At 59.1% G+C, this 56,893-nt stretch carries 53 protein-coding genes, 2 tRNA genes, 1 other RNA gene and 1 riboswitch (2 of these 57 only partly in view); of the genes, 44 read left to right on the top strand and 12 right to left on the bottom strand.

What is annotated here, in order from left to right; all coding sequences use genetic code 11:
• The 16 genes from rpsK to purD form a co-directional block, all read left to right on the top strand.
• Nucleotides 1-272, top strand: the 3' portion of a protein-coding gene (gene rpsK / locus B2X55_RS01270; protein ID WP_005842142.1) for a 30S ribosomal protein S11. It extends 121 nt beyond the left edge of the window; the window shows 272 of its 393 coding nt (coding positions 122-393); its start codon lies beyond the left edge, outside the window; the stop codon is at nucleotides 270-272.
• 19 nt (nucleotides 273-291) lie between these two features.
• Complete coding sequence (gene rpsD / locus B2X55_RS01265) at nucleotides 292-885, top strand: 30S ribosomal protein S4 (protein WP_005842145.1); 594 nt, start codon at nucleotides 292-294, stop codon at nucleotides 883-885.
• A gap of 49 nt (nucleotides 886-934) precedes the next feature.
• The gene (locus B2X55_RS01260) at nucleotides 935-1,894 is read left to right on the top strand and encodes a DNA-directed RNA polymerase subunit alpha (protein WP_286820572.1); all 960 of its coding nucleotides are present in this window, start codon (nucleotides 935-937) and stop codon (nucleotides 1,892-1,894) included.
• A 19-nt stretch (nucleotides 1,895-1,913) separates the two neighbouring features.
• A complete protein-coding gene (rplQ, locus tag B2X55_RS01255; protein ID WP_036377775.1) occupies nucleotides 1,914-2,252 on the top strand; it encodes a 50S ribosomal protein L17 in 339 nt (112 codons plus the stop codon).
• A 184-nt stretch (nucleotides 2,253-2,436) separates the two neighbouring features.
• Nucleotides 2,437-3,327 carry an energy-coupling factor transporter ATPase gene (locus tag B2X55_RS01250; RefSeq protein ID WP_286820570.1) on the top strand — a complete coding sequence of 297 codons (891 nt, stop codon included), beginning with the start codon at nucleotides 2,437-2,439 and terminating at the stop codon, nucleotides 3,325-3,327.
• Nucleotide 3,328: 1 nt separating this feature from the next.
• Nucleotides 3,329-4,225 carry an energy-coupling factor transporter ATPase gene (locus B2X55_RS01245; protein ID WP_286820569.1) on the top strand — a complete coding sequence of 299 codons (897 nt, stop codon included), beginning with the start codon at nucleotides 3,329-3,331 and terminating at the stop codon, nucleotides 4,223-4,225.
• Entirely contained in the window at nucleotides 4,215-5,006 is a 792-nt protein-coding gene (locus B2X55_RS01240; RefSeq protein WP_278821966.1) for an energy-coupling factor transporter transmembrane component T family protein, read from the top strand. Before B2X55_RS01245 ends, B2X55_RS01240 begins: the two co-directional genes overlap by 11 nt.
• A 42-nt stretch (nucleotides 5,007-5,048) precedes the next feature.
• Complete coding sequence (gene truA / locus B2X55_RS01235; RefSeq protein WP_286820568.1) at nucleotides 5,049-5,843, top strand: tRNA pseudouridine(38-40) synthase TruA; 795 nt, start codon at nucleotides 5,049-5,051, stop codon at nucleotides 5,841-5,843.
• A 187-nt stretch (nucleotides 5,844-6,030) separates the two neighbouring features.
• On the top strand, nucleotides 6,031-10,299 hold the full coding sequence (locus B2X55_RS01230; RefSeq protein WP_286820567.1) for a 2-hydroxyacyl-CoA dehydratase: 4,269 nt from the start codon (nucleotides 6,031-6,033) through the stop codon (nucleotides 10,297-10,299).
• Between the two features lie 872 nt (nucleotides 10,300-11,171).
• The gene (locus tag B2X55_RS01225; RefSeq protein WP_286820566.1) at nucleotides 11,172-12,044 is read left to right on the top strand and encodes a phosphoribosylaminoimidazolesuccinocarboxamide synthase; all 873 of its coding nucleotides are present in this window, start codon (nucleotides 11,172-11,174) and stop codon (nucleotides 12,042-12,044) included.
• A 151-nt stretch (nucleotides 12,045-12,195) separates the two neighbouring features.
• Nucleotides 12,196-12,681, top strand: a complete 486-nt coding sequence (gene purE / locus B2X55_RS01220) for a 5-(carboxyamino)imidazole ribonucleotide mutase (protein ID WP_286820565.1) — start codon at nucleotides 12,196-12,198, stop codon at nucleotides 12,679-12,681.
• 86 nt (nucleotides 12,682-12,767) lie between these two features.
• The gene (gene purF / locus B2X55_RS01215) at nucleotides 12,768-14,207 is read left to right on the top strand and encodes an amidophosphoribosyltransferase (RefSeq protein ID WP_055160151.1); all 1,440 of its coding nucleotides are present in this window, start codon (nucleotides 12,768-12,770) and stop codon (nucleotides 14,205-14,207) included.
• A gap of 63 nt (nucleotides 14,208-14,270) precedes the next feature.
• A complete protein-coding gene (purM, locus tag B2X55_RS01210; protein WP_286820564.1) occupies nucleotides 14,271-15,323 on the top strand; it encodes a phosphoribosylformylglycinamidine cyclo-ligase in 1,053 nt (350 codons plus the stop codon).
• The gene (gene purN / locus B2X55_RS01205) at nucleotides 15,316-15,936 is read left to right on the top strand and encodes a phosphoribosylglycinamide formyltransferase (RefSeq protein WP_286820563.1); all 621 of its coding nucleotides are present in this window, start codon (nucleotides 15,316-15,318) and stop codon (nucleotides 15,934-15,936) included. The genes purM and purN overlap by 8 nt, the downstream gene beginning before the upstream one ends.
• A gap of 259 nt (nucleotides 15,937-16,195) precedes the next feature.
• Nucleotides 16,196-16,789 carry an IMP cyclohydrolase gene (locus tag B2X55_RS01200; protein WP_081828463.1) on the top strand — a complete coding sequence of 198 codons (594 nt, stop codon included), beginning with the start codon at nucleotides 16,196-16,198 and terminating at the stop codon, nucleotides 16,787-16,789.
• Nucleotides 16,790-16,872: 83 nt separating this feature from the next.
• Nucleotides 16,873-18,156, top strand: coding sequence for a phosphoribosylamine--glycine ligase (purD, locus tag B2X55_RS01195; RefSeq protein ID WP_286820562.1), 1,284 nt, complete (start codon nucleotides 16,873-16,875; stop codon nucleotides 18,154-18,156).
• Nucleotides 18,157-18,607: 451 nt separating this feature from the next.
• Here purD and B2X55_RS01190 read toward each other — a convergent pair.
• Nucleotides 18,608-18,684 (bottom strand) — tRNA-Pro (locus B2X55_RS01190).
• A 111-nt stretch (nucleotides 18,685-18,795) separates the two neighbouring features.
• Nucleotides 18,796-18,872 (bottom strand) — tRNA-Pro (locus tag B2X55_RS01185).
• Nucleotides 18,873-19,073: 201 nt separating this feature from the next.
• Between B2X55_RS01185 and B2X55_RS01180 the strand changes: the two genes are divergently transcribed.
• Nucleotides 19,074-19,454, top strand: a complete 381-nt coding sequence (locus tag B2X55_RS01180; protein ID WP_005842169.1) for a universal stress protein — start codon at nucleotides 19,074-19,076, stop codon at nucleotides 19,452-19,454.
• A 178-nt stretch (nucleotides 19,455-19,632) separates the two neighbouring features.
• Nucleotides 19,633-20,688, top strand: coding sequence for an AI-2E family transporter (locus tag B2X55_RS01175; protein ID WP_286820561.1), 1,056 nt, complete (start codon nucleotides 19,633-19,635; stop codon nucleotides 20,686-20,688).
• A 55-nt stretch (nucleotides 20,689-20,743) separates the two neighbouring features.
• On the opposite strand, the gene B2X55_RS01170 is transcribed toward B2X55_RS01175, so the two are convergent.
• Nucleotides 20,744-21,094: a YezD family protein gene (locus tag B2X55_RS01170; RefSeq protein ID WP_070099879.1), complete on the bottom strand. Its 351-nt coding sequence runs from the start codon at nucleotides 21,092-21,094 to the stop codon at nucleotides 20,744-20,746.
• Between the two features lie 233 nt (nucleotides 21,095-21,327).
• Between B2X55_RS01170 and B2X55_RS01165 the strand changes: the two genes are divergently transcribed.
• The 4 genes from B2X55_RS01165 (at nucleotide 21,328) to B2X55_RS01150 (ending at nucleotide 23,914) form a co-directional block, all read left to right on the top strand.
• A complete protein-coding gene (locus tag B2X55_RS01165) occupies nucleotides 21,328-22,254 on the top strand; it encodes an NAD(P)/FAD-dependent oxidoreductase (protein WP_036378895.1) in 927 nt (308 codons plus the stop codon).
• A 49-nt stretch (nucleotides 22,255-22,303) separates the two neighbouring features.
• Entirely contained in the window at nucleotides 22,304-22,534 is a 231-nt protein-coding gene (locus B2X55_RS01160) for a glutaredoxin family protein (protein ID WP_005842176.1), read from the top strand.
• Nucleotides 22,535-22,843: 309 nt separating this feature from the next.
• Nucleotides 22,844-23,296, top strand: a complete 453-nt coding sequence (locus B2X55_RS01155; RefSeq protein ID WP_255240483.1) for a hypothetical protein — start codon at nucleotides 22,844-22,846, stop codon at nucleotides 23,294-23,296.
• A 117-nt stretch (nucleotides 23,297-23,413) separates the two neighbouring features.
• Nucleotides 23,414-23,914 (top strand): hypothetical protein, encoded by a 501-nt coding sequence (locus B2X55_RS01150; RefSeq protein WP_036378512.1) that lies wholly within the window; start codon nucleotides 23,414-23,416, stop codon nucleotides 23,912-23,914.
• Between the two features lie 94 nt (nucleotides 23,915-24,008).
• Here B2X55_RS01150 and B2X55_RS01145 read toward each other — a convergent pair whose 3' ends face one another.
• Nucleotides 24,009-24,560, bottom strand: coding sequence for a phosphoribosyltransferase family protein (locus B2X55_RS01145; protein WP_055160167.1), 552 nt, complete (start codon nucleotides 24,558-24,560; stop codon nucleotides 24,009-24,011).
• Between the two features lie 132 nt (nucleotides 24,561-24,692).
• On the opposite strand from B2X55_RS01145, the gene B2X55_RS01140 reads away from it, so the two are divergent.
• The 6 genes from B2X55_RS01140 to B2X55_RS01115 all read left to right on the top strand — a co-directional run bounded on the left by B2X55_RS01140 (nucleotide 24,693) and on the right by B2X55_RS01115 (nucleotide 29,205).
• Nucleotides 24,693-24,962, top strand: coding sequence for a hypothetical protein (locus B2X55_RS01140; protein WP_255240482.1), 270 nt, complete (start codon nucleotides 24,693-24,695; stop codon nucleotides 24,960-24,962).
• Between the two features lie 114 nt (nucleotides 24,963-25,076).
• Nucleotides 25,077-25,413: a transfer-messenger RNA gene (gene ssrA / locus B2X55_RS01135) on the top strand.
• A gap of 187 nt (nucleotides 25,414-25,600) precedes the next feature.
• Entirely contained in the window at nucleotides 25,601-26,614 is a 1,014-nt protein-coding gene (cbiM, locus tag B2X55_RS01130; protein WP_255240481.1) for a cobalt transporter CbiM, read from the top strand.
• A 116-nt stretch (nucleotides 26,615-26,730) separates the two neighbouring features.
• Nucleotides 26,731-27,447: an energy-coupling factor transporter transmembrane component T family protein gene (locus tag B2X55_RS01125; RefSeq protein WP_286820559.1), complete on the top strand. Its 717-nt coding sequence runs from the start codon at nucleotides 26,731-26,733 to the stop codon at nucleotides 27,445-27,447.
• Nucleotides 27,444-28,106: an energy-coupling factor ABC transporter ATP-binding protein gene (locus B2X55_RS01120; protein ID WP_286820558.1), complete on the top strand. Its 663-nt coding sequence runs from the start codon at nucleotides 27,444-27,446 to the stop codon at nucleotides 28,104-28,106. Before B2X55_RS01125 ends, B2X55_RS01120 begins: the two co-directional genes overlap by 4 nt.
• 238 nt (nucleotides 28,107-28,344) lie before the next feature.
• A complete protein-coding gene (locus B2X55_RS01115; protein ID WP_286820557.1) occupies nucleotides 28,345-29,205 on the top strand; it encodes an EamA family transporter in 861 nt (286 codons plus the stop codon).
• Between the two features lie 12 nt (nucleotides 29,206-29,217).
• On the opposite strand, the gene B2X55_RS01110 is transcribed toward B2X55_RS01115, so the two are convergent.
• Nucleotides 29,218-30,576, bottom strand: coding sequence for an MATE family efflux transporter (locus B2X55_RS01110; protein WP_286820556.1), 1,359 nt, complete (start codon nucleotides 30,574-30,576; stop codon nucleotides 29,218-29,220).
• Nucleotides 30,577-31,291: 715 nt separating this feature from the next.
• Nucleotides 31,292-31,996, bottom strand: a complete 705-nt coding sequence (locus tag B2X55_RS01105) for a tetratricopeptide repeat protein (RefSeq protein ID WP_286820555.1) — start codon at nucleotides 31,994-31,996, stop codon at nucleotides 31,292-31,294.
• Nucleotides 31,997-32,059: 63 nt separating this feature from the next.
• Here B2X55_RS01105 and B2X55_RS01100 point away from each other — a divergent pair, with 63 nt between their 5' ends.
• On the top strand, nucleotides 32,060-33,769 hold the full coding sequence (locus B2X55_RS01100; protein WP_286820554.1) for a phosphoethanolamine transferase: 1,710 nt from the start codon (nucleotides 32,060-32,062) through the stop codon (nucleotides 33,767-33,769).
• 73 nt (nucleotides 33,770-33,842) lie between these two features.
• Here the strand turns inward: B2X55_RS01100 and cydC are convergent, their stop codons facing one another.
• From cydC to B2X55_RS01080, 4 genes are read right to left on the bottom strand one after another with little or no spacing between them, the layout of a single operon-like run.
• Entirely contained in the window at nucleotides 33,843-35,462 is a 1,620-nt protein-coding gene (gene cydC / locus B2X55_RS01095) for a thiol reductant ABC exporter subunit CydC (RefSeq protein WP_286820552.1), read from the bottom strand.
• Nucleotides 35,459-37,087: an ABC transporter ATP-binding protein/permease gene (locus tag B2X55_RS01090; protein ID WP_286820551.1), complete on the bottom strand. Its 1,629-nt coding sequence runs from the start codon at nucleotides 37,085-37,087 to the stop codon at nucleotides 35,459-35,461. The genes cydC and B2X55_RS01090 overlap by 4 nt, the downstream gene beginning before the upstream one ends.
• 25 nt (nucleotides 37,088-37,112) lie before the next feature.
• Nucleotides 37,113-38,126 (bottom strand): cytochrome d ubiquinol oxidase subunit II, encoded by a 1,014-nt coding sequence (cydB, locus tag B2X55_RS01085; protein ID WP_286820550.1) that lies wholly within the window; start codon nucleotides 38,124-38,126, stop codon nucleotides 37,113-37,115.
• Nucleotides 38,126-39,496 (bottom strand): cytochrome ubiquinol oxidase subunit I, encoded by a 1,371-nt coding sequence (locus B2X55_RS01080; protein ID WP_286820548.1) that lies wholly within the window; start codon nucleotides 39,494-39,496, stop codon nucleotides 38,126-38,128. The genes cydB and B2X55_RS01080 overlap by 1 nt, the downstream gene beginning before the upstream one ends.
• Nucleotides 39,497-39,707: 211 nt before the next feature.
• Between B2X55_RS01080 and B2X55_RS01075 the strand changes: the two genes are divergently transcribed.
• The 6 genes from B2X55_RS01075 (at nucleotide 39,708) to B2X55_RS01050 (ending at nucleotide 45,545) form a co-directional block, all read left to right on the top strand.
• A complete protein-coding gene (locus B2X55_RS01075; RefSeq protein ID WP_286820547.1) occupies nucleotides 39,708-40,559 on the top strand; it encodes a 4Fe-4S binding protein in 852 nt (283 codons plus the stop codon).
• A 22-nt stretch (nucleotides 40,560-40,581) separates the two neighbouring features.
• The gene (ispE, locus tag B2X55_RS01070; RefSeq protein WP_286820546.1) at nucleotides 40,582-41,466 is read left to right on the top strand and encodes a 4-(cytidine 5'-diphospho)-2-C-methyl-D-erythritol kinase; all 885 of its coding nucleotides are present in this window, start codon (nucleotides 40,582-40,584) and stop codon (nucleotides 41,464-41,466) included.
• A gap of 9 nt (nucleotides 41,467-41,475) precedes the next feature.
• Nucleotides 41,476-42,240 carry a GntR family transcriptional regulator gene (locus tag B2X55_RS01065; protein ID WP_036378523.1) on the top strand — a complete coding sequence of 255 codons (765 nt, stop codon included), beginning with the start codon at nucleotides 41,476-41,478 and terminating at the stop codon, nucleotides 42,238-42,240.
• A gap of 39 nt (nucleotides 42,241-42,279) precedes the next feature.
• Nucleotides 42,280-43,647 carry a bifunctional UDP-N-acetylglucosamine diphosphorylase/glucosamine-1-phosphate N-acetyltransferase GlmU gene (gene glmU / locus B2X55_RS01060; RefSeq protein ID WP_286820545.1) on the top strand — a complete coding sequence of 456 codons (1,368 nt, stop codon included), beginning with the start codon at nucleotides 42,280-42,282 and terminating at the stop codon, nucleotides 43,645-43,647.
• Between the two features lie 145 nt (nucleotides 43,648-43,792).
• A complete protein-coding gene (locus B2X55_RS01055) occupies nucleotides 43,793-44,740 on the top strand; it encodes a ribose-phosphate diphosphokinase (RefSeq protein ID WP_036378525.1) in 948 nt (315 codons plus the stop codon).
• A gap of 103 nt (nucleotides 44,741-44,843) precedes the next feature.
• Nucleotides 44,844-45,545 (top strand): Crp/Fnr family transcriptional regulator, encoded by a 702-nt coding sequence (locus B2X55_RS01050; protein WP_148485429.1) that lies wholly within the window; start codon nucleotides 44,844-44,846, stop codon nucleotides 45,543-45,545.
• 13 nt (nucleotides 45,546-45,558) lie between these two features.
• Here the strand turns inward: B2X55_RS01050 and trxA are convergent, their stop codons facing one another.
• Complete coding sequence (gene trxA / locus B2X55_RS01045; protein WP_036378526.1) at nucleotides 45,559-45,867, bottom strand: thioredoxin; 309 nt, start codon at nucleotides 45,865-45,867, stop codon at nucleotides 45,559-45,561.
• A 344-nt stretch (nucleotides 45,868-46,211) separates the two neighbouring features.
• Here trxA and B2X55_RS01040 point away from each other — a divergent pair, with 344 nt between their 5' ends.
• The 7 genes from B2X55_RS01040 to thiC all read left to right on the top strand — a co-directional run bounded on the left by B2X55_RS01040 (nucleotide 46,212) and on the right by thiC (nucleotide 53,833).
• The gene (locus tag B2X55_RS01040) at nucleotides 46,212-47,060 is read left to right on the top strand and encodes an undecaprenyl-diphosphate phosphatase (protein ID WP_036378527.1); all 849 of its coding nucleotides are present in this window, start codon (nucleotides 46,212-46,214) and stop codon (nucleotides 47,058-47,060) included.
• A 118-nt stretch (nucleotides 47,061-47,178) separates the two neighbouring features.
• Nucleotides 47,179-47,835, top strand: coding sequence for an aminoacyl-tRNA hydrolase (pth, locus tag B2X55_RS01035; RefSeq protein ID WP_286820542.1), 657 nt, complete (start codon nucleotides 47,179-47,181; stop codon nucleotides 47,833-47,835).
• Nucleotides 47,819-49,069, top strand: a complete 1,251-nt coding sequence (locus tag B2X55_RS01030) for a radical SAM protein (RefSeq protein ID WP_286820541.1) — start codon at nucleotides 47,819-47,821, stop codon at nucleotides 49,067-49,069. Before pth ends, B2X55_RS01030 begins: the two co-directional genes overlap by 17 nt.
• Before the next feature lie 136 nt (nucleotides 49,070-49,205).
• Nucleotides 49,206-50,663, top strand: a complete 1,458-nt coding sequence (locus B2X55_RS01025; protein WP_286820540.1) for a DUF438 domain-containing protein — start codon at nucleotides 49,206-49,208, stop codon at nucleotides 50,661-50,663.
• Between the two features lie 157 nt (nucleotides 50,664-50,820).
• Entirely contained in the window at nucleotides 50,821-51,267 is a 447-nt protein-coding gene (locus tag B2X55_RS01020; protein ID WP_036377842.1) for an Hsp20/alpha crystallin family protein, read from the top strand.
• Nucleotides 51,268-51,309: 42 nt separating this feature from the next.
• The gene (locus B2X55_RS01015) at nucleotides 51,310-52,293 is read left to right on the top strand and encodes a phenylacetate--CoA ligase family protein (RefSeq protein WP_286820539.1); all 984 of its coding nucleotides are present in this window, start codon (nucleotides 51,310-51,312) and stop codon (nucleotides 52,291-52,293) included.
• Nucleotides 52,294-52,380: 87 nt separating this feature from the next.
• Nucleotides 52,381-52,476, top strand: a riboswitch (TPP riboswitch).
• Nucleotides 52,477-52,525: 49 nt separating this feature from the next.
• The gene (gene thiC / locus B2X55_RS01010; protein WP_036377846.1) at nucleotides 52,526-53,833 is read left to right on the top strand and encodes a phosphomethylpyrimidine synthase ThiC; all 1,308 of its coding nucleotides are present in this window, start codon (nucleotides 52,526-52,528) and stop codon (nucleotides 53,831-53,833) included.
• A gap of 106 nt (nucleotides 53,834-53,939) precedes the next feature.
• On the opposite strand, the gene B2X55_RS01005 is transcribed toward thiC, so the two are convergent.
• Nucleotides 53,940-55,022 carry a M48 family metallopeptidase gene (locus B2X55_RS01005; RefSeq protein ID WP_286820538.1) on the bottom strand — a complete coding sequence of 361 codons (1,083 nt, stop codon included), beginning with the start codon at nucleotides 55,020-55,022 and terminating at the stop codon, nucleotides 53,940-53,942.
• A 251-nt stretch (nucleotides 55,023-55,273) separates the two neighbouring features.
• On the opposite strand from B2X55_RS01005, the gene B2X55_RS01000 reads away from it, so the two are divergent.
• Both B2X55_RS01000 and rny read left to right on the top strand, forming a co-directional pair.
• A complete protein-coding gene (locus B2X55_RS01000) occupies nucleotides 55,274-55,723 on the top strand; it encodes a CBS domain-containing protein (protein ID WP_055160206.1) in 450 nt (149 codons plus the stop codon).
• A 204-nt stretch (nucleotides 55,724-55,927) separates the two neighbouring features.
• Nucleotides 55,928-56,893, top strand: the 5' portion of a protein-coding gene (gene rny, locus B2X55_RS00995) for a ribonuclease Y (protein ID WP_051652249.1). Its footprint extends 609 nt past the window's final position; the window shows 966 of its 1,575 coding nt (coding positions 1-966); it begins with the start codon at nucleotides 55,928-55,930; its stop codon lies beyond the right edge, outside the window.

Below are 56,893 nucleotides of genomic sequence, written 5' to 3'. Positions count from 1 at the left end.
ATGCACTTTCCTGGGCCAGCGCTGGTGGCCTCGGTTTCCGCGGCTCCCGCAAGAGCACGCCGTTCGCTGCACAGATGGCAGCTGAGACGGCTGCAAAGGCAGCTATGGAACACGGCCTCAAGCAGGTCGAAGTTTACGTCAAGGGTCCTGGTGCCGGCCGTGAAGCCGCAATCCGTTCCCTGCAGGCAACGGGCCTCGAGGTCAACATGATCAAGGATGTTACCCCGATTCCGCACAACGGATGCCGTCCGCCGAAGCGTAGAAGAGTATAATAGGAGGTGCATTTAACCGATGGCAATTGATAGAGTACCAGCCCTGAAGAGATGCCGTGCCCTCGGCCTCGAGCCGGCTGTTATTGGTCGTTCCAAAGAATCGAAGCGTCAGCTCCGTCGCACGAACCGCAAGGTTTCTGAGTACGGCACGCAGCTGAAGGAAAAGCAGAAAGCAAAGTTCATCTACGGCGTGCTCGAGAAGCAGTTCCGTGGATACTACGATAAAGCAAAGAAGATGCAGGGCGTCACGGGTGAAAACCTCCTCGGCCTTCTCGAGCGCCGTCTCGACAACGTCGTTTACCGCCTTGGCCTCGCCAACACGCGCCGTCAGGCTCGTCAGCTCGTCCGTCATGGCCACTTCACGGTCAACGGCAAGCGCGTTGACATCCCGTCCGCACTCGTAAACGCTGGCGACGTCATCGCTGTGGCAGAGAAGAGCCAGAGCAATGCATTCTTCAAGGAGCTCAAGGAGAGCAGCAACGCACTGTCTGCTCCGGCATGGCTCCAGGCCGATCAGGCCAACCTCACGGGTACGGTAACGCGTTTCCCGAACCGTGATGAGATCGATGTTCCTGTCAATGAGCAGGCTATCGTCGAGTTGTACTCCAAATAATGAATATTTGTGCCTGTGCGCATAGTGTTATTGAGGAGGTTCATTCAAGATGATAGACATCGAGAAACCGAAAATTGAAATTGCGGAAATCAGTGAAGACAACCGCTACGGCAAGTTCATCTGCGAGCCGCTCGAGCGCGGTTACGGCACGACGTTCGGCAACAGCCTGCGCCGCATGCTGCTGTCTTCTCTCGAAGGTGCTGCGATTACCTCCATCCGAATCGATGGCGTTCTCCACGAGTTCTCCACGATTCCGGGCGTCCGGGATGATGTGACGAACATCGTCCTCAACCTCAAAGAGCTCTGCCTCAAGATGACGGGCAACGAGCCGCGAATCATCCGCATCGATGTTGAGGGAGAAAAAGAGGTAACGGCTGCCGACATCATCTGTGATGCCGACATCGAGATCCTTAACCCGGACCTCCACATTGCAACGGTCAACGAAGACGGCAAGCTCAAGATTGAGATGACTATCGAGCGTGGCCGTGGCTACGTCCCGGCGGACAAGAACAAGAAGCCGGACGACACGATCGGTGTCATTCCGATCGACTCCATCTTCTCCCCGGTCAAACGCGTGAACTACACGGTACAGGATACGCGTGTAGGCAATGTCACGGACTATGATCGCCTGATCCTCGAAGTCTGGACCGATGGTTCGCTTCGCCCGGAAGAGGCCGTCAGCAAGGCCGCTGGCATTCTTGTCATGCACCTCAAGCTGTTCCAGAACATGGATGGCCTGCCGGAGGAAGAGGAAGAAGAGGAAGCAACCTTCCCAGAGGAGGAAGAAGACGATTCTTCCAAGGTTCTCGATATGACGATCGAAGACCTCGACCTCTCCGTACGTTCCTTCAACTGTCTCAAGCGCGCCAATATCAACACGGTCGCTGACCTTGCTGAGAAGACGGAAGATGACATGATGAAGGTCCGCAACCTCGGACGCAAATCTCTTGAGGAAGTCAAGAAGAAGCTCGAGGAACTCGGTTTAACGCTCAAACAAAACAACGACTGACAGGAAAGTAGGGAAATCAATGAGCTACAGAAAATTAGGACGTAACTCCGCAGCCCGCAAGGCGCTGTTCACGAGCATTCTCACTTCCTTCTTCAGATATGGCCGCATTGAGACGACGGAAGCTAAGGCAAAAGAGCTCCGTAAGTTCGCTGAAAACCTCATCACGCTCGCAAAGCGCGGTGACCTCAGCGCTCGTCGCCAGGCAATCGCTCAGCTGGCTGATGAAGATGTAGTAAGAAAGCTTTTCGATGAGATCGCAAGCAAGTACGCTGACCGCCAGGGCGGTTACACGCGTATCCTCAAGCTCGGCGTTCGCCGCGGCGATGCTGCTCCGATGGTCATCATCGAGCTCGTGTAATCCATATACGGATATACGGACCATACAAAGGCTGTCTGCCCACGCAGGCAGTCTTTTTTTGCGCTCCTCGCGGCATGCAGCGTACTGAAAGCGTACTATTCTTTCGTCAACTTTGTTTGGCGTTTGTGTTGACCGTCAATCTGCGGTATAATAAGACCATTGATTCGAAAGGGAAGGTGAAGGTATGGCATGGATTGAGCTGGAACATCTCTCGCACTGCTATCAGGCCGGCACGGAGCAGGAGCACCGTGCACTCGATGATGTGAGCCTTGCGGTCGAGGAGGGGGCATTCGTTGCGGTGCTCGGCGCGAATGGCTCGGGCAAATCGACGCTCGCGAAACACCTCAATGCACTCCTGTTGCCGACGTCTGGCGCCTGCCGTATCGGCGGGCTTGACACGGCTGCGGTAGCCGATACAGGCGAGCTCTGGAAGATCCGCCAGCAGGTCGGCATGGTCTTCCAGAACCCCGACAACCAGCTCATCGCAGCTGTCGTGGAAGATGACGTCGCCTTTGGACCCGAGAACCTCGGCATGCCGCCGGATGAGATCCGCACGGCTGTGCGCGAGGCGCTCGCCTGTGTCAACATGACGCATTACCGCAAGTTTGCGCCGCATCTGCTCTCAGGCGGCCAGAAACAGCGCGTGGCGATTGCGGGGGCACTGGCGATGAAGACGCGCTGCCTCGTGCTCGACGAGCCGACGGCCATGCTCGACCCGCAGGGGCGCGCCGAGGTCATGGAGACGGTCTGCCGCCTGCACGAACAGCAGGGCATCACGATCGTGCTGATTACGCATTTCATGGAGGAGGCGGCGCTGGCAGACCGCGTCATCGTCATGGCGAACGGTCGCGTCGCTGACGACGGCACGCCGCGCGAGATTTTCCGGAAGGCCGCTGCGCTCAAGGCGTTCGGCCTCGATGTGCCGCTGGCGACAGAGCTCGGCCTGGAGCTTCGCGCGTCCGGCCTCGACGTGCCGCAGGACATCCTGACGGATGATGAGCTCACCTCTGCGCTCGTCACACTCGCGGATTATCCGCACGGCTTGACTGCTGCCACAAGAGAGGGGAGGGGTTGACTTGTCCATCACGTTAGAACATGTCGCGTATGTCTACATGCCCGGCACGCCGTTTGAGCATCAGGCGCTCTGCGATGTCTCTGCCGTCATCGAGGAGGGCTCACTGACGGCCATCGCCGGCCACACGGGGTCGGGCAAGTCGACGCTCCTGCAGCAGTTCAACGGACTCTTGCAGCCGACGGCAGGCCGCGTGCTCGTCGATGATGTCGACATCAATCCCAAGGCGAAGAAGGATCGCGCGACGGCCAGGGCCATGCGCCTCAAGGTCGGCATGGTCTTCCAGTACGCCGAGCAGCAGCTCTTCGAGGAAACCATCGAGAAGGACATCGCCTTCGGCCCGAAGAGCCTCGGGCTGTCCGAGGAGGAGACGGCAGAGCGCGTCAAAGAGGCGATGCGGCTCATGCATCTCGACTACGAGACGTACCGCAAGCGCTCGCCGCTCGCGCTCTCAGGCGGCCAGATGCGCCGCGTGGCGATAGCAGGCGTGCTGGCCCTGCGGCCGAAGTACCTCGTCCTCGACGAGCCTGTCGCCGGCCTCGACCCGCGCGGCCGTGAGGAACTGGTGAAGACCATCCGCCATCTGCACGATAGGGAACACGTCACGATCATCCTAGTCTCCCACAATATGGACGATATCGCGCGGCTGGCCGACCACGTGCTCATCATGAACCAGGGACGGCTCGTCTGCGATGCTTCGCCGCGCGAGGCCTTCGCGCAGGAGGATCTGCTCGAAGGGGCCGGCCTCAAGCTGCCACACGTCATGGCGCTGATGAAAGAGCTTCGCGCCAAGGGCCTGCCGGTGCGCATGGACTGCCTGATCATCGAAGAGGCGAAGCGGGAAATCTTGAACGTCTTGAAGGCTGTGAAGGGCAAAGGAGGCAAAAAACATGCTCAGTGACATCACGATCGGGCAGTACTTCCCTGGCAATTCTATCCTGCACCGGCTCGATCCGCGCACGAAGGTCGTGCTGCTCTTCTTCTATCTCGTCCTGATCTTCCTCTGCAAGAGCGGCATCTCCTATGGCGTGATGACGGCGTTGACGGCGGCCCTGATGCTGCTATCCAAGGTACCCATGCGCATGATGCTGCGCTCGCTGAAACCGCTCTGGTGGATCATCCTCTTCACCTTCGTCGTGCACATCTTCAGCACGCCGGGCGAGGAACTCTGCAAGGTCGCCTTCCTGAGCGTGACAGCGGAGGGCATCGTCGAGGGTTTCTATATCTGCCTGCGCCTTGTGCTCTTGATCCTCCTATCCTCGCTGCTGACCTTCACGACGAGCCCGCTGAAGCTCACAGATGCGATGGAGGCCCTGCTCTCGCCGGGCAAGCGCGTCGGCGTGCCGGCACATGAGCTCGCGATGATGATGACGATTGCCCTGCGCTTCGTGCCGACGCTCATCCAGGAGACGGACCGCATCATGAAGGCGCAGCAGTCGCGCGGTGCAGATTTCATGACCGGCAGCATCATGAAGCGCATGCAGGCATTCGTGCCCGTGCTCGTGCCGCTCTTCCTGTCGGCCTTCCGCCGTGCCGATGACCTCGCGATGGCGATGGAGGCGCGCTGCTACCGCGGCGGCGAGGGCAGGACGCAGATGAAGGCCCTGAAGATCACGAGCATCGACTATGTGGCCTGGGGCTTCAGCATCCTGCTGATTGCGGCAGTGCTAGCTCTCCGATGAATCGATGAACTCTATGAACAACAGAAAGGACTTCATGCAGCGATGAAACGAGAACACAAGGCGGAGATGAAGGCGCGCGCGCGCAATATCGTCCTCAAGGTCGCCTATGACGGCACGGCCTACCACGGCTTCCAGCGCCAGACGCCGCCAGTCGTTGCCGTGCAAAATATATTGGAAGAGAAACTGCAGGTGGTCTTCGGCGATTCCATCGAGCTCGCGGCATCGGGCCGCACGGATGCCGGCGTCCATGCCTACGGTCAGGTCGTCAACTTCTTCACGGATGGGCGCATCCCCACGGACCGCATTGTGCGCGCTGTCAACAGCCTGCTGCCCTCGGACATCGTCGTGCGGGCGGCGGGGGAGGCAGACCGCGACTTCAGCGCGCGCCACAGTGCGAAGAGCAAGACGTATATCTACCGCATCCAGCGCGGCGAAGTGCCTGATCCCATGACGGCGCGCTACGCCTGGTACATCCGGCGGCCGCTCGATGTCGCCGCCATGCGCGAGGCGTTCGGCTGCATCCTAGGCACGCACGATTTCTCCGCCTTCCGCGCGAGTGGCGGTGCGCCGATGAGCCCCGTGCGCACGATGTACGAAGCGGCCGTCGAAGAAGCGGCGGGCAATCAGCTCGTCTGCCGCATCCACGGCAATGGCTTCCTCTATCACATGGTCCGCAACATCATCGGCACGGTCGCGAATGTCGGCCTCGGCATCATCACGCCGCAGCGCTTCCAGGAGATCCTCGACGGATGCGACAGGACGAAGGCTGCGGCGACAGCGCCGGCCTGCGGCCTCTTCCTCGAAGAAGTCGACTACGGCGAGCGCTTCCATTTCTGATCCAGCAACTTCTCCGCGTTTTTGAGCCGCTCTGCTCCAGACTATTGGCAGAACGGCTCGTTTTGTGCTGTGATGTCCGGACTTGCGAACGAGTCGCAGATGGGTTAGAATAAAATGTGACCCTCGAAACAGGGGGGCTTATTCACTTATTTTCCAGAATCAATTCAAGACACTAGGTGGTGTGAATATGAAATCTGTATTGAATGTGGGGATTGATGTCGGTTCGACGACCATCAAGCTCGTCGTTCTCGACCATGAGAAGAAGATCCTCTACAAGAATTATGCGCGCCATTTCTCGGAGATCGGCAATGCCTTGCAGGAGAATCTGACGCATCTGAAATCCATCGTCGGCGAGAAGAAGTTCTCGTTTGCCCTGACGGGTTCAGCCGGCATGGGCATCGCTCAGCGCATTGGCCTGCCCTTCGTACAGGAGGTCATCGCCTGTGCCGCAGCGGTCAAAGAGCTCATCCCACAGACGGATACCGTCGTCGAGCTCGGCGGCGAGGATGCGAAGATCACGTACTTCGGCGATGCGCCGGAGCAGCGCATGAACGGCGTCTGCGCCGGCGGCACGGGCTCGTTCATCGATCACATGGCCTCGCTCTTGTCGACCGATGCCAAGGGGCTCGACGACCTCGCGGCCAAAGGCAAGCAGATCTACACAATCGCCTCGCGCTGCGGCGTCTTCGCCAAGACGGATATCCAGGCGCTCATGAACGACGGTGCCGAAAAGGCGGATATTGCGCTGTCGATTTTCCAGGCGGTCGTCAATCAGACCATTGGCAACCTCGCGCAGGGCAGGCCGATAAGCGGCCACGTCGCCTTCCTCGGCGGCCCGCTCCACTTCCTGCCGGAGCTGCGCAAGCGCTTCATCGAGACGCTGAAGCTCGACGATGAACATGTCGTCAAGGTCGACTACGGCAATTACTTCGTCGCCATGGGTGCGGCGCTCTCTGACGAGGCAGAGGTCATCGACGTCGCGCGCCTCGAGCAGAGCATCGCGAAAGCGAAGGAAGCCGCTGCGAGGGAGACGCGCAAGGCGGACTTCACGCTGTTCGAGGACCGCGCGGACTATGAGGCATTCAAGGCTCGCCACGACAAGGACAAGGTAAGGCGCGGCGACCTTAGCGCGTACCGCGGCCCTGTCTACATCGGCATCGATGCGGGCTCGACGACGACGAAAATCACGGCCATCGGCAAGGACAAGGAGATCCTCTACACCTCGTACGGCAGCAATCAGGGCTCGCCCTTAAAGACGGTCGTCAAGGAGATGAAGGGCCTCTATGCGGCGCTGCCGGAGGGCACGCAGATTGCGGGCGCGATGACGACGGGCTATGGTGAGGCCATTGTCAAGGCTGCCCTGCATGCTGACGGCGGCGAGGTCGAGACGTTCGCACACCTGCGGGCGGCACAGGAATTCTGCCCGGATGTCACCTTCGTGCTCGACATCGGCGGCCAGGACATGAAGTGCTTCTTCGTCAAGGACGGCAGTATCGGCAACATCACGCTCAACGAAGCGTGCTCGGCCGGCTGCGGCTCCTTCATCCAGAACTTCGCCGAGGGCCTGCACATGACGCCGGCGGAGTTCGCGGCCAAGGCCATCGACTCGAAGGCCCCCGTAGACCTCGGCACGCGCTGCACGGTCTTCATGAACTCGAAGGTCAAGCAGGCGCAAAAAGAGGGCGCTGACGTCGCCGACATCTCGGCCGGCATCGCGTTCTCCGTCATCAAGAATGCGCTCTTCAAGGTCATGCAGCTCAAGGATGTCCGCGAGCTCGGCGACCACATCGTCGTGCAGGGCGGCACATTCTACAACGACGCCGTGCTGCGCTGCATGGAGAAACTCCTGGACCGTGACGTCATCCGCCCCGATATCGCGGGCCTGATGGGCGCCTATGGCGCGGCCATCCTCGCGATGGAGGCGGCAGAGGAAGCCGGCACGCAGCAGTCGAGCCTGCTGTCGCCAGATGAGCTCGACCATTTCTCTGTCGCGACGAGCTCCTACCGTTGCCGCGGCTGCGGCAACAAGTGCCTGATCACGATGCAGAAGTTCCCGGACGGCGGCAAGTACTTCACGGGCAACCGCTGCGAGCGCGGCATCGGCGGCCAGAAGAAGGACTCCGACACGCCGAACATCTACCAGTATAAGTACGAGCGGCTGTTCCAGTACTACGAGCCGCTCGAGCAGCCTGTGCGCGGCACGATCGGCCTGCCGCGCGTGCTCAACATGTACGAGGACTACCCGTTCTGGTTCACGTTCTTCACGAAGCTCGGCTACCGCGTCGTGCTCTCGGGCAAGTCGAGCGCGAAGATGTACTTCAAGGGCATGGCGACGGTGCCGTCCGACTCGCTCTGCTACCCGGCCAAGATTGCACACGGCCACATCATGGACCTCATCGAGAAGGGCATCACGAAGATCTTCTATCCGTGCGAGCCCTACAACATGGTCGACGACAAGCATCCGTCTGAAAACCACTACAACTGCCCGATTGTCGCTTCGTACGCTGAGAACATCCGCGGCAACATGGACATCCTGCGCGAGAAGCACATCGACTTCTTGCAGCCGTTCCTGCCAATCAACGACGAGAAGCGCATGGCCGCGCGCCTCTACGAGGAACTCGGCGCCCATGAGGGTCTGAAGAAAGAGGAGATTGTCGAGGCTGTCGACGAGGCCTACAAGGAGCTCGCCCAGTACCGCCAGGATGTGCGCGACTACGGCGCCAAGATCCTCGAGCGCGTCGAGAAGACGGGGGAGCAGGTCATCATGCTCGTCGGCCGCCCCTATCACATCGACCCGGAGATCAACCACGGCATCCCGGAGATGATCCAGAGCTACCATCTGCCCATCATCTCGGAAGACGCCGTCTACCACGTGCCGGTCAAGGCGGCGAAGCTCAAGATCGTCAACCAGTGGAGTTACCACGCGCGCCTCTACCATGCGGCGCAGTTCGTCGCAGAGCACCCGAACTTCACGCTGATCCAGTTCAGCTCGTTCGGCTGCGGCCTCGATGCGCTGACGACGGGCCAGGTCAAGGACATTCTCGAGGCTCACAACCGCATCTACACGATGATCAAGCTCGATGAAGTCTCGAACCTCGGCGCCGCCCGCATCCGCCTGCGTTCCCTGATGGCCGCGCTCGCGCGCCGCAAGCCCGTGCCGTATCAGGAAGTCAAGCCAATCGAGCGCCCGCACTTCACCGCGGAGTGCAAGAAGACGCACACGATCCTCGCACCGCAGATGGCCCCGATACACTTCGAGCTCATCAAGTCGGTCATGCGCGACTATGGCTACAATCTCGTCGTGCCGGAGATGCCGGACAAGGCGGCCATCGACCTCGGCCTGCGCTACGTCAACAACGACATGTGCTACCCGTCCATCGTCGTCATCGGCCAGCTCATTGCAGCGTTGAAGTCGGGTGAGTACGACCCCGACCATACGAGCATCGCGATGTTCCAGACCTGCGGTGCCTGCCGCGCGACGAATTACATGAGCGTCCTTCGCCAGGCCCTCAAGTACGCGGGCTTCCCGCAGGTGCCGGTCTTCGCTGTGCACGGCCTGCCGGAGGAGACGGATGCCTTCCGCCTCACGCGCCCGATGCTCATCGCCGCCATCAAGGCCGCGATCTTCGGCGACCTCCTGCAGAACGTCAAGAACCGCATGATGCCGTATGAGCTCCAGAAGGGTGAGACGCAGCGTCTCTTTGACAAGTGGATGGCAAAGTGCAAGGACGTCCTCAAGGACGGCGGCTACTTCAAGTTCCAGCGCACGATCAAGCAGATTGTCAAGGAATTCGACAATATCCCGATCGATGAAGAACTCTGGAAGCCGAAAGTCGGCATTGTCGGCGAGATCCTCGCGAAGTACCATCCGGTCGCGAACAACCACATCGAGAAGGTCCTGATGGAGGAGGGCGCGGAGGTCGTCATGCCGGACTTCGTCGACTTCTTCCTCTACTCGGCCTACGACCCGATCGTCAAGCACAGGCTGCTCGACGGCAAGAAGCGGAACAGCTTCTTCGGGCGCATGTTCATCAACATCATCAACTTCTACCGCGCGCCGATGCGCAAGGCCCTCAAGAACAGCCGCCACTTCCTCGCACCGCACAAGATCGACGAGACGGCCAAGCTCGCCTCGCGCCATGTCAGCCTCGGCAACATGGCCGGCGAAGGCTGGTTCCTGACGGGCGAGATGGTCAAGCTCATCGACGAGGGTGTGCCAAATGTCATCTGCCTCCAGCCTTTTGGCTGCCTGCCGAACCACATCACCGGCAAGGGCGTCATGCACGAGCTGCGCGAGAGCTACACGGGAGCCAACCTCACTGCCATCGACTGCGATGCAGGCTCTTCTGAGGTCAATCAGCTCAACCGCATCAAGCTCATGCTCGCCGTCGCGAAAGAGCGCGGGCCGAAACAAGAGAAAGACGAGGAGAAAAGCAGTGAAGGCATGAGGGGCTGATTACAAGTGCTGATTCGAGGAGACGAGTGAGTGTTGGCAAAGGGCCGGTGGGACATGTTCCGGCTTCGTCGCTCTGCTAAATGGCCCCTATGGTGTTTCCAGCAACGAAGGAGCTTCGTCGCCTGTCGCGGCGTTCTTACATTGCGACTTGAGGCTAATGGCGTGTTAGGGGCCATCCCTGCGGGCAGCCGCGCCGCTCCTGCAGGCGGAACATGTCCCACTGACCTCAGCTCAGTCCGTTTTTAGCAGACATTGCGCTCCTGCAGGCGGTACACACCACCCCGGCCTCAGCTCATACCGCTTTCTAAGAGTCCGCTCTAGCTCCATTTTTGCAGATGGAGTAGGGCGGGCTCTTTTTGATTGCCGATGCTGGATTCGCTGAAGTGAGTCGCATTTGGCAAGGGGCCGGTGGGACATGTTCCGGCTTCGTCGCTCTGCTAAATGGCTCCTATGGTGTTTCCAGCAACGAAGGAGCTTCGCCGCCTGCCGCGGCGTTCTTACATTGCGACTTGAGGCTAATGGAGTGTTAGGGGCCATCCCTGCGGGCAGCCGCGCCGCTCCTGCAGGCGCAACATGTCCCCCCGACCTCGATGTCAAAGCGCCGCGGCAGGCGGCGAGGTGTGGGGGCGGTGGGGCGTTTCATGCGGCTCATTTAACGGAGTGACGAAACCGGAAGGGCATCACCCCGGCGCTTCGCTGCTCGATGAAAGAAGAGGGCGGCAGCGACGAAGCCGAAATACATCCCTCCTCCCTACGATACGAATCCTGATTTCAAGGACACCTGACCCATTTCTTGACATTTTTCCCATCTGCCGTTATGATGGAGGTATGAAAATCCTATCTATACTTTATGTGACGGGAGACGATAACACATGAAAGAGTATAAGCCGTTCAAATCCGGAAAAGTTCGTGAGGTTTATGATGCAGGCGACAGCATCATCATGGTTGCGACAGACCGCATCTCCGCATTCGACCACATCCTCAAGAACAAGATCACGAAGAAGGGCAAAGTCCTGACGCAGATGTCGAAGTTCTGGTTCGACTTCACGAAGGACATCATTCCGAACCACATGATCTCGGTGGACAATAACGACATGCCGGAGTTCTTCCAGCAGCCGCAGTTCCTCGGCAACAGCATGAAGTGCAAGAAGCTCACGATGCTGCCGATGGAGTGCATTGTCCGCGGCTATATCACGGGCAGCGGTTGGGCAAGCTATCAGGAGAACGGCACGATCTGCGGCATCAAGCTGCCGGCTGGCCTCAAGGAATCCGAGAAGCTGCCTGAGCCGATCTTCACGCCGAGCACGAAGGCAGAACTCGGCGACCACGACGAGAATGTCTCCCTCGAGCAGGGCGCTGCTGTCTTCGAGAAGGAGTTCCCTGGCCATGGCATGGAGTATGCCGAGAAACTGCGCGACTATACGATTGCCATCTACAAGAAGTGCGCTTCGTACGCTCTTTCGCGCGGCATCATCATCGCCGACACGAAGTTCGAGTTCGGCCTCGATGAGGATGGCAAGATCGTCCTTGGCGACGAGGTCCTGACGCCGGACAGCTCCCGCTTCTGGCCGCTCGAAGGTTATGAGGCAGGCAAGCCGCAGCCGTCGTACGACAAGCAGTTCGTCCGCGACTGGCTCAAGGCAAATCCGGATAGCGACTACAAGCTGCCGCAGGATGTCATCGACAAGACGATTGCCAAATACATAGAAGCCTACAAGATGATTACGGGCAAGGATCTCGACTGACCCTTGTCTCTCGCTCCCGGCTTGGCCGGGGGCTTTTCCTTTTGCGCAAGGACACCTGTCCTGTTTTTTTGTTGACAGCCCAGATTTTTACCGTTATCATTAATGTATGAAATGATGTATTGCTTGAGTGTATAACAGGAGATGATAATCCATGAAAGCAGCTGTTATCATGGGAAGCGACTCCGACTGGCCAATCCTGAAGCCAGCCGTTGAGCTCTTGAAACAGTTTGATATCGAGTCGGAAGTGACAGTCGCCTCCGCGCACCGCACGCCGGCCAAGGTCCGTGAATTCGTCGAGTCGGCTCCCGCCAAGGGCGTCGGCGTCTTCATTGTCGGTGCAGGCGCTGCCGCACATCTCGCTGGTGTCGTGGCAAGCTACACGACGCTGCCGGTCATCGGCGTGCCGATCAATGCGACGTCGCTCAACGGCATGGACGCACTGCTCTCGACGGTGCAGATGCCGTCGGGCATCCCCGTGGCGACGATGGCCATCAACGGTGCGAAGAACGCTGCCATCTTTGCTGTCGAGATGTTCTCGATTGCAGATGATGACCTTAAGAAGAAGCTCGCTGACTACCGCGCCGATATGGTCGCCGGTGTCGAGAAGAAGGCTGCACGCGTTGCGGCTCAGCTCTGAGCCGCGTCTTAGCGGCCTTCAGGCTCCATCAAGTCCCTTTGATAAGAAAATGTATCGTCAAGAGAAAAGGAAGAAGCAGAACAACCATGTATGATAATGGCTACAACCCAGAACCGAAGTGGAAAGAGGAATGCGGCGTTTACGGCGTGTACTCCCATACGGAAGATGTCTCCGGTCTGACGTATCTCGGCCTCTACGCCCTGCAGCATCGCGGGCAGGAGAGTGCCGGCATCGCCATCACGGATGGCGCCTGGATGGATGTGACGCGCGGCATGGGCCTCGTCAATGAAGTATTCCGCCATCAGGTCCCGCACATGGAGAATCAGTGCATTGCCGTCGGCCATGTGCGCTATTCGACGACGGGCTCGAGCCTGCTCGCTAACACGCAGCCGCTGCTCGTCAACTATGCGGGCGGCAAGATCGCGCTTGCCCACAACGGCAATCTGACGAATGCCGCTGAGATCCGCCATAACCTCGAGCAGCAGGGCACGATCTTCCAGACGTCCATCGATTCGGAAGTCATTGTGAACCTTGTCGCGCGCTCCCACAAGGAGACGATCGAGGAGCGCATCATCGAGAGCCTCAAGATGGTCAAGGGCTGCTATTGCCTGGCCATCATGACGGAGGAGAAGCTCATCGGCGCCCGCGATCCGCAGGGGTTCCGTCCGCTCTGCATCGGCAAGACAGAGGAGGGCAGCTGGATCCTCTCGTCGGAGACTTGCGGCCTCGATGTTGTCGGCGCTGAGTTCGTGCGCGATGTCCTGCCGGGTGAGATGGTCGTCATCGACCAGGACGGTCTCAAGTCGTATCCGTTCGCGACGGACGAGAAGAAGGCCGGCTGCATCTTCGAGCACATCTACTTCGCACGTCCGGACTCCGTCATCGACGGCCAGAGCGTCCACGAAGCGCGCTTCCTCATGGGGCGCGAGCTCGCGCGCGAGTCGGGCTTCAAGGGCGATATCGTCATCTCCGTCCCGGACTCCGGCACGACGGCAGCGACGGGCTTTGCCTATGAATCGGGCATCCCGTTCGTCGAGGGCCTGATCAAGAACCGCTACATCGGCCGTACCTTCATCCAGCCGACGCAGAAGAAGCGCGACACGGCAGTCAAGCTCAAGCTCAATGCCATCCGCTCCGTCGTCGAGGGCAAGTCGGTCATCATGGTTGATGACTCCATCGTCCGCGGCACGACGAGCGGCAAGATCGTCCGCATGCTCCGGAACGCCGGGGCAAAGGCTGTACACGTCTGCATCAGCAGTCCGCCAATCGGCTATCCATGCTTCTATGGCATCGATACCAGCGTCCGCAAGGAACTCATTGCCGCGACGAAGTCCGTCGAGGAGATCCGCGAGTTCATCGGTGCGGATTCCCTGCACTTCCTGAGCATCGATGGCCTCAAGAGATGTGTGCCGAACCTCAATGCAGAGGACATGTGCTACGCCTGCTTCAACAGTGCCTACCCGATCAAGGACGGTGCGAAGCCGGCAGGCGACAGCAAGTACGTCTTCGAGCAGCGCAAGTGCTGAAGGCGAGCCACAGGATTTTGTCAGACAGGATAAGACAGGATAGGAAAGGAACCAGGAGATCAAATGGCAGAACAACTTACCTATAAGGATTCCGGCGTCGATATCGATGCTGGCAACTACTCCGTCAAACTCATCAAGGACAGCGTCAAGGCGACGTATCGTCCGGAGGTCCTCGGCGACCTCGGCGGCTTCGGCGGTCTTTTTGCGCTGAATTCCGGCAAGTACAAGGAGCCGGTCCTCGTCTCCGGCACGGATGGTGTCGGCACGAAGCTGCGTCTCGCTTTCATGCTCGACAAGCACGACACGATCGGCCAGGATGCTGTTGCCATGTGCGTCAACGACATCCTCGTACAGGGCGCCGAACCGCTCTTCTTCCTCGACTATCTCGCCGTCGGCAAGCTCGACCCGGAGCAGGTCGCCTCTGTTGTCAAGGGCGTCGCGAATGCCTGCAAGGAGTCCGGCTGTGCTCTCATCGGCGGCGAGACGGCTGAGATGAGTGGCTTCTACCCGGTCGGTGAGTACGACATCGCTGGCTTTGCCGTCGGCGTCGTCGAGAAGTCGAAGGTCATCACGAGCGAGTGCGTCAAGGAAGGCGATGTGCTCTTAGGCCTGCCTTCCTCCGGTGTCCATTCGAACGGCTATTCCCTCGTGCGCAAGATCTGCTTCGAGCACAAGGGCTTCAAGGGCGACGAGTACATCGACGAGCTCGGCAAGACGATTGGCGAGGAACTCCTGACGCCGACGCGCCTCTATCCTAAGACATGCCTGCCGCTCATCGAGAAATTCGACATCCACGGCATGGTCCACATCACGGGAGGCGGCTTCTACGACAACATCCCGCGCGCACTGCCTGAGAACATGGCCGTCGAGATCGACAGCTCCGTCTGGCAGATGCCGACGATTTTCCGCCTGCTTCAGCAGTGGGGCAATGTCGACTGGCATGAGATGTACCGCACGTTCAACATGGGCATCGGCATGGTCATCATGGCCAGCCGCGAGGAGGCCGACAAGATCAAGGCGCACCTCGAAGCCGAGCATGAGACGGTCTACGAGATCGGCCGCGTCGTTCGCGGCAATCACGATGTGACGATCAAAGGCGGCGTGTTCGATGAGTAAGCAAGTATTGGGCGTGCTGTGCTCCGGCCGCGGCACCGACCTCCAGTCCATCATCGATGCTATCGGCCGCGGTGAAGTCGATGCGACGATTGCCGTCGTGTTGACCGACAAGCCGGATGCCTACGCGCTGACGCGCGCTGAAACGGCCGGCATCAAGGCCGTCTGCATTGACCGCAAGCAGTTTGACGGCCGCCAGCCGTTTGAGGAGGCCCTGATCGCGGCCCTCGATGAAGCAGGCGTCACTCTCGTCGTGCTCGCTGGCTTCATGCGCATCCTGACGCCGTACTTCGTGCGCCACTACGCAGGCCGCATCATGAACATCCACCCGGCCCTGCTGCCGAGCTTCCCGGGCGCACACGCGCACCGCGATGTGCTCGCCTACGGCGTCAAAGTCAGCGGCTGCACCGTACACTTTGTCGACGAAGGGACCGACAGCGGCCCCATCATCCTGCAGGCCGCCGTGCCTGTGCTCGATGACGACACCGAGGAGACACTCGGTGCCCGCGTCCTCGAGCAGGAGCACATCATCTACCCGAAAGCCATCCAGCTCTACTGCGAAGGCCGCCTCAAAGTAGAAGGCCGCCAAGTGCGCATCCTGTCTGCCAAGCAGTAAACATGCTGGGGATGGGGCTGTGTAAGAAGTAGCTAGGGAAGGGGATGGTGTCCGCCTGCAGAAGCGAAGCGCTTGCCCGAAGGGCTGGCCGACAGATAATCCCCAGCTATGTTCCGCAATGTAAGAACGCCGCGTCAGGCGGCGAACCACCTTTGCCATAAGTAAAGAGGCGAGAAGGCCATTCAGCGAAGCGCCGAAGCCGAAAAAACTCGCCCCTGCCCATGCACGATGTAAACAAACTGAGAAAGAGGTACACACCATGAAGATCAAACGCGCTCTCATCAGCGTATCGAATAAACAGGGCGTCGTCGAATTCGCCCGCAAGCTCCACGAAGCAGGCGTTGAGATCGTCTCGACGGGCGGCACGATGAAGGCCATCAAAGAGGCCGGTATCCCCGTCACTTATGTCAGCGACGTCACGGGTTTCCCGGAGATCATGGATGGCCGCGTCAAGACACTGAATCCGTACATCCACGGCGGCATCTTGGCCGTCCGCGACAATCCCGAGCACGTCCGCGAGATGGAGGAGCATCATATCACGGGCATCGACCTCGTCGCCGTCAACCTCTATCCGTTCAAAGAGACGATTGCCAAGCCGAACGTCACGCTCGCTGAGGCCATCGAGAACATCGACATCGGCGGCCCGGCCATGGTCCGCGCTGCAGCCAAGAACTTCAAGTTCGTCACGATCATCACGAACCCGGCCCGCTACGATGCCATTGCCGAGCAGGTCGCGAAGAACGGCTGCGTCGACGACCGCACGCGCATGGAGCTCGCACAGGAGGCCTTTGCCCATACGGCCGCTTACGACACGATGATCAAGGATTATCTCGCCGAGCAGCTCAAGAAATAAGGATACGAGCCTTCCCCTGCGGGCGTTTCTATGCCTGCGGGAGAAGGCTGTTTTGTGATTTACGTGATATTGGAGGAACTACCATGAACATCTTAGTGATCGGTTCCGGTGGCCGCGAGCACACGCTGGCCTGGAAACTCGCGCAGTCGCCGAAGGCAACGAAGCTCTACGCTGTGCCGGGCAATCCGGGCATGGCTGATGTCGCCGAGTGCATCGGAGACGTCGACATCTGCGACAACGAAGCCCTCGTCAAGCTCGCCGAGGAGAAGGCCATCGACCTCGTCGTCGTCGGCCCGGAAGTCCCCTTGACGAATGGCGTCGTCGATGCCATGAACAAGGCCGGCATCAAGGCCTTTGGCCCGCGCAAACTCGCAGCCGAGATCGAGGGCTCCAAGTCTTTCTCCAAGAACCTCATGAAGAAGTACGGCATCCCGACAGCCAAGTACGAAGTCTTCACCGATGCCGAAGCAGCCCGCGACTACATCAAGAAGGAGGGCGCCCCAATCGTCATCAAGGCCGACGGCCTTGCCGCCGGCAAGGGCGTCATCGTCGCCATGACACTCGACGAGGCACTCGATGCCGTCCACGAGATCATGGATGACGCCGCCTTCGGCAAGGCAGGCAGCCGCGTCGTCATCGAGGAGTTCATGGACGGTGAGGAAGCCTCCCTCTTAGCCTTCACCGACGGCAAGACCATCTGCCCGATGGTCAGCTCCCAGGACCACAAGCGCGCCTACGACGGCGACAAAGGCCCCAACACCGGCGGCATGGGCACCTATGCACCGGCACCGGTCATGACCGACGAGATGGTGAAGATTGCCACCGAGCGCATCTTGAAGCCGACCATCGCCGCCATGGCAAAAGAAGGCAGGCCCTATAAAGGCTGCCTCTACGCCGGCCTCATGATCACAAAAGAAGGTCCGAAAGTCGTCGAGTTCAACGCTCGCTTCGGCGACCCCGAGACGCAGGTCGTCCTGCCGCTCCTCAAGAGCGATCTCGTCGACATCATGCTCGCCTGCGCCGATGGCACCCTCGACGAAGAGCACATCGAATGGAGCGATGGGGCAGCAGTCTGCGTCGTCATCGCCTCCGGCGGCTACCCGAAAGCCTACAAGAAAGGCTTCCCGATTGATGGCCTTGAAAAAGCAAAAGCCCTCGGCACCCTCGTCTTCCATGCCGGCACCGCCGAGAAAGACGGCAAGATCGTGACGAGCGGCGGTCGCGTCCTCGGCGTCGTAGCCACCGCCGACGACATCCGCAACGCCGTCGACAAAGCCTACAAAGGCGTCAACGCAATCACCTTCGAAGGAGCCTTCCACCGCACGGACATCGCCCATCGCGCCCTCGAGCGCCTGACCGATAAATAAGACAATTTATCCCACTGGTAAAAAGACACGGCCCATATGCCGTGTCTTTTTTATTGGTCTTCCATATCTGAAAAAGTGAGTGCGAGCGAAGCAAAGCACGCCCTAGAACATCGAGGAAAGGGCAGCACCTAGGAAAGAGGTGGGGAATTTTGCCTGCAGAAGTGCTTGCCCGTATGGTTGGCCGGTAGGCAGTAGCTAGGGAAGGGGGATGGTTTTCGCCTGCAGAAGCGGAGTGATTGCCCGTAGGGCTGGCCGACAGAGATGCTTGCTAGGTAATGCGATGTCAGAACGCCGCGTCAGGCGGCGAAGTCACTTAGAGAAAAAGCAAAGTCGAGGAGGCCATTTAACGGAGCGCCGAAGCCGAAAATCATCCCCCTTCCCCTTATGAGATGTCAACCAGCCTCACGCACGAAAAAAGCCGCCAGCAAAAGCTGACGACTTGAACATTCAATGGTCGGGATGACAGGATTCGAACCTGCGGCCTCATCGTCCCGAACGATGCGCGCTACCAAACTGTGCCACATCCCGTAGTCACAAGAGATATTATACGAAGAATCCGTTCTCTTGTCAACACTTTTTACAAAAATAATTCTGATACGAAAAAAGCCATCCGCAAGAGCAGATGGCTTGAACATTCAATGGTCGGGATGACAGGATTCGAACCTGCGGCCTCATCGTCCCGAACGATGCGCGCTACCAAACTGTGCCACATCCCGTAGTCACAAGAGATATTATACGAAGAATCCACACTCCTGTCAACACCTTTTTCGAAAAAAATTCTTCAGGCTGCCATGAGATAGAAAAAATATGTTCGTAGCGCAAGAAAAAGCCAGATGAAAAGCAGGATTTTCACCAGGTGAGAACGAAATACTCCATATAATCAGAAAATCATTCATCTTCGCATAGGAGGGGTTAATATGGGCAGAATCCAGAAAATCTTAGTACCAGTCGACGGTTCCGTCAACGGCTGCAAGGCCGTCGATGAGGCAATCTTCTTCGCCGAGAAATGCAAAGCCGACCTCGATTTCGTCTACGTCGCCAGCAACATCAACAAAGACATCCCGAGCCACATCGTCTTCGATCGCATTTGGGAGAAACTGCCGGACGACATCAAGGCCTCCAAGCACGTTGAGACGGGCAACATCCCGAAAGCCATCATGCGCGTAGCTGCCGAAGAGCACAGTGACCTCATCATCATGGGCAGCCGCGGCCTCGGCCTCTTCAAGGGCGCACTGATCGGCAGTGTCAGCCAGAAAGTCGTCGAAGAATCCCCGATTCCAGTCATGGTCATCAAGTAACTCCAGAACTACACGAAAAGACTGCCCCTGCGCAGCAGAAGAAGCTCGCGGGCGGCCGTCTTTTGAGAAAGAAAGGGACTGCCGTCCGCACGGCAGTCCCTTTCTTTCTCTTCTGTTCGCTCTGTGGTATAATCAGGGCAGGTATCCTATGTACATCTTCTATGGTTAGGAGTTTCTTATGCGTTTAAAGACTTATCGGACGTCCATCCTGCTCGGCGTGACGTTCACGATCCTCTTGTCGACGTTCTGGTTCCTGCCGCAGCTGGCCTTCATCATCTTCATCTCGTTGCTCTTACAGCTGCTCTTGACGCCGCTCGTCGACCGGCTCGAGTCCCGGATGAACCGCGGGCTCGCGGCGGCAATCGTGCTCATTGGCTTTCTCGCCATCTGCGGCGGGCTGCTGCTGCTCGTCTCGAGTACATTCATCCCGACGTTCACGCGGTTCGTCACGGATTTCCCGCAGATTACGGAGAAACTGCAACAGGCGCCCCTGATTCACGACAATGTCTACCTGACGGATGAATTCGAGCAGTTCTGGCTCGAGCTCAAGGCGGCCAGCATTGATGCGCTGAAATCGTCGCTGACGGTCCTGCTCTCGATCTTCAGCAAGTTCATCGACATGGTCATCATCATCTTTGTCACCTTCTACCTGCTCAAGGACGGCAATGATATCAAGATCTATCTCGCGAGCCTCTTCCCGCAGCGCGACTACAGCCGTGTGCTCGCACTCTTCAACCGCATCCTCTCAGCGTTGCGCACGTACATCTGCAGCCAGCTCGTCATCTGTAGCCTGACGGCCGTCATCGTCTTCCTCTACTACACCTCGCGAAGCCTGCCTTACGCCTCGGTCTTCGCGATGGTATCCGGCATCAGCGAGTTTGTGCCGGTGCTCGGCCCGACTGTCGCCTCGATCTTCGGTATCCTGCTGACGGCGACTGTCGACCCGTGGGTGGCCGTCCAGACGGCAGGCTTCTACTTGATCTTGACACAGGTCAACCACAATCTCGTCTATCCGACGCTGATCGGCAAGTCCCTGAATCTGCATCCAATCGCCATCATCCTCGGCATCATCTTAGGCGGCGAAGTGCTCGGCCCGGCCGGCATGTTCCTCGCAGTGCCCTTCATCGTTATCTGCAAGCTCGTCATCGAGGACATCTATCAGGACCGACTCGAGACAATAAAAAAAATCCGCACGTCCCGCTGGCTGACCAAGGAGAAGCACGAAGACCGTTGAATGCATCCTGCGACAAAAAAAGCAGCGCTTCCCGGCTGCGGCAGGACATCTTGAATCAGATGCCCTCGCCGTCAAGGCCGGTGAAGCGCTGTTTTTCTGTGCGTTCGATCTGCATGAGGCGTCCCTTGCGGATGACGAGCACGAGCCTGCCGTACTGCAGCAGGCGGAATTCCTTGCGGATGCGCGCGGCGAGCTCCGTGAGGACGCGCTCGGGGTAGGGGGGCTTTGCATCTTCGGTGTCGTGCCAGCAGTCGAGGCGCCGTTTCTCGCTCCATTCGACCTGCATGAGGACGCCGTCCTGCGCGACGAGGACCATCTCGCCGTAGCTGATGGTGCAGAGGCCTTGGAGGATGTAGGCCATTGCTTTCTGTGGGATTTCGCCTGGGGCTGGTCTGATTCCGGGCATGAGATCGCCTCTTTCTAGATTAATGCATAGTAAACAAATATGTATTTATATACTGCTTTTATCATAGTATAGATGGAGCGAAAAGTCAAGGGAAGCCAAGATGCAGGAAATCTTTTTGTCACTGTAACTCAGTAACAGAAGGCGGCCGCAACATCTGCTATACTGAGGTCAGAAAGCAAGAGAGCCGCTCCGCACGGCAGCGACATGCGGAAGACAGATAACGGAGGGATAGTATGACGAAGGAACGCAAGACAAAAGATGTCATCATCATCGGTGCCGGCATGGCCGGCCTTACGGCAGCGCTCTACGCAGGGCGTTCGAATCTCTCGACGCTCGTGCTCGAGAATGCCATCGTCGGCGGGCAGATCGCCAACGCCGTCGGTATCGAGAATTACCCGGGCTTTACAAAGGTCAGCGGCAGCGACCTGATGACGACCGTCCAACAGCAGGCCGAAGCAGCTGGTGCCGAAGTCGATGAGTTCGACATGATCGAGCGCGTCGACCTCATGGGCAAGACGAAGATTGTCGAGACGCAGAGCTATATCTACGAGGCCAAGGTCGTCATCATCACTTCCGGCATGGAGCGCCGCAAGCTGCCGCTCAAGGAAGAGGCGAAGTATAGCGGCCGCGGCGTCCACTACTGTGAGCTCTGCGACGGCCACATGTATCAGGACAAGGTTATCTCCGTCATGGGCGGCGGCAATGCCGCAGTCGATGCGGCGAACTTCCTGACGAAGTATGCCAAGGAGCTCTACCTCATCCATCGCTCGAAGCTGCGCGCCGACAAGGCATCGCAGGACAAGCTCTTCGCCAATCCGAAGGTCAAAGTGCTGCTCGAGACGGAAATCCGCGCCCTGCACGGTGAAGGCCGCCTGACGAGCATCACCATCTACGACAAGGCAAAGGGTGAGGAGCGCGAGCTGCCCGTCGATGCCATCTTCGTCAACATCGGCGTCGTGCCGAACACCCACCTCTTCGAGGGACAGGTCAAGATGACGGAGAGCGGCCGCATCCTCGCCGGTGAGGATTGCCGCACGAATCTTCCCGGCGTCTTCGCTGCCGGCGATGTGCGAGAGAAGGAAATCCGCCAGCTGACAACAGCAGCGGCCGACGGCACGACAGCCGCCCTGCTCGCCGAGAAGTACATCGAATCTCTGTAAGTGGTTAACAAGAATATCTCGTCATTATTTCTGTATAGGAGGAATCATCATGGTAAAAGTCTATTCTATCACGCAGTGCCCCTGGTGCGATAAAGTCAAAAAATACCTGAAATCCAGAGGTGTGGCCTACGAGGAGCACAACATCGAGCTCAGCGATGCCGACCGCGACGAATGCTACAAGATCTCCGGCGACCTCATCGTGCCTGTCACGACCGTCAACGGCAAGGACTTCGTCGTGAGCTTCGACAAAGCCAAGCTCGACGCACTGCTCGGCCTCTGAGCCTTACAATCATACATTCTCCCTCTTAAGCCAGCTATTTTTAGCTGGCTTTTCTGTTACCCCCATACTATAATGGAAGGTGATAACATAGAATGTTTTACGTTAACGATAGGTGGATAGGTGGTATGTATGAAACCGATGTAATCGAATCATTATCATAAATGGTACCAAAAAGGTCAGGGCATCGTCGAATACGCTCTGATTCTTGCCTTTATCGTCGGCATCGCTGCAGCAATCTTTGCCAAGGGCGGGCTGGCCGAGGCCGTCAGCGATGCCTACTTCCAGATATCCAAGACCATTGCCTATGCGATGGATAATACGAAGGAAGGACATCAGAGATTTGCCCAGAGCCAGCTGGAGCAGGGGCTTAAGAGTGCCATACAAAACAGGAAAATCCGTCTTGAAAGCGAGGGGGCATGGGTAGAGCTTGACCTGCAGTCCAACTGGAATGACAAGATAAAGGCGTATGCAAACGGTGGCAGAGATGGAACCGTGGAGGTCAATGGCTGGCCCTACAAGCAATTTACCGGCCTCTGGAATGCAACGGGCCTGGATCCAAGCCACATTGATCTGGATGAGGCGGACCGGGGCAACTGGGCAGGCGTGCGCATTGAAAAAAAGGGGGATGCCTATAACGTCTATTACTTCAACGGCAAATCAGCCAATGTGGAAAATGATGCGCCTACAGCTACCTATCGGGATACTGCGGCGATGCAGAAGCTTTTCGGCAACGGCCAGGCTCCTGCGACATGGAAGCCGTAAACCGCTCACTTCGATGCGGAAAGAGCTGCGGATTTGACAGTTTCGTAAAAATCATGTAGAATTTTCCTGTATGATTATGACTATCACATGAATGGATTTCATTTTGGAGGGACCTACATGAAAAAATCAGCACTGCTGACGGCGGCACTGCTCCTCGTCAGCTCTTCCTATGCGATGGCAGCTCCTATCAACCAGATGGCCAATCACGAGACGGCTGTCGGCGTTGGCACGAAGGAGAGCTACATCGAGCACAAGGTGACGAATAAGGCGACGGTCGGCTTCCAGTATGCGGACCGCGATGAGAAGGGCGACCACAAGGATGCCTACCTGCAGTACGATATCGTCGGCTCTGAACTCAAGGTCATCGGCGGCTACCGCTGGAACCTCCCGAATGATAAGGATAATGCCTTCGCCGGCGTTGCGGTGAGCACGCCGAAGGTACTGGGCTTTGATGCCTACGCTTCGTATGTCGCGGGCAAGGACTTCAATGAGACGCAGGTCGGTGTCAACAAGAACCTGCTGCTCAATGTCGACCTCAACGTCAACTACCACAACTTCAAGCCGGATGAGGGCAGCCGCGAGAACGGCGTCGGCGTCGGCGTCTCGGTCAAGTTCTGATCGGGTGCATCTGGTGTAAAACCGCATAACTGCGCATAAAAAGAAAACCCGCATCACTGCGGGTTTTCTCATATGCAACTAGGCGATTCAGGGCTCACTGCGCATCAAAGAGCGGCAGCGGCTCGAGGAAGATGATGTCGTCGCGTTTGGCAGCATTGCCCTCGGCGAGCACACATGCCTGGCCGATGACCTTGCCGCCAGCCTTCTCGGTCAGCTCGACGAGCGCCTTCATCGAGCCGCCCGTGCTGATGACATCGTCGAGCAGCAGGACGTTCTTGCCCTTGATGCGTTCGATGTCCGTGCCGTCAAGGCAGAGTTTCTGCGTGCCCTTCGTCGTGATCGAGACATCATCGACCCAGAGCGCGTTCTCCATGTACGCCTTGACCGACTTGCGCGCGACGATGTAGCGGTCCATGCCGAGTGCGCGCGCGAGTTCCTCCGCGAGCGGGATGCCCTTCGTCTCCGCCGTCAGCACGTAATCTGTCTCGGGCGGCACCTTCTTGGCCAGCGCCTGCGCACAGGCGTCCGTGAGCTCCACATCGCCGAGCATGACAAAGCCGGCGATGGCCAGTTTGTCCGTGACATTGAGGATGGGCAGGTTGCGCGTGCAGCCTGCAATGTGTAACGTATAATATCGATCTGCCATCTTAGCACCTCTTCATTTCATCTATATTCCTCATCCATTATACTATGATGATGGGCGCGGTGCAATTGTGTGCAGGCCGTTGGCAGTGAAAATCGAATAAACATCAGCAATTTAGAAAGGAAGTTATCATAAATGAGCGATATCCATGAGATTCACGGCCACGATGAGGCAGAGGGCATCAGCGAGGAGCAGCGTGCCCTCGACCAGATCACGCACATCCTGCTCCACGCCCTGACGGAAGACGGCATCGGCGAGAAACTCGAATCTGCTAAGTCCCAGCAGGACGTCTACAAGGCCCTGCAGACCTTGCCGTACTTCAAGCTGACCATTGACGAGTTCCGCATCGGCATCGAGGCCCTGCGACAGCAGCAGGCTGAGATCCATCAGGATGAGCAGGAATGAGGCAGGGGCCAAAAGAAATTCACAGGAAGACTTGCATTTTTCGACTGCACCGGCTATAATATGAAGATAAGAGAAAAAGCCGTTCAAGACGGCTTTTTTCTAGCATTTCTTATCGGGGGTGCAATGGTTTCGACGGGGTATTGAAGCCACGAAGTTCGCAGGCCAATGGTCATGAATGCCTGAAGCTTGACCGCTAAATTCAACTGACGAAGCTGAATACGCTTACGCTGCCTGAGCCTAGCTCAGATAGCCCCTCTGGAAGTACGAACCGTCAGCCAACCCGGAGGTTTTAAATAAAGACGGCAGTTTCCTGTTTTGTAAAAACAGGTGGTGGAGAACTCTGAATCCTGGAGTTCCGCTCCTATGATGCCCGCATTCCCGGGCTATTGCGATAATGCTTTGTGATGTGGATGTATTTCGGACAGGAGTTCGATTCTCCTCACCTCCACCATTTTGGAGATTCGCCGCTGAGAAGCGGCTTTGATACAAGAAGACTCGGGGCGGATTCCCGGGTCTTTTTGTTTGCCGGTTTGCTGTAGAACGAAATTTCTATCCCCCTGGGAGGCTTACAGCATTCATGAAGATGACGTATAATGAAAGCATCAATCATCATGTTTATTTATAGGGGAGATGAAATCATGCATATTCCAGAGAATTACCTGAGCCCGTCGACGTGTGCGGTACTCGGCGCGGCCATGGTGCCCGTCTGGCTCGTGGCCGTCTCGAAGGTGAGGCGCCATGTGCCGCAGGAGAAGCTGCCGCTCCTGGGCATCGCAGCGGCGCTTTCGTTCCTCGGTATGATGTTCAATGTGCCGCTGCCGGGCGGTACGACGGGCCATGCGGTCGGCGGCACGCTGATCGCGATCTTGTTCGGCCCGTATGCCGCGTGCCTGTCTGTCAGCGTGGCTCTGCTCATCCAGGCACTCTTCTTCGGGGATGGCGGCATCCTGGCCTTTGGCGCGAACTGCTTCAATATGGCGGTTGTCCTGCCGTTCACGGGCTACGCCGTCTACCAGTTCCTGCGCAAACGCCTGACCGCTTCGTCGGGCGAGTACATGGCAGCGGGGCTCGGCGCGTACGTCGGCATCAATGCGGCAGCGCTCGTGGCGGCCATCGAATTTGGCATTCAGCCGCTGCTCTTTACGGATGCAGCCGGCCAGGCGCTCTACTGCCCGTATCCGCTCTGGATCTCGGTGCCGGCGATGATGATCGGCCATCTGACTCTCTTTGGACTCGCGGAGGTCGTCTTCACGACGGCCGTGCTTGCCTACCTGCGCAAGACGTCGCCGGACCTCTTCCAGTCGGTCCGCGTGAAGACGAACCGTGCCCTCTACGGTTTGGTTGCAGCACTGATCGTCTGCACGCCGCTCGGACTGCTCGCGGCAGGAACGGCCTGGGGTGAATGGGATCCGGAGGAACTCGCGGACCAGGACTTCCTCGGCACGGCGCTCGGCTATACGCCGGCGGGGATGGAGCAGGGCTTCTCGTTTGACGCGCTGTTCCCGGACTATGCGATTGCAGGGCTGCCGGATGCCTTCGGCTACATCCTCTCGGCGCTCATCGGCACGGCACTGCTCGTCATCCTCTTCAAGATGGCGGCACCGCTCTTCGCTTCACACACAGATTACGGCGATTCTCTGTCGGGGCGCTGAGTGACTTTTGATTTGAGGTGTTCTTCATGATGGATTTGCCGGATTGGGCAAAGCGAGAAGAATCATACAGACCTGACAAGGACCGGGATGCATTCATCTCCCGGTCCCTTTTGCGCATGATGGAGATGCTCAAGGTCCTGCGCGCGCAGGCGGGCAGGCGTTATCGCGGCCAGGCTGGCATGGCACTCGCGCTGCTCATCTTGCTGCTTTTGGCCGTCGTCACGGCGCGCACGCCTGCATTCCTCTGGACCGTGCTCGGAGGGGAGCTCGTGCTCATGACGGCACTGACAGGGGCACAGCTGCGGCAGATCGTCATGGGAGCATTGACAGCCGCCCTTTTCTGCCTGTTGCTCATCCTGCCAGCGCTCATCTTCTGGAGCACGGGCCCGGCAATCCTGCTGCCGTTCAAGACATTCCTCTGCGTGACAGCGCTCAATCTCCTGCAGCAGTATTTCTCGTGGCATGAGATCACGGCGGCACTGCGGCGCTTCCACCTGCCGCCGGAGGTCATCTTCATCCTTGACACGACGCTGCGCTACCTCGTGCTGCTCGGCGACCAGGCCTCGCTTCTCTTGACGTCGCTGAAGCTGCGCTCTGTCGGCCACAATCCCCGCAAGCACAGGGCGATGGCTGGCATCATGGGCATTGTCATGCAGCGTTCGCAGCGCTTCTCGCTCGAGATGGCCGAGGCCATGCGCTGCCGCTGCTTTACGGGCGAGTACCCCGTCATGGCGGGGGAGAGACGGCGCGGCCCGCTCCTGGGGCGGCTGATACTGCTCGCCCTGCTTGCCTTGTATGCTTTCCTGTATCTTCGTCTGGAGGGATTCTTTTGATCGCGCTTGAAGATGTCTGCTGTGCGTTCGACCATGAGCCGGTCCTGCGCCACATCAGCTTTACGATAAAGAAAGGGGAGGCCGTCTTGCTGACGGGACCGAACGGCTCGGGGAAGACCACATTGCTGCGTCTCTTGAACGGACTCGTCTTCCCGGAGATCGGCACGTATACCTTTGAGGGGACGGCCATCACGGCGAAGAAGATGCGTGAGCATCGCTATTCCAAGTACTTCCATCAGCGCGTCGGCTACGTCTGGCAGAATCCGGATGCGCAGCTCTTCTGTGCGAGCGTAGAGGAGGAGCTGGCCTTCGGCCCGCTGCAGATGGGGCTTCCAGAGGAGGCGGTGCACCAGCGCGTGGAGGATGCCATTGCGTATTTCTCGCTGGAAAAATTGCGCGACAAGGCGCCGTACTTTCTCTCGGGCGGCGAGAAGAAGCGCACGGCGCTCGCCTCCATCTTCACGATGAATCCGGCGGTCTGGACACTCGACGAGCCGGAGACCTTTCTCGATGCCGAGAGCCAGGCGTGGCTGACGCAGTTTCTGCAGTCGCTCAAGGATGCGGGCAAGACGATCATCGTGACCTCACACCATCCCGATATCGCTGGCCGGATTGCCGATAGGGAACTGAGACTGACAGCAGAGCATCAGCTGGGGTGATTGCTGGCTAGGGCAAAGAAGAAGGGCAAGATGCAGCCATCCCCTGCCGTCGTCTCTCTTTGAAGACAGCTGGCCTTGACATCTTGGCTCATCTTTTGTTATCCTATACGTGATTTCATCTAAAACTCGGGATGTGTTCCTGAGAGTGGATTTTTCTGACACGCGTCATTTTCGCCACGCAGCGCCTGCTGCGTGGCTTTTTCTGTTGAATGAGAGTTAGGTAAAGGAGAGGGAATACATGAAATACGCGTTGCTTGTCTTTCTCGGGGGATGCAGTTACGGCATCCTCTCGACAATCGTGAAGATTGCCTATGCGGCAGGGCTGACGCCTGCGGAAGTCTGTGGCGGGCAGGTCTTTTTCGGCATGCTTCTGCTGTGGATGGCGGCCCTGCGCCATCGGGGCTTTCCTTTGAATGGCCGTCGGGTATTGACGCTCATTTGCTGCGGCCTGCCGATTGGCCTGACGACGATGTTCTATTACACGGCTTTGCAGACGGTCACGGCTTCGTTTGCCATCATCCTGCTCTTCCAGTTCGTCTGGGTCAGCACGGCGATTGACTGCGTCTTCTCGCGCCGCCTGCCGGACAGGCAGAAAGTCGCGGCCATCGCGATCCTCTTGCCGGGATCAGTGCTCGCGGCGGGACTCGTTGGCAGTTCGGATAACATCTCCCTGACGAGCGGCGTGCTCTGGGGACTGGCTTCGGCCGTCAGCTATTCCTTTGTCCTGCTCGTCAGCGGCACGGTCGGCTGTGAGGTGCCGCCCGTCTTGAAGAGCGCCCTGATGTCCGTCGGAGCGGCCACTGTGATTTTTGCCTTCATGCCGCCGACCTTCCTGCTGTCCCTGGGCAGCATTGCCGCCGTCGCGCCGTACGGCATCCCGCTCGGCATCTTTGGCATTGCACTGCCGCCGCTTCTCTTTTCTATCGGCATCCCGCACACGGGGCCGTCGCTCGGCAGCATCCTGACTTCGTCGGAGCTTCCCATGGCCATCCTCATGGCCTTCTTCGTCCTCGGCGAGCACATCGCTCTCGTGCAGTGGCTCGGCGTCGCCCTGATCTTCCTCGGCGTGATCGTGGGGAATCTCAGGACAAAGGGCTGAGGTCGTGCCCCTTCAGGCAGCGGCATCGCTCTTCGCGAAGGCTGGACTGCCGTGGCCGCGAAGGTAGAGGAAGGCGCCGATGCAGATGACGACGGAGACGAGGGAGCCTGCTGCCGTCGCGAGGCCCATCGGGAACAGGGTCATGGGGTACCAGATGGAGGTCAGGTAGACGAGCGGGATGCGGGCTGTCACGATGGAGGCGATGTTGTGCAGGAACGAGATCTCGGAGCGTCCACAGGCGCAGAAGTAGCCGCTGAAGCAGAAGTGGATGCCCGCGAAGATGCAGTCGAAGATGTAGCCCTGCAGGTATGCCTCGCCTGCCACGATGACGGCTGCATCGTAGGTGAAGAGCGCGACGATGTCGTAGGCGGCGTACTGCGTGAGGATGGAGACTGTGATACCGAAGCCGACGGTCATCGCGAGTGCATAGCGCAGGGCCTGCTGTGCGCGGCCGACTTTGCCCGCGCCGATGTTCTGCGCGCCGAGCGCCGAGACGGTCGAGAGCATTGACGAGGGCACGAGGAAGATGAAGCTGATGATTTTCTCGACGATGCCGACGGCAGCGGTGTCAGTCAGGCCGCGCATATTCGCGATGACAGTGATGACGAGGAAGGCGACCTGGATGAAACCGTCCTGCAGCGAGATCGGCACGCCGATGCGCAGGAGGCGCCGCAGCACGGGACGTTCCGGGCGGAAGTCTTGTCGTGTGAGTGCAATGCCTGCCCGGCCGCTCTTCACGTAGGCGAGGGCGAGCACGACGCTGATGGCCTGTGAGATGACGGTGCCCCAGGCCGCGCCGCTCGGGCCCATCGCCATGGCGCCCATGAAGAGGTAGTCGAGTGCGATGTTGCAGAGGCAGGCCACTGCGACGAAGTACATCGGACTCTTGGCGTCGCCGAGGCCGCGGAAGATGGATGCGATGATGTTGTAGGCGGTGATGAGCGGGATGCCGAGGAAGCAGATGAGGAGATACGACTGTGTGCCAGATACAGCCTCTATCGGTGTTTCCATAGCGCTGGTGATTCCGCCGCGCAGCGCGACCAGCAGCACGGCCAGCACGAGTGAGACGCCGAAGAACAGCACAGCCGTCGTGCCAATGGCCTTGCGGATGCGCAGGTGGTCCTCCGCGCCGACAGCCTGTGCAATCGTGACCGTCGTGCCCATCGCGAGCCCCACGATCATGACGGTCAGCATGTGCATGACCTGACTGCCAATCGAAACAGCCGTGATGCTTGCCGCTCCCTCGAACTGGCCGATGATGAAGAGGTCGGCCATGCCATAGAGCGTCTGCAGGAAATACGAGAAGAAGTATGGCAGCGAGAAATACACGATGTTCTTCGCGACGTTGCCGGTTGTCATGTTCTTGGTCACAAAAATACCCCCTTGACTCCATAGTAAACACTACAATTATGGCAGAGTCAAGGGGGTATGTAGAGCAGGGCCGGGGAGAGACTGGCAACACTTCGCCACGGTGCACTGCTAAACGAGGCCGGGGATAGCCGGTCAACACTACGCGATGACGGTCTGCTGAAAGGATTTTTTGCCTTTTAATGCAGCCTTACAAAAGAGCTAAACGCGCTTCGCTTGGACGACGCTCTTTTGCAAGGGTTCTAGTGGGCAAAAAATCCTTTCTTGACGCAGCCCGCCAACGCTCCGCTAATGCCCAGCTATCCCCTGACGTAGCCCCATCGATGCTCCCCAGCCCCGCGGGCCAAGGTACGGTTGTAAAAAGCCTCGATTGTTCGTCGTATCATTGATGAACGGTCGAGGCTTTTATTCGCAGGAACGTAGCGGGAGAGAGGCTTCGTCGTAGGGCGTATCTTCAGGAGGGGGCTGTATTTCGCCTGCAGGAGCGCAGCGATAGCCCGCAGAGCTGAGCCCTGACACTCTTTAGCATAGAAATGCGATGTGAGAACGCCGCGGCAGGCGGCGAAACTGCATCAAAAGGATATCCTGTCATAGGGCTCATTTAGCGGAGCGACGAAGCCGAAATATAGCCCCCTCCGCCTACGCACATCTGCTCCACATTTAACGGAGCGACGAAGCCGAAATGTCTTTCCCCTCCGTCGGCATGCCCGCGCATTTTTCAAATATCCCAGTGCAGGTTATCTGGATTTGGCGTTGCTTTGTCGACTTCTGTGAGGATCCACGAGGCGTTGTCGTGGGTGGCGGAGAAGGCCTTTTCGAGTCCTGCCTCATATTCCTTTGGGATTTCCATCGCGTGGAGTGCCATGTGCATGTAGTCTTTTGCCACGAGTGTGACGCCGCGCTCGGCGGAGAGCTGGGCCTTGAAGCGGTAGCCGTAGTAGAGGTAGCTGTTGTGGTGGACGGGGATGTCTTTGTAAGCCTCGATGCGCTCGTCGACCTCTGCTTCGGCCTCCTGGGTCATCTTCATCTTGTGCATGAGATTCCAGCGGTCCGCCCAGAGCTCGCCGCGCAGGATGTACTTGTAGAGAAAGTCGGTCGACTCAGCCAGCTCGATGGCCATGTCGATGTGGCGCAGGCTTTCGTCGAATTTGCCGAGCTCTTTCTCGAGGGAGCTCAAGCGCTGCAGGGCGAAGACCTTTTCCTCGACGTCCTCAGCCTTCTCCTCGTCGATGTCGGCTTCGACGACACTATGGAAGAGCTCGAGTGCTTCATCCGTCTTGTCGATGCCCTTCATGGCGAGGAAGTGGGCGAGACGCGCGCGGGCGTGCCAGCTGTCCATGCCGCCGATGAAGAGTTTCTCGGGCGGATGGGCGGGGGAGTCCATCACGAGGTGGACGAGCTTATGGAATGTATCTTGTGTCATGAAAAATCCTCCTGATTCGTGTATAATAGTTATATTATACCATTTCTTCTGGAGGTTGGGAATTTGAACGCATTGAAACGATTCGTACTCAAGGCTTGGGCGCGCGGGACGCATGTGGTGGAGCATGAGGCTGGGCTGCTGCTCGTGCTGTACCTCCTGAATTTCGCGCCAATCGCGTGGCTCAACATCCACATGTACAAGGGGGAGCAGCTCGGCGTGCTCGCGGCGGATGCTGTCTTCCTGCTCGGCGGGGTGCTGCTCTACATCCTCATCTTGGGCTTTATCCCCGTGCGCAGGCTGCGGCGCCTGCTGTTTGCGGCGTCGTTCTTCGTCTCGCTGCTGCTCGGCGGCGTGGAGTTCTTCTCCATCGTGCAGTACAGCTCGCTCATCGGCGCGGGTATCGTGACAGCGGTGCTGCAGACGAATCCGCGCGAGGCGGGAGAGTTCGTCCGCATGTACGTGGGCTGGAAGGGCGTGGCAGCTGCTGTCTTGCTCGTCGTGGCGGGTGTCTTTGCCTACCGCAGGCTCGGCGCGGTGCGGATCCCTTTCCTGTCACGCCACCGCTTGTCGCTTGCCATCCCGCTCGTCGTTGTCGCTTCACTGGCTGCGGGCGGCATCCTGTTGACGCGCTACTACTCGTTCATCATCAATGATTCGCTCGATGTGCCTGCTGTGCGCGTCGGACGGGCGGCGACGACGTCGGTCGAGAATATCCGCGCGTTTGAGAAGCTCAAGGATGAGGCCGCAGCGGATGTCGAGATTGCGGAGAACCACAGCGATACGCCGTACGTCGTCTTCATCCTCGGTGAGTCGACAACGCGCGACCGCATGCACCTCTATGGCTATCCCTTGGAGAACACGCCGAATCTCGATGCGCTCAATGAGAAAGGGGAGCTCGCCGTCTTCCGCGACACCATCTCGCCGGAGTCTGCGACGGTCGCCGTGCTCCGCAAGCTCTTGACGTTTGCGGACATGGATTCCTCGAAACCGTGGTACGCCTACAACAACATGATCGACACGATGAAGGCGGCAGGCTACCGGACGTACTGGCTCTCGAATCAGGAGAGTTCGGGCATCTGGGGCAATGTCGCGCAGCTTTTTGCGGGCCGCAGTGATTACAGCCGCTTCACGCGCCTGCGTGAGTCGCATGAGGACAGCGGCATCTACGATGAGGCACTGTTCCCGCTCGTCGACGAGGCCCTGCAGTCGCCTGCACCCAAGAATTTCTACCTGATTCACCTGATGGGCGGCCATGGGCTCTACTACATGCGCTTCCCCTACATCTTCTCGAAATTCACGGCCGATGATGTGCCGCCGCCGCAGGATGAGCTGTCTCAGGAAAAGCGCACGGAAATCGCGCAGTATGAGAATGCGCTCTACTACAATGACTTTGTCGTCACGAGCCTGATGGGCAAATTTGCCGATAAGGATGCGATCGTCGTCTACATCCCCGATCACGGCGAGGCGCTCTACGACCGCGGCAGCACGTTCTCGGGCCATGTCGAGGAGCACCCGACGAAGGAGACGCTCGAGGTGCCGATGATTTTCTGGGCATCGCCTGCCTACAAGGCACACCATCCGGAGAAGTGGCAGGCGCTCCGGGCGGCCGTCAACCGTCCGTACATGACGGATGACTTCATCCACACACTGCTCGACCTCCTGGATATCCGCACGCCGGAGTATGATCCCAGGAAGAGTGTCATCAATCCCGCGTTCCAGCCGAGAGCGCACCGCATGGTGCAGGGCCACGACTACGATAACGAGATGAAATGATGCGTTATATCAAAAGAAGCCTTGCCGGCTGATGTAGGCAAGGCTTCTTTTTGTCCGCGCTCAGTGCGCGCTGCTATTTCCGCAGTTCAAGGACTTGGGAGAAGTTCTTGAGGATATCGTTTTCATGGGTGATGACGAGCAAGGTCTGGCCAGTCTTATGGACTCTCTGGAATAGAGCATCGATAAGGGCTGCAGCTGTCTTCGCATCGAGTCCGCAGGTCGGCTCGTCGAGCAGGACGAGGGGCTCATTGCCGGCGATGGCGAGCGCTGTGAGCAGGCGGCTGCGCTGGCCGCCGGAGAGGTTGCAGGCATCCTCTCCGAGCGGCGTGTCAATGCCATCTGGAAGCGCGGCGATGACTTCGCTGAGCTGGGCGTCTGCGAGCGCCTCATGCATATCCTCTCTGGAGCATTCCGGCCGGTATCGCTCGAAATTCTCGCGGATGGAGCCGGAGAGCAGCACACTGCCCTGGGGCAGGGCGGCGATGGCCTGATGGATGGCGGAGGCGGGAAGGCTGGCATAGGGCTGTCCTTTTAGGAGCAGTGTGCCGCTGTCGGGCGGCCAGACGCCAATCAGGAGTCTTGAGAGTGTCGTCTTACCCGCGCCGCTCGCACCGACGATGGCCGTGTGCTGGCCGCGCGCAATTTGGAAGGAGAGATATTGGAGGATGCCCTGTCCCTGCCGGTAAGAGAAGGAAATATCTTGCGCTTCAAGGAGTGGCGTGCTGTCCGGCAGGGGGGACTTGCCTAGGTTTGTTGCTGCAGGATGTGTCTCTCTGCCTGCTGGCCTGTCCGGCAGGAAACTGGCGGCGGCGAGGCTGCGGCGCCACTGGCGCACGTCTTCTGGCAGATTGCGGAACTCAGCGAGCAGGGCTTGGAGGACGAGGAACCAGACACAGAGGTCGATGCCGCTGAGCTCGTCTGCCGTCACGCGGCAGATCAGGAGCGCAAAAAGGACGAGCAGGGCGGCGGCATCGAGGAGATTTGCCATCGCGTCGCGCCGCGCATCGCCTTGGGCAAGGCGCAGGTCGCCCGCGAGCAGCCGGTTTGCCGGGGCGGCAAGGCGCTGCGCGGCAGGTCCGGCCCCTGCGCAGATCAGCTCGTCGGCGCCGCCTGCTGCATCGAGCAGAGCGCTACGGTAGGCTGCATCGCGCGCGCGTCGCTCGCGTTCATCTGTATGGCGGCCGAGAATGGCGAGACGCAGGCGCACGAGGCCGAGAACGGGCAGGAGCAGGGCGAAGGGGCCGAGCACTCTTGCGAGCAGCCAGGTGGTGAGTGCGGTGATGGTGGCGATGGTCGTGATGGGCAGCAGCGCGCGGACGTAGAAGTCGCGCAGGTCGTCAGCTCCGGCCATGAGGTCGTGCAGGAATTCGCCCTGGCGCGCGGGCCCGCTGCGCAGCGGCAGGCATCGCGCGGCTGCGTCGTAGAAGGAGAGGCGGATCTCTGTCAGGATGCGGAAGGCCATGCGGTGCGAGAGGTAGCGCTCGCCGTAGCGGAAGACGGCGCGGCCGATGCCGCAGGCACGCACGGTGGTGATGCCGAGTGCCAGCGTGTAGAGGGGCGGCATCAGGGCCGCGGAGGCGACGAGCCAGGCCGAAGCGCCGAGCAGCGCGAGCCCCGTGAAGAGTGCCATGAGGCTCACGAGCAATACGGGCAGGAATTCGGCGGCTGAGGTCAGGCGAAGGAGCTTCCTCATACGGCAGTACCTCCTTTCATCGTGATTGCGTCAAAGGTCAGCAGATGGTCTGCTGCGGCCTGCAGCTGCTCGTCGTGGCTGATGACAAACAGCGTGTGCGTGCCGCGCAGGGAGAGCAGGACCTCGCGTATGGTCGAGGCGGTCGCCTCGTCGAGTGCGGCAGTCGGCTCGTCGAGCAGGATGAGCGGCCGTCCCTGTACGAGGGCGCGCGCGAGGCCGAGGCGCTTGCGCTGGCCCTGCGAGAGGCTCTGGCCGCCCTCGCCAAGAGGCGTCGCGAGTCCCTGCGGCAGAGCGGCCAGCCAGCTGTCGAGGGAGAGATGCTCAAGTGCCGCCCGCACATCGTCCTCGCGGAAACCCGAGTGGAACAGCGTGATGTTCTCCAAGAGCGTCGCGTTGAAGAGATGTGGCTCCTGCGGCACATAGCTGCAAGGCATGGTTTCGGAACGCAGGATGGTTCCGGATTCCGGTACCAGTAGCCCTGCGAGCAGGCGCATGAGCGTCGTCTTGCCGCAGCCGCTCGGCCCCGAGAGCACCGTCAGGCTGCCTTTTGCGACGGCGAACGATACGCAGTCGAGCAGCGGCAGCGGGCTGCCCGGATAGCGGAAGGAGAGAGCCTGCACAGTGAGGGGCGCAGAGGTATCGGGGAAGGGGGGCGCGCCTGGAACTCCTCTTGGTGTTGATGCGTTCGAGGCGACTTCCGACAGGGCAGATTCAGCGGTGAAGGCTGTCATGCCGCTGTGGAAAGCCGTGCCGGAGAGGCGTAGCGGCTGGTAGAATTCCGGCGTCAAGAGCAGCACGAAGAAGGCCGCCGTGAATGTCAGCTGTCCGTAGAGCAGTCGCAGGCCGATGCTGACGGCGATGATGGCAATGGAGAGCGTCGTGATGAGCTCGAGGGCGAAAGCCGAGACGAAGGAGAGCTGAAGCACGCGCAGAGCGGCTCTTGCAAAGTCGCGGCTTAGACCTCTGACGCGCTCGCGCTCCGCCTGCTCCCGCGAGAAGAGCTTGAGTGTCGGCAGGGCGCGCAGGATCTCCGCGAGTCCTGCCGAGAAGCGGTTCATCTCGCGCCACTGCTCCTCGCTCGCCTCGCGCGTCACGCGCCCGATGAGGTAGAGCAGGAACGGCGCGATCGGGACCGTCACGAGCATCAAGAGGCCCGTCATCGGGTCAATGAAGAGCGCGGCTGCGAGAAGGCAGGGCATGGCGACGGCGATGCCGAGTACGACGGGCAGGACTTTCGTGAACCAGGCGTCGAGTGCATCCGTGCTCTCGAGTGCCAGCGGCAATAGCCGGCGCGTCAGCGTGCGGTCTGTCTGCCCCTGGCGTGAGAGGAGGTGCAGGTGGAGCTTCTGGCGGACGCTCGCGCGCGCGCCATCTGAGAGCGCCTGCAGCAGATGTGCCTGCCGCAGGCTGAGGAGGTGGAGGGAGCCGAGCATAAGAAACAGCACCAGGAGAACTGGTGCTGTCGTGCTGAGGCTCCCCTTCTCGAGAAAGACCTGGCTGGTGGCCAGGCTGGCCGTCCCGCAGGCGCCGAGGATGGCGAGTGCGCGCAGGAGCTCCGTCAGGAACAGCTGCCGCCGCACGCCCTTTTCGCGTTGCAGGGCTCTGTAGAGAAAGGTCTGCTTCATATTCATGGTAGTAGGTATCCGTTCCTCAATAATGTTCTTCTGCATCCTTAGGCGTGACGCGCTTGCGGAAGATGTAGTAGGACCAGCTCTGGTAGATCAGGACAATCGGCACGAAGATGGCCGCTGCGACCGTCATGACGGAGAGCGTATAGGGGCTCGAGGCGGCATTCGTGATCGTCAGGCTCCAGTCCGGGTTGAGGCTCGAGACCATGAGGCGCGGGAAGAGGCCCGCGAAGAAAGCGACGGTCGTCGCGACGATGGCAGCTGTGCTCAGGAGGAAGCTGGCCTTGCCCTTGGCGAGCTTCATGCTCAGGATGGCCATGACGAAGAAGAGCGCAGCGCCGACGAGGGCGACAGCAGCCAGCGGCTTTGTGAAGAGGTCCGTGTACGTCAGCGTCATCGCCATGCAGAGAACGAAGAAGATGGCCGCAGTGACGCCCGTCTTCAAGGCGAGCTGCTGGCAACGCATGATCAGGCTGCTCTTCGCGAGGCGCAGCGTGAGGAATGCCGTGCCGTGGAACAGGAAGACGAAGAGGAAGGCGAGGCCGCCGACAATTGTGTACGGCGTCAGCAGGTCAAAGAAACCGCCTGTGTAGATCATCTTCTCGTTGATCGGGATGCCGGCGATGAGATTCGTGACGGCGACGCCCCAGAGGAAGGCGGGCACGATGCTGCCGAAGCAGATGGCGCCATCCCAGAAGCGCTGCCAGCAGGCACTCTGCTGGCGGCCGCGCAGGTCGAAAGCAACGCCGCGCAGGATGAGCGCGACGAGCATGAGGAAGAGCGCGAGGTAAAACGCCGAGAACATCGTGGCGTAGACGTGCGGGAAGGCCGCGAAGAGCGCACCGCCCGCCGTGATCATCCAGACTTCGTTGCCGTCCCAGACCGGCGTGATCGTGCGCAGGACTTCGCCGCGCTCCTTCTCATCGGAGGAGAGGACGGGCAGGATGCCGCCGACGCCGTAGTCGAAGCCCTCGAGGAAGAAGAAGCCCGTGAAGAGTACCGTGATGAGGATGAACCAGAGAATGTTGAGATCCATCATGCATTCCTCCCTTCTTCAAAGGAGATGTGTGTCTTCTTGATAAAACGCATAGCAACCCAGAGGGCAGCGATGGCGAGTACGAGGTAGAGGAGCGTGAAGCCGGCCATCGTCAGCCAGACATCTGCGCCCGTGAGGTTCGGTGAGACGGCATCGCTCGTCTTCTGCAGGCCAAACACGATCCAGGGCTGGCGGCCAGCCTCTGCGACGTACCAGCCTACGCTGTTGGCGAGGTACGGCAGCGGCAGCAGCCACGGCAGTGCCTTGAGGAAGTACGGGCAGGCCAATGGGCGGTTCGTGAAGCCGAAGTAAGCGGCAGCGAGGCCGAGGAGGATCATGAGGCCTCCGAGAGCAATCATGATGCGGAAGCTCCAGAAAAGGCCGGTGACATCTGGACGGTATTCATCGGGACCGTATTTCTCCGAGTAGTCCTTCTGGATCTGGTTGATGCCCGGCACGGCGCCAGACGGCGTGTTGTAGAGCATGAAGGAGAAGGCGCCGGGCACGGTGAGCTCGAAGTTGTTCTTGTGTGCATCTTCATCGATGTCGGCGACGATGGCAAACGGCGCCGGGTCTTCCGTCTCCCAGAGCGCCTCGACCGAGGAGAGCTTCATCGGGTTGACCTGTGCGATGTACTGCGCTTGCAGGTGGCCGCTGCCCATCGTGGCAAAGAGACCAAAGAGCATGAAGACGGCACCTGCCTTGAGTGTCTGCGTGAAGGCGCGGCGCGAGGCCTCGTCGTGCAGGACCTTCCAGGCCGAGACAGCCATGACGAGGAAGCCGGCCGTTGCGATGGCGGAGAACAGCGTGTGCGTATACTCGCCGATGACGTACGGATTCGTGACGAGCGCGAAGAAGTCCGTCATCTCTGCGCGGCCGTTGTGGATGACAAAGCCGACCGGATGCTGCATGAAGGAGTTCGCGACGAGAATCCAGAAGGCCGAGAGGTTGCTCGCGAAGGCGACAATCCAGATGCAGAGGCAGTGGAGGCGCTCCGAGAGCTTATCCCAGCCGAAGATCCAGATGCCGAGAAAGGTTGACTCGAGGAAGAAGGCCGTGAGTGCCTCGAGCGCGAGCGGCGCGCCGAAGATATCGCCCATGAAGCGGGAATATTCGGACCAGTTCATGCCGAAGTGGAACTCCTGCACGATACCGGTCACGACGCCCATCGAGAAATTGATGATGAAGAGCGTCCCGAAGAAGCGGACGAGCTTGCGGCTAGTCTCTTTCCAGGCCGGGCGCTTTGTGCGGACGTAGCACGTCTCGAGCAGTGCGACGAAGATCGAGAGCCCGAGTGTTACGGGGACAAAGAGAAAATGGTAGACAGTTGTGATGGCGAATTGCCATCGGGATAGGATCAGTGCATCCATGAATGTTGCCCTCCTTTTTTATTAGTGCATCGTGATGCATTCTATTTATGATTCCATTATAGCCTAAAACGGCAGGAGAGACAAGAAAAATTATATTGAATCGTAAAAGAAAATAATTATCGCAGTAATGGGGATTGGATTCCGTAGAAAAATCGCATGAGAAACGTAGATGTGGTATAATAAATACACTATATGATAGGAGAGAAGTATCGTGGAGAAACGAAGTATCGACCTGGGCCGCTGCCTCGTGCGCGACGGCAAGGCGGACTGTCATCGCTGCGAGGAGATCTGCCCGCAGCGGGCCATTACCAGTCACGCTGTGGACCAAGAAGCCTGCGACGGCTGCGGCCTCTGCACTGCCGTCTGTCCCGCGGCGGCCATTGAGGCGCCGGAGGACTACGCGGAGGCCCTCAAGAAGACGATGGCGCTCACGCCACAGGTCCTCATGTGCGGCAAGGCCAGCCCCGGCGGCGTGCACTGCCTCGGCTTCCTCGACCGCCGGCTGCTCTGGAGCTTGGCGACAAAGCGCCCGCTGAGCCTCGACATCTCACGTTGTGAATCGTGCCGTCCGGCCGTCTTTGCCTGGCTTCAGCAGGAAGTCACGGCCTGCAACGATGCACTCGCGCGGGCGGGAAAGAAGACGATTGCGCTCGTCCACGTCAAGCCGGCACCGCCGCAGCCGAAAAAGCCGCGGAAGGTCGAACGGCGCAGCTTTTTCCAAGCTCTGTTCCACTCGACGGCCGAGGAGCTGCAGGAAATAGCAGAAGCGCAGATCGAGCGGAGCTTCCGCTTCGATGCTTCGGCCTGGCTGCGGGAGCAGCAGGCAGAAGCATGCGAGCTGTTCTGTGGGCTGGCGCTGCGAGACGGCTGCACGGCCTGTGGCCTCTGCACCGTCGTCTGCCCGACAGGGGCAGTCGTGCTGGAGCGCGGCGAGCATGCGGCCCTGCACTTTGCGGGGGCATCCTGCACAGGGTGCAATCTCTGTGTACTGCACTGCCCGCAGGGCGCGCTGGAACTCGTGCCGCACTTTGCAGGGCAGCGCGATTTCCCGCTGGACCGCTGACATGATGATAGGAGGGGACGATTTGATTACCGATGATTCGATTATCGTAGACGGAAATGCCAAGATCAACCTGACACTGGACATCTTGGGCAAGCGGCCGGATGGCTATCACGAGGTCGCGATGGTCATGCAGTCCATCGGACTGCACGACACGGTGAAGCTCTCGAAGATCCCGCGCGGCATCGAGCTCGTGCTCGACGTGCCGGGCCTCGAGGCTGATGAGCGGAATCTGGCCTGGCGGGCGGCGCAACTGCTGCTCGGCGGCGAAGAAACTCCGGGCGGCGTGCGCATTGAGCTCACGAAGCGCATCCCGATTGCGGCAGGCCTTGCGGGCGGCAGCGCGGATGCAGCTGCTGTGCTGCGCGGCGTCAATGCACTCTATCATCTCGGCCTGACACAGGAAGAGCTCTGTGCGTACGGTGCGAAGCTCGGATCCGATATCCCGTTCTGCATCATGGGCGGCACGATGATGGCGACGGGGAGGGGCGAGGTCCTGGAAGCACTGAGCCCGGTGCCGCCGTTCTGGGTCGTGCTTGCAAAGCCTAAGATATCCGTTTCCACGGCCTGGGCTTACCGGAACTACGATGAGCAGGGCACAGAGGTCCACCCCGACAATGCGGCCATCCGCGAGAAAATCGCTGGCCATGACCGGGAAGGCATTGCCTCCTTATTGTGCAATGTTCTTGAACGTGTTACTATAAAGCAGTATCCGGTCATTGCGCAGTATAAGGCCTGGATGATGGAGAAGGGCGCACTGGCAAGCATGATGTCTGGCAGCGGCCCGACTGTATTCGGGCTCTTTTCGTCAGAGGGCGAGGCACAGTCTGCAGCGGCTTACCTGGAAGAGCGTACGGACGCGGATATCTTCGTCTGCCAGACGGCAGATAAAAATCACGATGAGAATTGAGGGAAGCACATGGAACAGAGATTGTCTCCAATCAAATTAGATAGCTACCAGCCATTGCGCGAGGTGGTCTGCGAATCGCTGCGCGAGGCGATCCGCAAGGGCGTCCTCAAGCCTGGCGAGCGCATCATGGAAATCAAGCTTGCAGAAGAACTTGGCGTGAGCCGCACGCCGGTACGAGAGGCAATCCGCAAGCTGGAGCTCGAGGGATACGTCGTCATGATGCCGCGACGCGGCACGTACGTTGCGGATATGTCAATCCGTGACATCAATGAGATCTTCGAGATCCGCACGGCACTCGAATCCCTCTCGAACAGCCTGGCTGCAGAGCATATCACAGAAGATGAGCTCGAGCACCTGCAGCGCCTGCTCGTCATCATCGGCGGCTACATCAAGGAGTACGAGGAGGGCGACGACCACGAAGCGGCGATGGAGAAGATCGTCGAGACGGACATCGAGTTCCACGACCTGCTCTATCATGCGGCGCGCAACAACCGCCTCGTCGGCATCATCTCGAACCTGCGCGACCAGCTCACTCGTTTCCGCACGCTGTCGATGTCGTATCCGGGCCGCCTTGAGGCGACGCTCGATGAGCACCGCGAGATTGTCGAGGCCATCGCCAACGGCGATGAGCGCGGCGCGAGCAAGGCAGCGGAGCACCATATGGAGAACTCCGAGAAGACGCTGCTGAAGGCGATGGATATCGCGACGAGTCGCAAGGCTGCTGCGAAAGGCTCAAAGAAGAAGAAAGCGCATCCGTCCAAGCAGGACGCATGAGATACATGTTATATGAATAAGAGATGGGAGAACGATAGTATGTCAGATTTAGTAACCGTCATCCTAGCGGCCGGCAAGGGCACGCGCATGAAGTCGAAGCTGCCGAAGGTCCTGCACAAGGCGGGAGGCAAGACGATGCTGCAGCATGTCATCGATGCAGCTAAAGCTGCCGGTGCGAAGCGCAACATCGTCGTGACGGGCTTTGGCGGCGAGATGGTCCGCGAGGCCATCGGCGACCAGGCTGAGTTCGTCACGCAGACGGAGCAGCTCGGCACGGGCCATGCCGTCCTGCAGACGAAAGACCTGCTGAAGGATGAGACGGGCACGGTCATGGTGCTCTGCGGCGACACGCCTCTTTTGACGGGCGCGCTGCTCAAGAAGCTCTACGACGAGCATGTGGCAGCCGAGGCAAAGGCGACGGTCCTCACGGCCATCATGCCGGATGCGACGGGCTATGGCCGCATCATCCGCTCGGCAGACGGCTCTGTCGAGAAGATTGTCGAGCACAAGGATGCGACGGCAGAGGAGCGCGAGGTCCGCGAGGTCAACTCGGGCATCTACTGCTTTGCGGCCAAGGACCTCTTCGAGGCGCTCTCTCACGTCACGAACGACAACGCGCAGGGTGAGTACTACCTGCCGGATGTGCTCGAGATCCTCAAGAAGAAGGGCGAGAAGATCTGGGCTGTCGCCGCTGATGACTACGAGGACACGCTCGGCATCAACTCGCGCCTGCAGCTCGCCGGTGCCGAGAAGATCCTGCGCCGCCGCAAGAACGAGGAGCTCATGAGCGAGGGCGTCACGATCATGGATCCTGCGACGACGTACATCGACGATGATGTCAAGGTAGGCCGCGATACCATCATCTACCCGATGACGTGGCTCGAGCATGGCACGGTCATCGGTGAGGAATGCGAGATCGGCCCGAATGTCCGCTTCCAGGATGTCAAGTGCGGCAACCGCGTGACAGGCCAGTTCATCTACGCGCACGAGTGCCAGATCGATGACGATGTCAAGCTCGGCCAGTTCGTCCACCTGCGCCCGAACACGCACCTCTTTGAAGGCGTCAAGATCGACAACTTCATCGAAGTCAAGAATTCGAACATCGGCAAGGGCTCGAAACTGCCGCATCTCTCTTACATCGGCGACTGCGACATGGGCGAGAATGTCAACATGGGCTGCGGCACAATCACGGTCAACTACGACGGCAAGGCTAAGCACCGCACGAAGATCGGCAACAATGCCTTCGTCGGCTGCAACTCCAACCTCGTCGCTCCTGTGACGATCGAGGATGATGCCTACATCGCAGCTGGCTCGACCATCACGAAGACGGCACCGAAGGGCAAGCTCTCGATTGCGCGCGCCCGCCAGACGGTCATTGAGAGCTGGCATGACAAGCGCGACGAGTGAGCACGCGTAAAATAAAATAAGTAAAATAAAAGGAAATATGTCCTTTTTGCACATCCTGTGATATACTGTAAGGAGAGACGAATGGGCGGAGCCCGTCCTCTTCGAGCAATAATTTAGGTGTAAGGATTTGGAGGATTTTATCAAAATGGCTTTAGACACTGCTAACTTATGCATCCTGACCGGTAATGCAAACCCGGATCTTGCAAAGAAGATTGCCGACCACATCGGCGTCAACCTCTGTGATGCATATGTCGGTCATTTCAACAATGGTGAGACGCAGGTCATGATCAGTGAGAGCATCCGCGGCAAGGATATCTTCATCATCCAGCCGACGTCTTATCCCGTCAACGACAACCTCATGGAGCTCTTGATAATGGCAGATGCCTGCAAGCGCGCTTCGGCACACAGCATCACGGCTGTCGTCCCGTATTACGCCTATGCACGTCAGGACCGCAAGACGCGTGGCCGCGAGCCAATCTCGGCAAAGCTCGTCGCCAACCTCATGACGACGGCCGGTGTGACCCGTGTCGTGACCGTTGACCTCCATGCTGGCCAGATCCAGGGCTTCTTTGACATTCCGGTCGATCACCTGGCGGCAGCTCCGGTCATCGCGAACTACTTCCGCGCACAGAAGTTCGACGATGTCGTCGTCGTCTCCCCGGACCTCGGCGGTGTCACGCGTGCGCGCATTCTCGCTGACCACCTGCAGGCACCGATTGCCATCATCGAGAAGCGCCGTCCGAAACCGGGCTGCGCAGAGGTCATGAACCTCATCGGCGATGTCGAGGGCAAGACGGCCGTCATCATCGACGATATTGTCGATACGGCAGGCTCCCTCTGCGAAGGCGCCCGTGCCCTCGAGAAGCGCGGTGCAAAGCGCATCTTTGCTTCGTGCTCGCATGCCATCCTCTCGGACCCGGCTGTCCAGCGCATCAACGAGTCCCCAATCGAGAAGCTCGTCATCACGGATACGATCCCGCTGCCGCCGGAGAAGCAGTCCGACAAGTTCGTCGTCCTGTCGCTTGCCGACGCACTCGGCGATGTCATGATGCGCATCCAGAGCCACCGCTCGGTCAGCCAGCTTTTTCGCTAAGATCCGCGCGTCCTTCAAGGACAGACCGTAAAAAGAAAGAGAGCCTTTGTTGAGGCTCTCTTTTGCTATGTGATCTTTTACTATCTGGAGAAGGTGATGTAACTTGGAACAGAGTCTCGAACAAGGGAAGAAGAGCGTGACAGACCTCTTCATCCGCCATTTCGGCTTCTGGCCGCAGCTCTCTGACCGAGAGAGAGAGCTCCTGAACACCCACACGCATGCTGTCCGCTACAAGCGCGGCACGCAGGTCCATCGCGGGCCATTCGACTGCATCGGCGTCATGCTGATCAAGAGAGGCCAGCTGCGCGTCTACACGCTGTCGGAGGACGGCCGCGATGTGACGCTCTACCGTCTGTTTGCCGATGACATCGGCATCCTGTCAGCTGCCTGCACGCTCGATGCCGTGACGTTTGATGTCTACATCGATGCAGAGGAGGACACTGAGGTGCTGCTTACGGATGCCTCTGCCTTCCGCAAGCTGTCAGAGGGAAACATCTACGTGCGCTGCTTTGCCTACGAGCTTGCCTCGAAGCGCCTGTCAGACATGCTCTGGAAGCTGCAGCAGGTGCTCTTCCTCTCAGCTGACCGCCGCTTCGCCATCTTCCTGCTTGAGGAGAGCGAAAAGCGGAAGAGCGATGTCATCCGGCTGACTCATGAACAGATGGCCCGCTATATGGGAACGGCCCGAGAGGTCGTCACCCGCCTGATCAAGTACTTCAATCAGGAGGGATGGACCACGTCGGGCCGCGGCTATCTGCATATTGAAGATGGCGAGGCGCTCCGCCGTCTCGCCGGAACCTACTGAGGCCTGTGTTCCCTCAGCCGATCAGTTCTTCGACCTTCTCCTTTGGCACGAGGCCGATGGATTCATTGACCTTCGCGCCGTTCTTGAAGACGATCAGCGTCGGGATGCTCATGATGCCGAACTGCTGGGCGAGTTCGGGCTGCTCGTCGACATTGATCTTGCCGACCTTGACTTCCGGATGCTCGCTTGCGACGGCGTCGACAATCGGAGAGAGCATGCGGCACGGACCGCACCACGTCGCCCAGAAGTCGACGAGGACCGTGCCATCTGCTTTCACGACTTCGCTGTCGAAATTCTCTTTGGTAATCACAATTGCTGCCATGATAGGGGAACCTCCTTGCCTAGTATGGTTCTATAGGAGCCATATGAAAAAAGTATCGTGTCTCATCAAGAGGGACGTACTGCCTTCTTCGGTGCACGTTCCCTTGGTTTTTCTCCAGTATAGCAGGGAAACGGCGCTTTTTCCGTGACTTGCTCACAGTTTCCGCACGCTGTTTATCGCGTGTTTAAGTTGGGCTTCTATACTATAAGAAGATTTGCAGCAGGCAGAGCCGTCTTTATCCGGAAATTTCCATGCACAGAAGGGGTAGCTGTGCTATAATGGGCATACTGCCGTGAGCGAAATGCGGTAATGGACATTAAGGTATTACAGGAGGCAAAAAGAAAGTGGATCTAAGTATAGCGGATTTACTCAAGACCATCATTCTCGGCATCGTGGAGGGTCTTACGGAGTGGCTGCCGGTATCGAGTACGGGCCATATGATTCTTGTCGATGAGTTCATCAAGCTCGATGTCAGCAAGGCGTTCATGGACATGTTCCTCGTCGTCATCCAGCTCGGCGCCATCATGGCCGTCGTCGTGCTGAGTTTCGAGAAGCTCAACCCGTTTTCTTCGTGGAAGACGCGCCAGGAGAAGCGTGATACGGTGCAGCTCTGGATGAAGGTCATCGTGGCATGCATCCCTGCGGCAGTCATCGGCCTGCTCTTCAACAAGTACATGGAAGAGCACTTCATGACGGCGCCGGTCGTCGCGACGACGCTGATTTTCTACGGCATCATGTTCATCATCGTCGAGAACTACAACAAGCATCGCCGCCCGGCCATCACAGACCTGCGGCGTCTCGACTACAAGACAGCTCTGATCATCGGCATCTTCCAGGTGCTCTCGCTCGTGCCGGGCACGAGCCGCTCTGGCGCGACGATCCTCGGCGGCCTGCTCTTCGGCGCGAGTCGCACGGTGGCTGCGGAGTTCACGTTCTTCCTGGCCATCCCGGTCATGTTCGGTGCGAGTGCGCTGAAGATGGTCAAGTTCGGCTTCCACTACACGGGTGCGGAGATCCTTATCCTGGTCGTCGGCATGGTCACGGCCTTCATTGTCTCCGTCCTGTCCATCAAGTTCCTCATGCGCTATATCAAGACGAATGACTTCAAGGCATTCGGCTGGTACCGCATCGTGCTCGGCATCATCGTGCTCATCTACCTGTTCATGGTGGGCGATCCTACGGCAAACGATTGATATTCCTCCTGGGCCTCTGGCCCAGGAGTTTTTGTTTTTTGTCTTTCAAAGGCAGATGTGATACACTGGAAAGACGAAGATTAGAGTAAAGAGAACGATACAGGAGATCGATTGCACTATGAAAATCATTGCAGGTCTTGGCAACCCCGGTGCGGAGTATGCGAAGACAAGACATAATGTCGGCTTCATGTTCGTCGACGCGCTGGCGGATGCGCTGGGACTCTCGGCGTCAGACTGGAAGGACAAGTTCGACGCAAAAGTCGCGGATGCGCGCATCGGCACCGAGAAGGTCGTGCTCGTCAAGCCGCAGACCTATATGAATGAGAGCGGCCGTGCCATCGGCCCGTTGATGAACTGGTACAAGCTCGAGCCCGAAGACCTCATCGTCGCGCACGACGACATGGACATCCCCGCCGGCACGATCCGCATCCGCAAGAAGGGCAGTGCGGGCGGACACAACGGCATCAAGTCCGTCCTCGCGCATGTCGGTGACGAGCACTTTGCGCGCGTGCGCATCGGCATCGGCCGCCCGTTGCCGGGCTGGACTGTCGTCAACCACGTGCTCGCTGCCTTCCCGGAGGAGGACCAGCCGAAGATCCGCGAGGCCATCGACTACCTGATCCCTGCGGTGGAGTGCATCGTGACGCACGATGTCGACATGGCGATGAACCAGTTCAACCCCAAGAAGAAAAAGGCCAAGAAGGCACAGACCGCAGAAGCGAGCGAAGGAGCAGAAGGAAAGGCAAGGGAGGAACATCATGAGCAAGCAGAATGAGGCCATCACGGCCGTTTACGCCGATGAGGACGGCAACATCCTCGACGCGCCGGGCATGCGTGGCATGGGGCGCACGGGCCGCATGAATGTCCTGCTGAAGCCTGAGGACCTCATTCCGCTGCCGGAGAGTGCGGACCTCATGCTGCTGCCTGACCGCCTGGCCGTCGGCCAGAGCGCGGACGGCGAGACGATGCCCATCAGCGGCCTCGCTGTGGCCGCCATATTGCCGGCAGGCTACACGCGCCTCTACATGCCGGCCTACGAGCGGGCAGAGGATGCACAGCGCCTGCCGCTCTACGGCTACACAGCTGTCGTCGTCTACCGCGACGAGCTCTACTGTGCGGCCGTCTATACGGACGAGAACGAGAAGTGGGACCCGGTCCACTACAACACGAAGGAACTCGCGAAACTCGTCAAGCGCACGAAGAAGGACCTGCCCGGCAACCGCATCGTCGAGCAGGTTGGCGGCTGCTCCTTGAAGTGGCATTGCTGCACGGCGCAGAATCTCTTCTACCGCCGCTGGGAGTGCGGCATCCCGACATCGCCAGTCTGCAACGCGAACTGCTTCGGCTGCATCTCGCTGCAGCCGGCCGAGTGCTGCCCGTCACCGCAGGAGCGCATCAAATTCCGCCCGACGCCTGAGGAGATCGCTGAAGTCGGCATCTACCACCTCTCTGTGGCGCCGGATGGTATCATCAGCTTCGGCCAGGGCTGTGAGGGCGAGCCGTCTCTGGCGGCCGACAACATCGCGGCGGGCATCAAGCTCATCCGTGCGAAGACGAAGAAGGGCCAGATCAACATGAACTCCAATGCGGGCTGGACCGAGGGCATCAAGAAAATCGTCGATGTCGGCCTTGACTCGTTGCGCGTCTCCATTATCAGCGCGCGCGAGGAAGGTTACGATGCCTACTATCGCGCGAGCTACCACCTCGCCGATGTCAAGGCATCGATCCGCTATGCGCTCGACCACGGCGTCTACGTATCGCTGAACCTGCTCTACTTCCCGGGCTTCAACGACCGCGAGGAGGAACTTGCCGCCTGGCAGGAGTTCTTCCGCGAGCTGCCCGTGCAGATGATCCAGGTGCGCAACCTCAACATCGATCCGGACGCTTTTCTTGACATTATGCCGGAGCCGCAGGGCAAGATCCTCGGGACGCGCCGCTTCATCGCTGCGCTCCACGAGGAATTCCCGCAGCTCGTCATCGGCAGCTTCAGCCACTATGTCGAAGCATGAGAGAGGGCTGTGCCTCACAGGTGTGTAACAAATGGTACGACAAAACGGTGCTTGCTGTACTATACTAATCTCATGCATACGGAATCAACATGATGATACGATAGATAATGTACAGACAGTGTAAGGAGCAATCTCGATGAAAGAACTCGATCTGAAGAAAAGCGTAGCGGAGCTCGTCCGCGAATACCCAGAACTCAAGGAAATCCTCGCGGAAATCGGCTTTCAAGACATCATGAAGCCCGCTGCCCTGAAGCTCATGGGCAGCATCATGACGCTGCCGCGCGGCGCTGTCGTCAAGGGCATCCCGATGGAGAAGATTCGCGCGGCGCTCGAGGCGAAGGGCTTTGTCCTGAAGGGCGCTGAGCAACAGGCGCGCCAGGCCATGCTGCGCGAGTACATCGCGCGACTCAATGGCGGCGAATCGCTTGAATCGGTGCGCGCCGATTTCGTGCGCCACTTCGAGGACGTCAAGGCCGAGGAGATTGCGGAGGCAGAGCAGGACCTCATCAAGGGCGGCGTACCACTGAAGGATGTCCAGCGCCTCTGCGACGTCCACTCCGCGCTGTTCCACGACTGCGCGGAGAGCGGCAAGGACGAGGAGCAGGCAGCGCTGCGCAAGACGGCTGAGAAGACGCACGCTGCAGCGGCCTTCCTGACGGCAGACGACTTGCCCGAGGGCCATCCGCTGAGCCTGCTGCGCCTCGAGAATGACGCACTTGTCCGCCACCTCGACGCCATCCACCACGAGATGGTCGGCGAGGAGGATGCGGCAAAGCTCACGGGGCTCATCGCCGCGCTCAACGCCGTGCGCTCACACTATGCCAAGAAGGAGGAACTCTTGATGCCGCTGCTCTACGACTACGGTGTCACGGGACCCTCACAGGTCATGTGGGGCGTCGACGATGAGATCAAGCGCGAGCTCGGCGTCATCACGAAGGCACTCAAGGCGGACAGCGAGAACTATCCGCTCTACAAGGGCCGCATCGAGCCGCTCTGTGCGCGCATCCGCGAGATGGTCTTCAAGGAAGACCGCATCCTCTTCCCGCTCTCCCTGCGCTATCTGACGCAGGAACAGTGGTTCATGGTCTACCGCGACCTCTTCGAGATGGGCATGGCCTTCGTCGATGTCGAGACGATGCCGCGCTGGCCAGAGGGAGAGGCCTGGATGAAGCAGCAGTCGTCATCGGCCATGAAGCCGGAAATCCTCGAGGGCAAGGTGAAGCTGCCGACCGGTGAGCTGACCTTGCGCCAGCTCCAGGGGATCCTGAAGCTTCTCGACGTCGATATCACCTTCATCGACAAGGATGACATCCTGCGCTATTTCATCAATGAGGGCAAGGTCTTCTCGCGTCCGCTCTCGGCGCTCGGGCGCGAGGTCTACAGCTGCCATCCGCCCGAGATCATCCCCGTTGTGCGCCAGATGATACTCGACTTCAAGGCGAAGAAGCGCACTCAGATGGAGATCTATCGCCGCATCATGGGCCGCCCTGTCGGCGTCCGCTACATGGCCGTCTACGATGACGATGGCGAATACATGGGTACGGTCGAATTCGTCCAGGACTTCCAGAAGGCTCTCGATAAATTCCAGAAGTGATTTTCTGATTTCCGCAGATGATAGGGGACAGAAAGGCAAAAGCCAGTTTCTCACAGAAGAGAAGCTGGCTTTTCTTGTAATTTTCACACATTTCTTGTATAATGGGGATAACGATAGAACATGTATATCGATTCAAAAGAATCTGGAGGCGATTATGATGATCAGACCGATTCCCTTCAATATCCGTGAGAATGCTGAGCGAGGCCGTGAGGTCCTCGAGAAGGCACTCGACTTCATGACGGAGCAGCCGTGCAATCCGCTCGGCCGCGTCAGTGGGGCACTTTCGTCGTTCCGCGTCGATGTCATCGACACGCCGGACCGCTATGAGATTTTCGCCGAGCTGCCGGGATTCCACAAGGAGCAGATCACGGTGTCGTATGACGATGGCACGGGCTACCTGACGATCAAGGCAGAGCGCCCGGAAGTGGACATGGATGTCAAGTACATCTGCCGCGAGCGCCGCACGGGCACCTTCGAGCGCACCTTCGAGATTGACGGCATCGTCAAGGATGAAGTCTCCGTCTCGTTCGAGGACGGCGTGCTTCACATCGTCCTGCCGAAAGAGCCGGCAGAGACGAATAAGACCGTATTCGATATCCAGTGAGATTCCCGCGGGCTGCCCGACGGGACAAGAGGAGAGATGTCTTTGTTTGCCAATCCATCGATGGAACAGATTGCGCCCGAGGAGCTGCGGGCGCTGCAGGAGAAGCGCCTGCAGAAGCAGTTGTGCTGGGCCGCGGAGAAGAGCGCGCATTACCGCGAGGCGTTTTCCGAGCGGGGCATGAACGGCCAGTCGCTGAAGGAGTTGAAGGAGACGGGTACGCTTCAGGCCTTGCCGCTGCTCAGCGCCGCTGATTTTGCGGGCCGGAAATCATTCGACTTCCTGACGATGCCGCTCTCGAGCCTGCTGCGCATCTCGCAGATGCGGGCGGCAAGTGGCGAGGGGGCGCCGTTCGTCCACTTTGCGACGAATGGCGATATCGCGCACCGCATCGAACTGGTGACGCGGAGTCTCGTGGCCTGCGGCCTGCACAATGCCGCGCTTGCAGCCGTGCTCGGCGATGGTGCAGACAGCCGCATCATGGATGTCCACTATGCGCTCGAGTTCATCGGCGCGGCCACCATGATGCTTGGCACTGAGCCGGAGCGATGGGCAGAGCAGCTGGATCTCGTGACGCCGGAGACGCTCATCGGCACGCCAGAACGCCTGCTTGCACTAGATGATGCCATGCTGCAGCGCGGCAGCGGCCTCAGCGAATTGCCGCTCTCGCGCATCATCTTCCTGCATGAGAGCGCGCCGAGCGCTGAGCTCGCCGCGTCGCTGCAGGCAATGACGTCGGCCAGGGTCTATCACATGCTAGCCCTGCCGGAGCTCGGCACGGCGGCGCCTTTTTTGCCCTGTGAGCCTGGTGAGCTGGCCTTTCACCTCCAGGAAGATTTCGTGCTGGGCGAGGTCATCGACCCGCAGACCGGAGAGCCGGCAGAGGCAGCCGGTGAGCTCGTCCTGACGACTCTGCTGGCGGAGGCCATGCCGCTCGTGCGCCTGCGCACGGGCCTCTATGTCGAGCCGATTCCTGCGCCTTGCACCTGTGGCCGCAGCATGCGCCGCTTCCGCCTTGTCCTGCCTTGAGGCAGTCTCTCGAGGTGTTGCATTTTGTGATGAATTCTGATAAACTGATAGAGAAGCTTGCTTCTGCAGGTAAAAACCGCATAAAAGACGATTCACTAGGGGAGCCATCTGGCTGAGAGGAGTATTCCGACCCTTGGAACCTGTTGGGTTAAGACCTGCGTAGGGAAGTGACAGAGCATATCTTGCCGTCCGGTACGCCGGGCGGCTTTTGTTTTTCAGGAGGTATTGTTACATGGCGACACAAATGCAGCAGGCCCGTGAGGGCCGCATCACCGATGCGATGAAGATTGTAGCACAGGAGGAGCACATCCCTGTCGAGACAATCCGCGAGCGCGTGGCAAACGGCACGATTGCCATCTGCGCGAATGTCAATCACGAGAACCTGCGCCCGCGCGGCGTCGGCGAGGGACTGCGCGTCAAGGTCAATGCGAACATCGGCACGTCGAGTACGTTCCCGGACATCGAGCCGGAGCTCGAGAAACTCGATGAGGCCGTGCGCTGCGGCGCCGACGCTGTCATGGATCTCTCGACGGGCAACAACATCGACATCTCGCGTCAGCGCATCATCGAGCATTCGCCGATCATGGTCGGCACGGTGCCTCTGTATCAGGCGACGGTGCGCTCCATCCGCGAGCACGGCGCCGTCGTCGAGATGACGGATGACGACATCCTCGAGACAATCGAGCAGCAGGCCAAGGACGGCGCGGACTTCATGACGCTGCACTGCGGTGTCACGCGCAGCGCCATCGAGCGCATGCGCCGCCAGGGCCGCGTCATGGACATCGTGAGCCGCGGCGGCTCCTTCATCGCGGGCTGGATGCTGCACAACGAGATGGAGAACCCGCTCTACGAGCACTACGACGACATCCTCGACATCTGCGAGAAGTACGATGTGACCATCAGCCTCGGCGACGGCATGCGCCCGGGCTGCACGGCCGATGCGACGGACCGCGGCCAGCTCACGGAGCTCATCACGCTCGGCGAGCTCGTGGACCGCGCCTGGAAGCGCGGCGTCCAGGTCATGGTCGAGGGGCCGGGCCACGTGCCGTACGACCAGATTGAGGCGAACATGAAGCTCGAGAAGCGCCTCTGCCGCCACGCGCCGTTCTATGTGCTTGGACCTCTTGTAACGGATATCGCACCGGGCTATGACCACATCACGGCGGCTATCGGCGGCACGCTCGCCGCTGTCTCCGGCGCGGACTTCCTCTGCTACGTCACGCCGGCTGAACATCTGGCCCTGCCGACAATCGAGGATGTCCACACGGGCGTCATCACGAGCCGCATCGCCGCCCATGCCGCTGACCTCGTGCGCGGCGTGCCGGGTGCGCGCGAATGGGACCTCGAGATGGCCAAGGCGCGCAAAGTCCTCGACTGGAACCGCCAGATGGAACTCGCCATCGATCCAGAGCTCGCCAAGAAGAAGCGCGGCGCCCGCAATCCGGCTGACGAAGGTGCTTGCTCGATGTGCGGCGACTACTGCGCTGTCGAGATCATCAACAAGTACTTCCACAAAGAGAACTGCCCGTGTCAGGACTGATTTGAATCTTCGGTACCCGCTGTGTTCGTTTATCACGATTTACTGCATATGAAAAAGCTGCTGCCTGATTGCTGGGCAGCAGCTTTTTCGTAGGTGCATCTGCAAATTATTTGATTTTGTTGAGGCGGTCGGCCAGTTTCTGGGCCGATTCATCGTCGTAGGTGCAGGTCATGATGGGCTGTACGCCGAGCATGACCGTTTTGCCGTCGACATAGGCGGCGTCCTTGTTGTGACCGTTGTGGTAGGCCGCCGCGAGATTGCCGACGACGAAGTAGGAGCGCTCAGCACTAGACATATCACCGAGGGCAGCTGGCGTGACGAAGTCCTTGCCGTTGACCTTGACCGTGCCGTCCTTGACTGTCACGTGCTTGTTGCTGTACTCGTAGAGCTTCTTAGCATAGGCGTCGCGGCGGTCGCCGTCCGATGGATGGTCGGAGAGGAATTGCTGCATCGCGTTTTCCTGTCCTTTGGACTTATCCATGACGCGCTGCCAGACCGCGGCACAGGCACCCGGGTTGTAGTTGGAATGCGTGATGTACTCGAAGGCCAGCGCATCCGCCTCGCGCTCCATCGGCTTCGTGATGTTGCGGTTGTTGATGACGTTCGCCACGATGACGCCGAGGTCCGTACCTGTCGCCGCGCCGAGGATCGACATGTTGAGGCTGCGCCGCGCGCCCTTGGCCGGATGATCCTTTTGACCATGCCCCATTTCATGGCCGAGCACGACGGCAATCTCGTCGTCATTCGTCAGGACGCTGAAGAGCCCTGTGTTGATGCTCATGTTGTGCCCGAGCGTGCAGAAGGCATTGAAGCTCTTGTCCTGATTAATGAAGTAGTTGTAGGGCTTGTCGTAGATCGTCAGATCGACCGCGCCGATTGCTGCCGTCAGGTTCGCCATGATGGTGTCGATCTTCCTGTTGTAGTAGGCGTCGTTGTTGACACCGTACTGCTTCTTCATCTCCTCGAAGAACTCCTGGCGGCCTTCTTCGGAGTCATTGTACTTCTTGAGGAACGCTGTGAGCTGTGCATGCGCTGCCGCGCCCTGAATGCCAGCGCCGATGATGCTTCCCCACCCAAACTCCGCATGGGCGATTGGTGCCGGGGCGAGCCCGTACGCGCCGGGAATCATGATCATACCCGCTGCGAGGACGGAGACGATTCGTTTCTGCAAGGATTTCTTGATTTTCATAATGCTCATCCTTCCACTGCTGAGGTGCTATGCCATCAGACTGTCTTGAAAATGTATCCTCTGGATCTTGCTGGTTCACTTTTATTATAGGGAGAATAGTGAGAAAAAACAAGATAAAGGCGGAAGATGCATACCGTGATTTGCAGAAAATTTTATGACAGGAAGGTAAATCGTCGAAAGATAGCGAATCCTTAAGCAAAGAGGGGGATTCCTCGTGTATTGTGCCATCAATCAGGAATGAGGTGTTTCATATGCTGGTGAAGGATATCATGACGAAGGATGTCATTACGGTCAAGAAGGAGGCGTCGATCCGCGAGATCGCTCAGACGATCGTGGACCACGATGTCTCGGGGCTGCCGGTCATGGACGATGACGGCACGGTCTGCGGCATTGTCAGCGAGGGCGACCTCGTGCGCAAGGAGTTTGCGCCGGAGCTGCCGGATGAGCTCTGCATCCTCGGCGCGGTCATCTACTACTCGGGCCTGCGCGAGTACCAGGACGCCTTCCGCAAGATCGCGGCCATCTCGGCAGAGCAGCTCATGACGAAGAAGATCATCTCCGTCAAGGCAGACGACGATGTCAGCGAGGTGGCGAAGATCCTCTACAACAAGCATGTCAAGCGCGTGCCTGTGCTCGACGAGAAGAAGCATCTGCTCGGCATCGTCAGCCGCCGCGACATCGTCAAGATGATGCTCGCGTGATTCCCTCTGCCGCTTCATCAAGGCCGGTCTCCGTGATTCCGACGGAGGCCGGCTTTTCCTTGTCCTCTCATTTTCTTTGTTGCATGCTCTTCTTGACAGAAATATTTTCACAGCATCTCTCCAGCGCGATGAGTTTTCTTGACACTAAAGGAAAAAATCTGTAAGATAGAAAGGTATAGTTATGTCACAACTACCGATATAAATATGCATGAAAGCAAAAAAACGAAAAGGGGGGTGAATATTATCGTTACAATAATATTAGCGGTAATAGTAGCAGCATTCGTCGGCGCGAGTGTCGGCTACGTCATGCGCAAGCGCACGGCGGAGTCGCAGATCGGCTCGGCGGAAGCTGAAGCAAAACGGATTGTAGATGATGCAGCCCAGCGTGGCGAGACGAAGAAGAAAGAAGCTCTGCTCGAGGCGAAGGAAGACATCCATCGCCTGCGCCAGGAACTCGACCGTGAGACGAAAGAACGTCGCTCGGAACTCCAGCGCCAGGAGCGCCGCGTCGTCCAGAAAGAGGAGAACCTCGACCGCAAGCTCGATTCCATCGAGAAGCGCGAAGAATCCTTGTCGCGCAAGGAAGCGCGCCTCGACAAGAGCCAGGCTGCCGTCAATGAGATGCACGAGCAGCAGAAGGCAGAGCTCGAGCGCATCTCGGGCCTGACGGCAGAGGAAGCCCGCACGACTCTCATGGCAGAGGCAGAGGAAGAGCTCAAGCACGAGAAGGCCATGAAGATCAAGGAGTACGAGCAGCAGGTGAAGGATGAGTCGGACAAGAAGGCTCGCGAAATCCTCTCGACGGCCATCCAGCGCTGCGCTGCCGACCACGTCGCCGAGACGACCGTCTCTGTCGTCGCTCTGCCGAACGATGAGATGAAGGGGCGCATCATCGGCCGCGAGGGCCGCAACATCCGCACGCTCGAGACGCTGACAGGCATCGACCTCATCATCGACGACACGCCGGAAGCTGTCATCTTGTCGGGCTTCGACCCGGTGCGCCGCGAAATCGCTCGCATTGCGCTCGAGAAGCTCATCCAGGACGGCCGCATCCATCCGGCCCGCATCGAGGAGATGGTCGAGAAGGCGAAACGCGAAGTCGACCAGCGCATCAAGGAAGCCGGCGAGCAGGCGACGTTCGAGACGGGCGTCCACGGACTCCATCCGGAG

The organism is Mitsuokella sp. UBA4253 (assembly GCF_002395285.1).
Lineage (GTDB): Bacteria > Bacillota > Negativicutes > Selenomonadales > Selenomonadaceae > Mitsuokella > Mitsuokella jalaludinii.
Note: the sequence above shows the minus strand (reverse complement) of the source record. Positions and strands in the feature narration are given on the sequence as shown.

Bases quoted from the DNA above. Each gene is read 5' to 3' on its own strand.
- B2X55_RS01170 (WP_070099879.1), bottom strand. From the start codon at position 21,094: ATGCCCGGAATCAGACCAGCCCCAGGCGAAATCCCACAGAAAGCAATG.
- B2X55_RS01020 (WP_036377842.1), top strand. From the start codon at position 50,821: ATGATCAGACCGATTCCCTTCAATATCCGTGAGAATGCTGAGCGAGGC.
- B2X55_RS01175 (WP_286820561.1), top strand. From the start codon at position 19,633: ATGCGTTTAAAGACTTATCGGACGTCCATCCTGCTCGGCGTGACGTTC.
- trxA (WP_036378526.1), bottom strand. From the start codon at position 45,867: ATGGCAGCAATTGTGATTACCAAAGAGAATTTCGACAGCGAAGTCGTG.
- purF (WP_055160151.1), top strand. From the start codon at position 12,768: ATGTATGATAATGGCTACAACCCAGAACCGAAGTGGAAAGAGGAATGC.
- rplQ (WP_036377775.1), top strand. From the start codon at position 1,914: ATGAGCTACAGAAAATTAGGACGTAACTCCGCAGCCCGCAAGGCGCTG.
- B2X55_RS01000 (WP_055160206.1), top strand. From the start codon at position 55,274: ATGCTGGTGAAGGATATCATGACGAAGGATGTCATTACGGTCAAGAAG.
- B2X55_RS01145 (WP_055160167.1), bottom strand. From the start codon at position 24,560: ATGGCAGATCGATATTATACGTTACACATTGCAGGCTGCACGCGCAAC.
- purM (WP_286820564.1), top strand. From the start codon at position 14,271: ATGGCAGAACAACTTACCTATAAGGATTCCGGCGTCGATATCGATGCT.
- B2X55_RS01115 (WP_286820557.1), top strand. From the start codon at position 28,345: ATGAAATACGCGTTGCTTGTCTTTCTCGGGGGATGCAGTTACGGCATC.
- B2X55_RS01090 (WP_286820551.1), bottom strand. From the start codon at position 37,087: ATGAAGCAGACCTTTCTCTACAGAGCCCTGCAACGCGAAAAGGGCGTG.
- cbiM (WP_255240481.1), top strand. From the start codon at position 25,601: ATGCATATTCCAGAGAATTACCTGAGCCCGTCGACGTGTGCGGTACTC.
- purE (WP_286820565.1), top strand. From the start codon at position 12,196: ATGAAAGCAGCTGTTATCATGGGAAGCGACTCCGACTGGCCAATCCTG.
- B2X55_RS01065 (WP_036378523.1), top strand. From the start codon at position 41,476: ATGGAACAGAGATTGTCTCCAATCAAATTAGATAGCTACCAGCCATTG.
- B2X55_RS01260 (WP_286820572.1), top strand. From the start codon at position 935: ATGATAGACATCGAGAAACCGAAAATTGAAATTGCGGAAATCAGTGAA.
- truA (WP_286820568.1), top strand. From the start codon at position 5,049: ATGAAACGAGAACACAAGGCGGAGATGAAGGCGCGCGCGCGCAATATC.
- B2X55_RS01125 (WP_286820559.1), top strand. From the start codon at position 26,731: ATGATGGAGATGCTCAAGGTCCTGCGCGCGCAGGCGGGCAGGCGTTAT.
- B2X55_RS01165 (WP_036378895.1), top strand. From the start codon at position 21,328: ATGACGAAGGAACGCAAGACAAAAGATGTCATCATCATCGGTGCCGGC.
- cydB (WP_286820550.1), bottom strand. From the start codon at position 38,126: ATGGATCTCAACATTCTCTGGTTCATCCTCATCACGGTACTCTTCACG.
- B2X55_RS01180 (WP_005842169.1), top strand. From the start codon at position 19,074: ATGGGCAGAATCCAGAAAATCTTAGTACCAGTCGACGGTTCCGTCAAC.
- B2X55_RS01250 (WP_286820570.1), top strand. From the start codon at position 2,437: ATGGCATGGATTGAGCTGGAACATCTCTCGCACTGCTATCAGGCCGGC.
- B2X55_RS01200 (WP_081828463.1), top strand. From the start codon at position 16,196: ATGAAGATCAAACGCGCTCTCATCAGCGTATCGAATAAACAGGGCGTC.
- B2X55_RS01230 (WP_286820567.1), top strand. From the start codon at position 6,031: ATGAAATCTGTATTGAATGTGGGGATTGATGTCGGTTCGACGACCATC.
- B2X55_RS01160 (WP_005842176.1), top strand. From the start codon at position 22,304: ATGGTAAAAGTCTATTCTATCACGCAGTGCCCCTGGTGCGATAAAGTC.
- B2X55_RS01080 (WP_286820548.1), bottom strand. From the start codon at position 39,496: ATGGATGCACTGATCCTATCCCGATGGCAATTCGCCATCACAACTGTC.
- B2X55_RS01155 (WP_255240483.1), top strand. From the start codon at position 22,844: ATGGATAATACGAAGGAAGGACATCAGAGATTTGCCCAGAGCCAGCTG.
- thiC (WP_036377846.1), top strand. From the start codon at position 52,526: ATGGCGACACAAATGCAGCAGGCCCGTGAGGGCCGCATCACCGATGCG.
- glmU (WP_286820545.1), top strand. From the start codon at position 42,280: ATGTCAGATTTAGTAACCGTCATCCTAGCGGCCGGCAAGGGCACGCGC.
- purD (WP_286820562.1), top strand. From the start codon at position 16,873: ATGAACATCTTAGTGATCGGTTCCGGTGGCCGCGAGCACACGCTGGCC.
- pth (WP_286820542.1), top strand. From the start codon at position 47,179: ATGAAAATCATTGCAGGTCTTGGCAACCCCGGTGCGGAGTATGCGAAG.
- rpsD (WP_005842145.1), top strand. From the start codon at position 292: ATGGCAATTGATAGAGTACCAGCCCTGAAGAGATGCCGTGCCCTCGGC.
- B2X55_RS01105 (WP_286820555.1), bottom strand. From the start codon at position 31,996: ATGACACAAGATACATTCCATAAGCTCGTCCACCTCGTGATGGACTCC.
- B2X55_RS01025 (WP_286820540.1), top strand. From the start codon at position 49,206: ATGAAAGAACTCGATCTGAAGAAAAGCGTAGCGGAGCTCGTCCGCGAA.
- B2X55_RS01030 (WP_286820541.1), top strand. From the start codon at position 47,819: ATGAGCAAGCAGAATGAGGCCATCACGGCCGTTTACGCCGATGAGGAC.
- B2X55_RS01005 (WP_286820538.1), bottom strand. From the start codon at position 55,022: ATGAAAATCAAGAAATCCTTGCAGAAACGAATCGTCTCCGTCCTCGCA.
- B2X55_RS01055 (WP_036378525.1), top strand. From the start codon at position 43,793: ATGGCTTTAGACACTGCTAACTTATGCATCCTGACCGGTAATGCAAAC.
- purN (WP_286820563.1), top strand. From the start codon at position 15,316: ATGAGTAAGCAAGTATTGGGCGTGCTGTGCTCCGGCCGCGGCACCGAC.
- B2X55_RS01225 (WP_286820566.1), top strand. From the start codon at position 11,172: ATGAAAGAGTATAAGCCGTTCAAATCCGGAAAAGTTCGTGAGGTTTAT.
- B2X55_RS01240 (WP_278821966.1), top strand. From the start codon at position 4,215: ATGCTCAGTGACATCACGATCGGGCAGTACTTCCCTGGCAATTCTATC.
- B2X55_RS01140 (WP_255240482.1), top strand. From the start codon at position 24,693: ATGAGCGATATCCATGAGATTCACGGCCACGATGAGGCAGAGGGCATC.
- B2X55_RS01150 (WP_036378512.1), top strand. From the start codon at position 23,414: ATGAAAAAATCAGCACTGCTGACGGCGGCACTGCTCCTCGTCAGCTCT.
- cydC (WP_286820552.1), bottom strand. From the start codon at position 35,462: ATGAGGAAGCTCCTTCGCCTGACCTCAGCCGCCGAATTCCTGCCCGTA.